A 57,671-nucleotide genomic window follows, 5' to 3' on the forward strand; every position below is an offset into this window, starting at 1 on the left:
CCCCAGCAGTAGCTGCCAGCCATCGACCATCACGAACAGCATCAACTTGAAGGGCAACGAGATGGTGGCGGGTGGCACCATCATCATCCCCAGCGCCATCAGCACACTCGCCACCACCAGATCGATGATCAGGAAGGGTACGAACAGACTGAAGCCGATTTGGAAGGCCGTCTTCAGCTCGCTGGTGACGAAGGCCGGCAGCAGCACCCGCCACGGCACGTCCTGCGGGGTCTGGATTTCCTCGACCTTGGCCAGGCGCGCGAACAGGGCGATATCCGGCTCACGCACCTGACCGAGCATGAAGTCGCGCAGTGGATCGCCGCCGCGTTCGATGGCTTCCTGCAGACTGATGGCCTGGCTGTCATAGGGTTGCCAGGCCTCGTCGTAGATACGCTCCAGCACCGGCGACATCACGAAGAAGGTCAGAAACAGCGCGATGCCGACCAGTACCTGATTGGGCGGCGCAGACGCGGTGCCCAGCGCGGTGCGCAGCAGGCCCAGCACGATGATGATGCGGGTAAAGGCACTCATCATCAGCAAGGCCGCCGGCAGCAGGGCGAGGCCACTGAGCAGGATCAATGTCTGGATATTCAGCGACCAGGACTCGCCGCCGTCCGGCAGTGGCTGGCTGGTCAGGCCGCTGAGCACATCGGCGTGTGCCGATTGGCTCGTCAGCAGGCATGTCAACAATGCGACCAACAGCCCTGTCAGCAGCTCTCTTGTCTTCAGTCCTCTTGCTCTCATGCCCGGCGACAACCTCACCAGGCCCGTCATGAGCGAGGCTCCGCATCATCTGTCTTGTCTGGAGTGTCACGCTTGGGCGCTTCAGAGGACATCGTGGCGGACGTGGCAGCCGGCGAGCGTCTGGCGAGACGGTCGCGCAGCAACTCGGCAAAGCCGGCCGCGGCACCGCTCCCGCCGGTTGCGGAGGTGGGCGAGGTCAGCGATGCGTTGTTCGGAGTGCTGCCATCGTATGCGGGCACCAGGCCGCCATTCTCGGCCGTCAGCTCACCGAGGGAGGTGATGCCCGCCGGCCCGACGCCCAGCAGCAATTGCTGGTTGCCCACCGCTACCACCACCAGGCTCTGCTTGTGACCCAGCGCCAGCCGCGCCAGCGGGCGCAGGGCTATGCGATTGCCGCGCAGTGTCTGGGCACCCCCGAGTGTCTTCATCAGCCATGCCAGCAGCAGGATCACGCCGATCACGCCGGCAAGCGCCAGCCCGGTATTGACCAGGCTGGCCGCCCCCAGCGGTGAGCCGCTGGATGTGTCGGCATTCAGGTTTGCGTCGCTACCGAGAAAGGCCGGTGACGGCGCTTGGGTAGTGGCGCTGGTATTGGTATTGGGGCTGGCATCCGGCAGCAAGATCGCGCCGTCAGGGGCATCGGAGGTCATGACAGGAACAGCCTTAGCGGTTGAGCTTCTGTACCCGCTCATTGGGGGTGATGATTTCCGTGATGCGGATACCGTACTTGTCCTCGACCACGACCACCTCGCCCTGGGCGATCAGGTAGCCGTTGATCAGGATGTCCATCGGCTCACCGGCCAGGCCATCCAGCTCGATCACCGAGCCCTGCGACAGCTCCAGCAGCTGCTTGATGGTCAGGCGCGTGCGCCCCAGCTCCACGGTCATCTTGACCGGGATGTCCATGATCATGTCCAGCTCACGCGGACGTGCGCCGCCACCGCTGCCATCGAGGGGTTCGAAGATTTCGCCGCCCTGCGGGGCAGCCTCGCTCTGCTGTTCTTCCAGCGCCTTGGCCCACTCGTCGCCCATCTGCTCGGTCATCGCATCGGCCCAGGGGTCGTCAGTGCCGGATGTCGGGGAATTCGGGGTGGCCTTGGGCGCGGGCGCGTCTGGCGAATTGGGCTCACTCATCGCCGCTGTCCTCGCTGGCAGTGTTGATCGGATGATTGATGATACGGGTCACGCGCAGGGCGCGGTGGCCATTGGCGCGACCGAAACCGGCTTCGAGCACCGGCACATTGTTGACGTAGGCATTGACGCGCTCGGGCTTCTCGATGGGCAGCACATCGCCCACGGCAAGTTCGGCCAGCGCGCCCAGCGTGGTGGTGATGCTGGCAAAGTCGGCGTGCAGCTCGACATCGGTGGCGCGCACTTCCTTGCGCAGGCGCTCGCCCCAGCGACTGTCACCCTCGGCGCTGGTTTCCTGCAGCGGGCTCGAGAGTAGCTCGCGGTGCGGCTCGATCATCGAGTAGGGCAGGCAGATCTGGAAGTCGCTGCTGTGATTGCCGACCTCCAGATGGAAGCTGGTGCACACCACGATCTCGTTGGGAGAGCTGGTGATATTGGCGAACTTGACCTGCATCTCGCTGCGCAGATAGTCGGTTTCCACGGCGTAGACCGCCGACCAGGCGTCGCGGTAGGCATTCAAGGCCAGCTGCATCAGGCGCTGGATGACGCGTTGTTCGGTGCGCGTGAATTCGCGGCCCTCTGACTTGGTCACGAAGCGACCGTCACCGCCGAACAGGCTATCGACCACCATGAACACGAGGCTGGGCGGAAACACCAGCATCGAGGTACCGCGCAGCGGCTTCATGGTGAACAGGTTGATGTTGGTCGGCACCGGCACGTTGCGGGAAAATTCGTTGTAGCTCAGGAACTGCACCGGCCCGGCGGTGATATCGGCGCCGCGGCGGATCAGGTTGAACAGCCCCATGCGGAACTGGCGACTGAAACGCGAGTTGATGATATCCAGGGCATGCAGGCGATCCCGGATGATGCGGTGCTGACTCGCCGGGTCGAAGGGGCGAATGCGCGCTTCGCCGGGCGTGCTCGAGGCGTCAGCCGTTGCACCGCTGTCACCGTTCACGCCGGAGAGCAGAGCATCGATTTCGTCCTGTGACAGCAGATCGTCTTGAGCCATGGCCAGTTATTGCACGATGAAGTCGTTGTACAGCACGCCGGAGATGGCCAGTGGCTGGCCGCCTTCACTGTAGGGGCGCGAAAGCGCCTCGGTCAGGGTGCTCTGCAGCGTCTGCTTGCCGGCCTGGGTGATCAGCTCATCCGGGCTCTGGCCCGACAGCAACAGCAGCAGACGGCTCTTGAGTTCGGGCTTGAGTTCTTCCACGCGCGCCACCGCGTCCTGATCGGCCATCTTGAGCGTGATGCCGATATAGAGCAGGCGATTGCCGCGCGGGCTTTCCAGGTTGACCGTGAAGGGCGCCAGCGGCATGAAGACCGGCGGTGGCACGACCACGACTTCCGGCTCGGCGTCCTGTGCGGCCTTCTGATCACTGAGCATCGGCAGTGCGAAATAGACGGCCACTAGCGCCGCGATCACGGCACTCATCAGGCTGATGACCCCGATCAGCAGCCAGGAGCGACGCTGACTGGCGGGGGTGGTGATAATCGTTGACATCGTGGTGCGGTGTCCCTGGAGTCGGTAGCGGGGCCAGTATGACCGAAGGCGTGGTGATCGAACGGCGGAATAACGCCACGTGCGAGCGCTTACTTGAATGATGACGCGCCAGGCGGGCTCATCTGACAGCCACCTGACGGGAGCCGCTGACACAAGCACCTGGCAAGCGCCAGGCCCGTCATGCCTGCCATTCACGCCGTCCCCAGGCTAACTGGGATGCACTTGTTAGCTCGCCTGTGAGGTTGCTCGCGGCGAGGCTTCCCTCCATGGCGTCAGCGCTCTTGCTGGCACCACTCGCCGGCTGACCCTCGAGGTGCTGGGCGAACTGACCCTGATTGGGCGAGTTGTCCGGCGCCTCGTCCCGGGTATCGTCCTGCTGCATGTCGTCCTGACTGCTGAAGCTGATCGCCGTCAGCTCGTGCCCCCGGGATTCCAGCGCCTGACGCAGCTCACTCAGGGATGACTCGACCGCCGAGCGAACCTGCTGGTGGCCCGCGACGAAGTGCGCACTGGTGCCCTGTTCGCCGATGTTGAGGCGAATGGTCAGCTTGCCCAGATTGGCTGGATTGAGCGCGATCTCGGCCTGCGGCGATTTGCTCAACTGCATACGTACTACCTGCTCGCTGAGTGCCTGTTGCCAGGCCTGAGTGCCGACGCTTGCGGGGATCAAGGCTCCCGCCTGTGATGCCATGCCCGCTGGATTGGCTGCTGGAATGCCTGAACCATTGAGCATGGTGCCGCTGCCTGCAGCGGCCGAACTCGGTGCGCCGACTGACACGCCAGCAGATGACGCACCCGAGAGCTGGGACGGATCGCCACCGGCGCGTGAGCCGTTGGCATCAAGCAGGGCGCCGTCGGCCTTGGCGGTGACGCCTTCAACGGCCTCCTCGGTCAGCGGGCCCAGCGCGCCATCCGTCAGCGAGGAGGGCGCATCCGTGCTCAGGCTGCCTGCCGCTGCCGGGGAGGTCCTGCTGGTGGGCGCCTGATCCGCAATGGCGCCGTCCAGTCCCGCCGCTGCAGGATTGCGCAGCGCGGCCAGCCAGTCACCTTGCAGCGCCGTGTCGCCTGCCGTGTTGACCGCTGTATTGCCCGCTGTTGTGGCAGTTGTCGCGTTCAGTACCGCCTCGTCACTGCCGGAGGTGCCTTGGCCGCCTTGCGCAAGTTGCTGCAGCTGTTGCATGCGCGAGATGCCGCGCTCGACGCTGCTATCCAGTCGTGAGACCTCGAGTGACTGCGCTGAGGGCTGTCCTGCGGTCTGGCTTGCCGATGAGGGCTGGGCAGGCGGGAGGTTGCCGCTCTGGAGGGCGGCACCGGCCGGGCCCTGAGTGGGTGAGGTGTCTGATGATGCTGCCTGCGCCTGCTCGAGGTGCTGGGCATGCTTGTCTTCGGCGGCCTCGCGACGCTCGACACGCTGTTGCTGTGCCTCTTGCGCCTGCGTCTGCATCGCTTGCCTATCCTGCTGGCGATCCTCGCGCTGGGCGCGTGACAGCTGTGCCTCGAAGGCGCTCTCAGAGGAAGCCGAGCTGACGTCGTCGCGCGAGCGAGCCTCCTCGGATGAGACCTTGGTGCTGGTCGGCGCCCTGGTTGGCGAGATGGCCGACAACATCGAGATGCGTGCAGTGTCCGTCATGGTGTCACTCCTTCGACTGGCCGTCTTCAGCCATTGGCACGGCGTAACCAGGCCTGGGTGGCTTGTTCATCACTCTGTCGTTGCTCGGCGGTGCGCGCCTGCAGTGCGGCGCTCAGGCTGGCGCGATCCGCCAGGCCCTGCCAGGCCGCGTGGGTCTGCTGTTCCTTCACCAGCCGCTGATGCTGATGATGCGTCTGGGTCTGTTCCTGGGCTACCCGAGCGCGACATTGGGCAATCGCCTTGTCCAGCGAGGCGATGAAGGCCTGATAGTTGTGCCAGCTGGCCGGGTCCAACCCCTGCGTCAGGCGTGCCTGCATCTGCTGGCAGTAGGCGAGACGGTACTGCTCGAGGGTGACCAGTTGCTGGGCGGCGGTTTCCTGACGCTGACGCTGGCTGGTGAGCTGGCGCGCAGCGCCATCACGCCGGCGCTCGCTCAGCTGGGTCAGGGTGTCGAAACGTGACGATGAGATGGCCATTCAGTGAGGGTTCCCGATCAATGACAGGTGAAGGCGGCCATCATGGCTGGGCCAGCAATTGTTCGAGCATGTTCGTACTATCGGCAAGACTTGCATGCTGTGTAGTGCCTTGTTGCAGGAAACGTCCCATCGGCTCGTGCAGGCGCACCGCGGCGTCGAGCACCTTGTCGTTGCCGGGCTGGTAGGCGCCGATGGCGATCAGGTCCTGATTGCGCTGATAACTGGAATAGAACTGCTTGAAGCGACGGGCGCGGGTGAGCTGCCGCTCCGGCGCCACCGCCGACATCGCGCGGCTGATCGAGGCTTCGATATCGATGGCCGGGTAGTGGCCGCTTTCCGCGATGCGTCGCGACAGCACGATATGCCCATCCAGAATCGCGCGCGCACTGTCGGCGATGGGGTCCTGCTGGTCATCGCCTTCGGTCAGCACGGTATAGAAGGCGGTGATCGACCCGCCACCACGCCGGCCGTTGCCGGTGCGTTCCACCAGCGCCGGCAGCTTGGCGAATACCGAAGGCGGATAGCCCTTGGTGGCCGGTGGCTCGCCGATGGCCAAGGCTATCTCGCGCTGGGCCATCGCGTAGCGGGTCAGCGAATCCATGATCAGCAGCACATTCTGGCCGTTGTCGCGCAGGGACTCGGCGATGCGCGTCGCGTAGCTGGCGCCCTTGAGGCGATGCAACGGGGTCATGTCGGCCGGCGTGGCCACGACCACGGCGCGCTTGAGACCTTGCTCGCCGAGAATGTTCTCGATGAATTCCTGTACCTCGCGCCCACGCTCGCCGATCAGGCCGACCACGATCACATCGGCATCGGTGAAGCGCGCCATCATGCCCAGCAGCACACTCTTGCCGACGCCAGAACCGGCGAACAGTCCCATGCGCTGGCCACGGCCGACGCTCAGCAAGGCATTGATGGCACGTATGCCGACATCCAGCGGCGTGTCGATGGGCGCGCGCTCCAGCGGATTGAGCGGACGGCTCTCCAGCGGCGCATGTTCGACATCTTCCAGCGGGCCGAGGCCATCCAGCGGGCGACCCACGCCATCGACGACCCGCCCGAGCAGCGCTTCGCCGACCGGATAGCGTCGCTCGCCGACATTGCCATGCCCGAGCGGAAATACCCGCGCGCCCGGTGCGACGCCGCTGAGCGGGTCGATGGGCATCAGGTAGAGGGTCTGATCGGCGAAGCCGACCACCTCGGCCTCGGCCGGCGGCAGGTTCGCGCCCAGCTCGACCAGGCAGCTGGCGCCCACCGGCAGCCGCAGGCCGACCGCCTCCAGCACCAGGCCGGTCGCGCGCACCAGGCGGCCATTGCTGCGCTGGGGCTCGAGGCTCTCGACGCGCTCACGAATGGCGCCCAGCGCACTGCGCCATTGCTGTGCGGAAGAGGTGCTCATGGCGTGTCACTCATGCGCGATCTCCTGCCAGCTCAGTGCGTGCCTGCTCTGGCTGTACATGTTCTGACGCCTGGCGTTGCACGATACGCGAACCGCTGGCCTCGTCCTTGCCATGCAGGCTGCCATCGGCGTTGCCGCGATGGCGCAGCTGGCGTGACAGCATGTCCAGGCGGCTCTCGAGGCTGGCATCGTGACAGCCGCTATCGGCCTCGGCGCGACACCCGCCGAGGCTCAGGCTGGCGTCCGGCAGACATTGCCAACCCAGCCTGGTGAGCTGTTCGCCCATTGCCTGCTCGACGCGCGGCAGGTCGTCAGGATTCAGATACAGGCGCGGGCGGCCGATCAGCGGCGGGTCAGCCGCCAGCAGGCTGCGCACGCTGTCGATGATGTGCTCCGGGTGGGCACGAAATGCCTCGCGGGCCAGATGCTGGCCGACGCTGATGGCCAGTGCCGCCAGCTCATCGCTGATCTGCTCATCCAGGCACGCCAGCGATTGCTGCAGATTCTCGATCAGCGGTGCCAGCTGGGCGGCCTGTTGTTCGAGTGCCTGCTGGGCGGCCTCGGTCTGACGCGTCGCCTGCTCGGCGGCTTCCTGCCTTGCACGCGCCAGACCCGCTTCATAACCGGCTTTCTCACCCGCGGCATAGCCCTCGTCACGTGCCGCCTGTTGCTGCTCTAGCGTCTCCTGCTCGAAGGTCGAGCGAGCACGCTGTGCCATGCGCCGGATCAGGCCGACATCCGGCGCCGCAGTGTGCGGCATGCCGGCTTGAAAGCCGCCACCCGACTGAGACGCTGTGGGCTTGCCATCCAGCGCGTCGAGTTCCAGCGGCTGCCATTGATGCATGTCGTCGCTGCTCTCCACGTCGTGCTCGGTCCACGGCTCAGGCGCGTCACGATGCGGATCAGAACTGGATATGGTCTTCATTAGGCACAGTCCTCACTAGACATGGCGCTCACTAGACATAATCCTCGCCACCGCTGTTGATCACGATCTCGCCGCTGTCGGCCAGTCGACGTACCGTCTGCAGGATGCTCTTCTGCTCGGCCTCGACCTGGCTGACACGCACCGGACCACGCGCCTCCATGTCATCACGCAGCATCTCGGCGGCACGCTGCGACATGTTCTGCAGGAATTTCTGGATGATCGCCTCGGGAGAGCCCTTGAGCGCCGTGACCAGCGTCTCGTTGTCGATTTCCTTGAGCAGCAGCTGGATGGAGCGGTCCTCGAGCCCGACCAGATTCTCGAACACGAACATCTCGTCGATGATCTGCTGCGCCAGACTCTCGTCGTGGTGGCGCATCGCCTCGAGCACCTGCTCTTCCTGCTGCCCCGGCATCAGGTTGAGTATCTCGGCCGCAGTGCGAATACCGCCCATCTTGCTGCGCTTGAGGTTCTGGCCACTGAGCATGTTGCTCAGCACTTCGGTCAGTTCCTGCAGGGCTGCCGGCTGCACGCCACTGAAGGTGGCGATACGCAGCAGCACATCGTTGCGCAGGGTGTCGGAGAAGTGCTCGAGAATCTGCGAGGCCTGATGGCGCTCCAGGTGCACCATGATGGTGGCGATGATCTGCGGGTGCTCGTCGCGGATCATCTCAGCCACCAGCGGCGGCTCCATCAGGTTCAGCGTCTCGATGCCATTGTTCTGACCGGAGCTCTCGTAGATGTCTTCGAGCAGCGAGCTGGCGCGCTCTTGCCCCAGCGCCTTCACAAGCACCGAGCGGATATGGTCGGTGGAGAGCAGATTGACGGCGCTGAACTGCTCGCTGTCGGCGTGGAATGCCTCCAGCGTCTTCGCCATCTGCTCCTGGGTGACCTGCGGCATGTTGGTCATCGTCGCGCTGAGCTGTTGGATCTCCTGGGCAGACAGGAACTTGAAGACCTCTGCGGCGCTGTCCTCGTCGAGACTCATGATCAGGGCAGCGCTGCGTTCCATGTTCGTCAGTGTCTTACTCATGGTGACTCATCCAGTTCTTGAGGATCATGGCGACCATGCGCGGGTCATCGCGGGCCATGTCACGTGCATCCTTGAGGTTCTGCTGATAGGTGGTCGGCGTGCGCGGGCCACTGGCCGGTGCTGCCTGGCTCGCCATCATGCTGCCCAGCTCACCATTGGCCGTCGCCAGGCCAGACTCCATGCCGGCGATGCCACCCGCGGCGCTGCCGGCTGCCTGAGTGCCGGGCGGCTGACCGATGGTCTGGTAGGCCTCCTGCGGACGCAGCAGCGGCTGCAACAGCGGGCGCAGCAACTTGCGATACAGCAGCCAGGCGATGAAGCCGATGATCAGGTAGCGGCCAAGCTCGATGGCCAGCGCCTGCATCTCGGGATTGTTCAACCACTTCTCCCACCACTGCTGTGGCGGGCCGGCGTTCTGCTGCTCGGCGGTCATGAAGGGCGCATTGATGACGCTCAGGCTGTCGCCACGCTCGGCATTGAAGCCCATCGCCTCGCGCACCAGCGAATCGATCTGTGCCAGCTGGTCGGCTGCCAGCGGTTCGCTGGTCGGGTTGCCGTCACTGTCCATGATGCGGCGGTGATTGATCACCACCGCCACCGAGAGATTATCGAGGCGACCCAGGCGCGCACGGGTGTGGCGCACGCGCTTGTTGACTTCATAGTTGATGGTGCTGCTGCGCTGATAGTTGCTCAGACCGCTGGCCGCGTCGTCAGTCTGTGTGGTGCCGTCAGCATTCGCCGCGTCATCGGCATTGATGGGCGAGGCGGCAATCCCCGGGGGCGTGTTGGAGAGGGCACCCGGCACGCCGCCGATGCCGAGCATCTCGCCGGCGCCGATGTTGTTGAGCTGTTCACTGCGCACCGCTGCGCTGCCCGGTTGCTGGTTGGGCGTGTAGTGCTCTTCGGTCTCTTCGGCGTGGGAGAAATCGAGCTGGGCGCTGACCTCGGCGCGGAAGTTGTCGCGTCCCACCAGTGGCGTCAGCAGAGCATTGATGCGCGATTGATAGCTGCGCTCCAGTGCCTGGGCATATTCTAGCGCGCTGCCATCGAGATTGAGCGCATCGCCCGCCGGGCGCGACAGCGGATTGCCGTCCTGATCGACGACGGTGATGTCTTCGCTGGCCAGGCCCTGCACGCTGCCGGCCACCAGGTGCTGGATAGCCTGGATCTGACGTGCCTTGAGCTGCTGTCCGCCCTTGAGTTCTACCACCACGGAAGCGGTCGCTGGGCGGCGCTCGCGCACGAAGACGGAATCTTCCGGCAGTGCCAGGTGCACACGAGCGCTGGACACGGGCTCGAGACTGGCGATGGTGCGCGACAGCTCGCCGGACAGGGCGCGCTGGTAATTGACGTGTTCGGTGAACTGGCTGATGCCGAAGGCCTGGGTATCCATCAGCTCGAAGCCGGAACCGCCCTGGCTGGGCAGGCCCTGCTGGGCAAGTGCCAGACGCAGGCGATAGACATCCTCCTTGGGGACTTCGACGGTGGCGCCTTCATTGCTCAGCCGATAGGGCACGCCGGTCTGCTCCAGCTGCGCGACGATCTCGCCGCCTTCGCTGGCGGGCAGATCACGATAGAGCACACTCCACTGGGTGCCAGCGCCCCACAGCAACAACGCGACGATGACAGCCACGCTGAAGGCGGCCGCCATGATGAGCGGCAGACGTGGCAATGCCGCCAGGCGTGCCAACAAGGGGTTGGCTGGCTTGTCCGATGATTCTGACGTCGTGGAGGTGCCCGACTGGGGCGCTGTCTGGCTGGGTGTACTCATGCAGATGTCCGATAAGCGCCGTGGTCTGAACTCGCAGCGGGTGATTCCAGCAAGCAGGGCGAAACATGAAAACGATGGATCAACAATGTCGCGTTTCGCAGCGCCTTCTTGCGTAGGTTGGCCATTATCGAAGCTGGGCGCACATCCAATCAGACGAATAGCGTCGCAAAACAGGGGTATTAGTCACTTTCAGCCGCTCGACTGACTGGTAGTCTGAGCCCCACTGAAAGCGGCAGACGAATGGCGCGTGTTGAGAAAGGAGAGGCGGGATGGCGATTGAGGCAGTCGGCGCGGCGATGTCATCCGCGATGACGGGCAGTCTGCAGCAGCTCGATCAGATGGCGGCGCAGGCGGCCGGGAGCAACGCTCAGTCGGTGGGCGCAGTGTCAGAGGCCAGCGGCACTGATGCTCAGGGCTTTGCCGGCATGCTCAAGGATTCGCTGGCGCGCGTCAGCCAGTCACAGCAGGTCGCGGCAGGCCAGGCCAGGGCCTTCGAGCTGGGCAGCCCGGATGTCAGCCTCGATCAGGTCATGGTGGCAGGCCAGAAGGCCTCACTGGAATTCGAGATGACCGTACAGGTGCGCAACAAGCTGCTGAGTGCCTACAAGGAAATCATGAACATGGCGGTGTGATTCATGCCCACATTCCAATGAAAAAGGGCAGACGCGATGCGTCTGCCCTTTTTGTTTGCTGCTGCTGGATATTGCTGACGGAGATTGAAATGCACGAGCGCTGTTGACTAAAAGGAGCAATATCAACAAGGCCACTAACCTCTGCCAACGACCGGCCTGCCACTCTTGCTCAGTGACAGGCCTATGCAGCATGTGAGCCAGAGATCAGCCCAGCAGAGACAGCACGTTCTGCGGTACCTGGTTGGCCTGTGTCAGCATGGAAGTCCCCGCCTGCTGCAGAATCTGTGCAGTGGTCATGCTGGAGACTTCTTCTGCATAGTCAGCATCCTGAATACGCGACTGGGCAGACGCCAGGTTGGTTTCGGTCGTCGCTAGGTTGGTGATGGCAGAGTCGAAACGGTTCTGCACGGCACCGAGGTCCGAGCGCATGCCATCAACTTGTTTTAGTGCATCATCCAACGCTGCGAGCGGGTCTTTTGTAGCAGTTGCATCACTTGTGCTTTCGAGTGTTAAGCTGCCATCTTCTTTTGCATAAATTTCGTTGCCAGCACCATCGGTGATTTTTCCATTGTCATTGGCATAAATGGTTTCGCCTGCAGTTCCAGCGAACTTTGAGCTATCAAAGCCAGAAGTAAATAAAGCATTGCCTGCACCAGCAATACCGCCGGTGACAGCATTGGCGTTAGTGATCGAGAAATTATCTCCTGTAGTCGCTACGTCATCGTCGAGATCAATGTTGTAAGAGCTAGCAGCGTCAGCGTTGATATCTTTTTCAAGTTGTGCTTTAGAGGTTGTCAGGTTGGTAGCAGAAAATTCATCATCGTTGGCTGAAGCTGCATAAGTAGTGTTGCCGGACTTTATGTAATTGTCTGCGCCAGCTAAAGTATTGGTGTTGCCTTGGGATAAGTAAGTCGTTATATCTGAAATTGAAGCTTGAGTATCAGATCCTGAATTGGTTTCACTAAGGTTGTTCGCGCCATCGAAATAAAGCTTGTTTCCACTGTTGGCATCAGTGAGATTTCCACTGTCGTCAACCAGAACCTCTTGTTCCTCGCCGCCAAGTGAGATAGTGATAGCATTTGTGTCACCTGCAGAAGGTGTGAGCTGAGTGGCTGTACCAGCGCCACCAATATCTGCTACTGTTGCATCATAGCTGAAGGATTCACTGTCAGAAGCATAAGTGTATACTGTTCCACTTCCACCAACTTGGGTTATCTTTGCTCCATCCTCAGTGATTTCTCCAAATACGTCACTAATCGTAGCAGCTGCATTGAAGTCTGCGTCAGTATATTGGCCAGCTATACTTGTAGACTCTGCAAAACCTGCTGCCATTAAATCTGTTTCAGTGGCAGTGTTATTTTTTATTCCATTGCCATCAACATTAAAGCCCGTCAGGCCCAAGGTTTCAGTATTGATCTGCTTGAGGTCAATTGTGATTACTTCACCATCATTGGCCCCCACCTGGATGCTCATGGTGTTGTCTTCTTGAAGAACGTCAATACCATTGAAACTTGTCTGTTCAGAGATACGAGTGATTTCTTCAAGACGTAGATCAATTTCATTCTGAATGGAAGTCAGGTCATCGGCGTTATTGGTCCCATTCTGTGCTTGGACAGTCAGCTCACGGACACGCTGCAGGTTATCGTTGACCTGATTCAATGCGCCTTCAGCGGTCTGGGCGACGGAGATGCCGTCGTTGGCGTTACGCTGCGCCTGGGACAGGCCGGTGATCTGGGAATCCATGCGGTTGGCGATGGCCTGACCGGCGGCGTCGTCCTTGGCGCTGTTGATACGCAGGCCGGAGGACAGACGTTCCATGGAGGTGTTCAGGGCGTTCTGGGACTGATTCAGGTTCTGCTGAGTCACCATGGAAAGGGTATTGGTATTGATCACTGAAGCCATGTGTCACTTCCTGTCGTAATGGGGAGATAGATGGCGTGTCGCCAGTAACGACTCCTGTGCCGTTGCTTCAGTTATCGTCGCGGCGCGACAGAACTTTAGAAATTTTTTGCAGCCTTTTGACCTTTCTCATTCCGGCTGTCTCGCTGGCTTTCCTTGCGCGCTCTTCATACGGGCGCTCCTCGTGACATCCTCGCTCCACTCTCGCTTCACCCTCGCGACATTCTGTCGATCTGCTGTCGGGGTTGTACGTGTCTCGTCTTCCCTCTTTGTCTCTTCACGTCTGCCTTCATTTCCGCCTCCCCGAGGCAGAGTGGCGACGTAAGGCAGGAAAGCCGTCGCTGAGGGTAGCTATTCGAGCGAATGGTTTGTGGCGGGGGCGCGACAATACGCTGGGAACAGGAGTCCCGAGGATGGGGGGGCACGACCCTGAGTCAAACGACCCCGAGGGATGCAAGCGAGGACCAGGACGCCGATGTATACCGCCAATGGGCGCATGGCCCAGCAGGATATCTACTCTGAATACCAACCGCTGGTGCGCCGGATCGCGCTGCAGCTGCAAGTGCGCTTGCCAGCGAGTGTCGATCTCGAGGATCTGATTCAGGCTGGCATGTTGGGGCTGTGTGAATGCGTGGGCCGCTATGAGCAGGGTCACGGCGCCAGCTTTGCCACCTATGCCAGTCAGCGCATCCGCGGCGCGATGCTCGATGAGCTGCGCTCGCGTGACTGGTTGCCACGCAGTGTGCGGCGGGCCGGGCGCGAGCTAGAGAGCGTGATCCAGCAGCTGGAGCAGAGCCTGGGCTATCCGCCGGAGGAGACCCAGATCGCCGCCGCCATGGGGCTTGAGCTGGAAGATTACCGACGCCTGCTGCTGGACACCAACAACGGCATGGTGATGTCGCTGGACGAGATGATGGATGAGGAAGGCGGGCTGGCGGGCGGTTATACCTCGCCCGAGGCGACGCCCTTCGCCACGCCGTTTGCCTTGCCGCACGAGGCGCTGGAAGAGGCCGATACGCGGCGGGCCTTGAATGAGGCCATCGCGCGGCTGCCGGAGCGCGAGAAGCTGTTGATGGCGCTCTACTATCAGGAGAAGCTCAACCTCAAGGAGATCGGCGCGGTACTCGATGTCACCGAATCGCGTGTCTCGCAGCTGCATTCCCAGGCCGTGCGTCGGCTGCAGGGTGTGCTGGCACCGCATCTGGTGGCGCGGGCGGGCAAGCGTCGCCGTTGAGTCTGTATCGTCTTGAGCCTTCTTCGTTTCCCCGAGCTTTATCCTCTTGCTGAACCGTCTTGCTGTTACGCCTGCCCTTGTGTCTCCTGTCTCCTGTCTCACTTTCTCCTGTCCCTATTCCGCCCGCCCCAACCAAGAACACCGCCCTGAGAGGCGGTGTTCTTGGTTATCACTCGAGCATGTCGTCAGACGTGATCAGTAGCTCTCGCGCTCCGGTTCCGACTTGACGCGGCGTTCCTCTTCGCTGAGGTGCTGGGCCTGCTCGTCGATATGGCCATCCAGATGCCAGTCGTCTTCCATGCCGGTGACGCGGTCGTTCATCACGCCTTCCTCATTGTCGACCTGCTGCACGACGCCTTCTTCTGTTTCAGAGGCGGCTTCCTGTTGCTGGGCAGCGAGCTCTTCCTCGCTCAACTCCGGCTCAGGTTCGGCATCGAAGTCGAATTCCAGCTGACCGGTTTCCGGCTCGGTGATGGCTTCCTCGACCCAGGCGGCGCTCAGCGGACTGGTGGTGGAGGGCGCCACTACATAGTGGCCGGGGTGATCGCCTTCCTCGGCATCCAGTTCCTGACGCGGCTTGCTGGTGACACTGGCGGCCAGAATCACGATCAGCACGTGTATGGCGGTCAGGGTATAGAGGAAGCCGACGGCCCCGAAGCGCTCCATCAGCAGACCCGCGGTGAGCGGGCCCAGAATCGCGCCCGCGCCATGCATCAGCACCAGCGTGCCGCTGGCGGAGATGATCTGTGGCGTGGTCAGCAGGTTGTTGGCCGCGGCCAGGAACAGCGAGTACTGGGTCAGGATCAACCCGCCGAGGCCTGCACCCAGCAGCGCCATGGTCAGCATGCTGCCACCACTGAACGGCACGCCGCCGATGGACAGCGCGATCGCCCCGAGACTGCAGCCCAGAATCACCTTCTTGGCCGACAGCTTGTCGGAGAGCTTGCCCAGCGGCCATTGCAGCAGGGCGGCACCCAGAATGAAGGCACCCATGAACCAGGAGACTTCCTGCACCGGCAGGCCCGCGCGGTCGGCATACACCGCGCCCATGCCGAAGACGGTGCCATTGGCGATGCCAGTGGCGAAGCCGCCCAACGTCCCTAGTGGGGCAAGGCGCAGCAGACGCACCAGTCCCATCGCCTCCGGCTGCGCGCCTTCCGGTTGTGGTGAGGCGGACAGCAGCATCGGCACCAGCGCCAGCGACATGATCACCGACACCAGGATGAACAGCAGATAGGTGTCCGGGTTGGCGACGTTGAGCAGCAACTGGCCGCCGCCCATGCCCAGATAGGTGATCACCATGTAGATGGCCAGCAGACGGCCACGCATCTGGTTGGTCGCCTGGCTGTTGAGCCAGCTCTCCGCGACCACGTAGAGGCCGGCGAAGGCGAAGCCGGTGATGAAACGCATGGCGATCCACACCTCGGGCACCACATAGAGTGCGTGGATCAGGATGCACACCGAGGTGATGGAGGCCAGCGCCGCGAAGGTGCGCACATGACCGACCCGGCGCAGCTTGCGTGGCGCAAGCGTCGAGCCGAGCAGGAAGCCGGCGAAGTACGCCGACATGATGATGCCCGTCATGGTGTTGCTGAAGCCTTCCGAGGAGGCGCGAATCCCCAACAGACTGCCCTGCAGTCCGTTGGCCAGCATCAGCATCCCCATTCCCAGCAGCAGCGACCACAGAACGACCGCTGCGCCGAGACTGCTGGTCGGCTGCAGTCGTTTGCGCGAGGTGTCGAGCGGCTCGGTCTCGAAGGTGGGAGTGGGTATGGCTTCCTGCTGGGGGTTCGGCATGGAAGGGGGCCTCATCAGTCAGGGTCGGGACCGTGGGAGCGGTGCCGACGAGATGTCAGGTACGACACTTGCGTGCGTGATGTTGGTCAGTCGTGGTCGGTCCTTGCGGGAACGGCGCTCAGTCTACCGACCGAATCCGGAGTCTGCGACCCGTGGTGCGCCATTGTGTGGTTGAAAGGCGACATATCGTGAAATTTGTCTCAAGGATGTAGTGTGGTGGATAAATATACAGTGCTTCATGAAATCATGACCCGACCCGGGCTCGGGACACCCTGGCGCTGTAAAAGCACGGCATCCTGCAAAGGGCAATATCGTCAAACTCGCTGTTGGCGGGGCCTGCGCGAGGGTTGGCCCTCTTGCATTGCTGGATGCGCTCCTTGGCGACACACGCTGATGACACCACATGGTCGAGCGTTTCGTACGCAAGAGGTCTCGGAAAACCCGATGGGTGGATGCATATACAGTGATCGGTAATGCAGCGAGATAGCATGTGAGCGTCGAAAAAGCGCCGATCTGTCGCATGGTCGAATGGTCAGCGACCAAAGTAGATGCGAATCTGCCTCTGGACACACTCAACAACATCATAATCAAGAGGTTATTCATGACCCTGACCGCTGCACACGCCAACGCTGGCCCCGCCTCTCGTCATCTGCGTCACCGCTGTTCGGATCATTCTCCAGCTCTTTCTCAAAGCCAGACCGCGCGCCCGCGTGTCGCTGCCACGGGTCGCTCTGCCCTGATGGCCGGCGTGCTTGGCCTGGCTCTGCTGTCACCGCTGATGGCGAGTGATGCCGAGGCGCGTGAGCTGTCCGTCTCCACCGTGCTGTCGGATGCCTTCCCGTGGGGACAGGCGGCCGAGAAGTGGGCCGAACTGGTAGAGGAGCGCTCCGGTGGCGAGCTCACCCTGCGTGTCTATCCGAATGCCCAGCTGGTGGCGGGGGACCAGACCAAGGAGTTCTCGGCCATGCGTCAGGGGCTGATCGATCTCGCGGTGGGCTCGACCATCAACTGGTCGCCCCAGGTACCGGAGCTCAATCTGTTCTCGCTGCCGTTCCTGATGCCGGACCACGCCGCCATCGATGCGCTGACCCAGGGCGAGTCGGGCAAGCAGGTCTTCGCCGCCATCGAGTCCAAGGGCATCAAGCCGCTGGCGTGGGGCGAGAACGGCTTCCGTGAGGTGTCCAATTCCTCGAAATCGATCACCTCGCCGGATGACCTGAAGGGCCTGAAGATTCGTGTGGTGGGCTCGCCGCTGTTCCAGGACACCTTCACGGCGCTGGGTGCCAACCCGACCCAGATGAGCTGGGCCGATGCCAAGCCGGCACTGACCACCGGTGCGGTGGATGGACAGGAGAACCCGCTGTCGGTGTTCGATGTCGCGCGCATCGATCAGGTCGGTCAGACCCACCTGACGCTTTGGCACTACATGGCGGACCCGCTGATCTTCGCCGCCAACCAGCGCGTGTGGAAGTCGCTCAGTGAACAGGAGCGCACTCTGCTGACCGAGACCGCCAAGGAAGCGGGTGCCTGGGAGATCGCCATGAGTCGTGAGGGCAATGCCCAGCGGCTGGCGGACATCGAGGCGCGCGGCGTGAATGTCGTCAAGCTGGATGAGGATGCGATGCAGACCTTCCGTGACGCCACCCAGTCGGTCTACGCCAGCTGGACACCCAAGATCGGCGAGTCGCTGGTCGAGACGGCACGTGCCGAGGTCGAGGCCTCGCGCTGAGTCTGCCAGGGCCACCATCGCTGCTGCTCACTGAGCAGATGACATCGGGAATAATGCGGTCTGTGCGCGTTATTGAGTGAAGAACCACGCCGGGGCCTGACAGCCTCGGCGTTCGTGTGGATCGCGTGTCATGTCGCAAAAGTCGCAACAATCCTCTCAACAAGCATCACCTCAAACGTCGCAACGAGCTCTGCAAGACGGCGCCAATGGAGCGCCTGCCCCCACGGACAGGCCACCGCCACGCGTGCGGCCGGAGTCCTGGCTGGCGGCGTTGGCGCTGGGACTGATCGGTATCATCAGTCTGGCCAATGTGGTGGTGCGTTATGCCACCGATGCCTCCTTTGCCTTTACCGAGGAATTCTCGGTCTTCCTGCTGGTGTTGTTGACGCTGGCGGGCGCCTCGGTGGCGATTCGCCGTCAGGCGCATATTCGTATCGCATTGCTGGAAGACGTGCTGCCGTTGCCGCTCTGGCGACTGGTCGTGATCGTGCAGACCCTGGCGGTGCTGGTCGTGCTGGGGCTGGTGGTGTGGTTCGGGGGGACCTTCGCGCTGGAGGAGTATCAGTGGGACTCGCTGTCACCGGGGCTGGGTCTGCCCAACTGGTGGTACGTGATCTGGCTGCCCATATTGGCGCTGGCGATGGCCTGGCGTCAGTTGCAGCAGTGTGTCGAGCGTCTTTCGCAAGGGCCCGGTCAAAATGCGTCGTCAGAGCACAAGGAGTCAGATCATGAGTCCTGATCTCTGGTTGCTCGCCAGTTTTGCCGCCCTGTTGATACTCGGCGTGCCGGTGGCCTTCGCGCTGGGGCTCTCGGGTGCGGTGGGTATCGTCGCGGGGCTGCCGGTCAGCATGCTAGCCACCCTCGGCACCAATACCTACAACAGCATCGCCAAGTATCCGCTGATCGCCATTCCGCTGTTCATCCTGACGGGGCTGGTGTTCGAGCGTGCCGGTGTGGCGGCGCGGCTGGTGCGCTTTGCCCAGGCGCTCATCGGCCCGCGTCACGGGGGGCTCGCACTGGTGGCGGTGCTGGTATGCCTGATCATGGGCGGCATGAGCGGCTCCGGCCCGGCGGATGCGGCCGCGGTGGCGATGGTGATGATCCCCAGCATGACTCGGGCGGGCTACCCCAGGGCGTTCTCGGCGACGCTGATTGCGGCCTCGGCCTCCACGGCGATCCTGATCCCGCCGTCCATCGCGCTGATCCTCTATTCCATCGTGGTGCCGGGGGTGGATCTGCGTGCGCTGTTTGCCGCGGGCCTGATTCCGGGCTTGCTGGTGGGCGTGGCCTTGCTGCTGCCGGCCTGGTTCCTTTCGCGTCGCTATCGCTGGGAAGACCCGACTCAGGTAGAGCGTATCGCGCTGGGTCCGGCGTTCCGCGCAGCGATCCCGGCCCTGCTCGCGCCGGTGATCATCCTCGGCGGACTGCGCTCAGGCCTCTTCACGCCCACGGAAGCGGCGGTAGTGGCCGCCGCCTATGGGCTGTGTGTCGGGTTATTCATCACCCGCGAGCTCAAGCTCTCCCAGGTGTGGGAACTGCTCAGAGAGGCGGCCGTCATCTCCGGTGTGGTGATGCTGATCATCGCGCTGGCGGGCATATTCGCCTGGGCGGGCACCATGCTGGGTACCTTCCGGCATCTGGCCGAATGGCTGATCACGCTGTCGGATAGCGGAACGACGCTGCTGATTCTGGTGATGGTGGCAGTGCTGATTGCCGGGATGCTGCTGGATGCGGTCTCCATCTACCTGATCCTGATGCCGGTGCTGATTCCGGTGATGCAGCACTTCGGCTGGCATCCGGTGTGGTTCGGTATCCTGCTGGCGATGAACATCGCGATCGGGCAGTTCACCCCGCCAGTGGCGGTCAATCTGATGGTGACCAGTAGCGTGGCCGGGGTCCGGCTCGAGAAGACGGTAGGTTGGGCCATGGTCTTCGTGGTGGCGATGCTGGCAGCGCTGGCGGTGGTGATGTTGTTCCCTGAGCTCGCCCTGTGGCTGCCACGCGTGCTCGGCTACGCGGTGTAGCAATCTGCAGGAAGCAGGAAGTGGAAAAAACAAGACGGCTTGCCTTCCGGGTAAGCCGTCTTGCGTTCGGGGCACCTTGTACTCTGCTACTACCTGAATACTTGGCGTCCAGGCTGATTGTTCCAATTAGCGTTCAGCCAAATTGAGAGCGGATTCTGGTCGCCCGTTGTGCGAGGAATGGGGTGATTCTTCTGACGCAACGGTGCGCGACGGCAAAAAATGTTAGCCTGCATATATTCTCAGCGACGACGCTGCCCTCCAGATCCGCATGGTGGAACAGTCCACTCGCGGACCTTGAATGCGCACGAGTCTGCCACCATCGTTGAACGCTGATTGTACGCATGTCAGTCGGGATTTTGTCAGGTGGGACCAAGCTCTCGCATGACGCAAGCCAGATCTCGCATAACACAGGATTAGGACATCTCGATGAAGGAAATCGCTGCAGGCAATGATGTTGCGCCTGGCTTCAATGCGCTGCATGAAATGGTGGTCGGGGAATTCCTGATCAGCCCGATGCTGGTCTATGCGCTGGTCGCCTTGCTGGCGGCGGGTATCATTCGCACGCTGCTGCATCGTCTGTTGGCCAATCACGAGCTCTGGTTCGAGGCCTGGTTCGATATCTCGCTGTTTGTCATCTGTCTGGCGGCGGTGGTCGCCCTCGTGACGTGACGTGCGCCATTCCTTCAGCGTTACGCCATTCGTGATCCCGATCTTCCCATGCCCCGTTTCGTGGCACCCATTTTCCCCAGCCCCTCTATTCCCCAAGGAAACCGCATGCGCAACCTGCGACACAAAGCCGTCAAATGGATCATCACTCTCTGTCTGGTGGCGGCTGCAGCCTGGTGTGCGGTGTGGCTGTGGAATACCTACATGTACAGTCCCTGGACGCGCGACGCCCGGGTGCGCGCCGAGGTGATCACGTTGAGCCCGGATGTCTCCGGTTGGGTGCGTGAGCTGAATGTGGCGGATACCACGCGCGTCAAGGAAGGGGACGTCATCCTTCAGGTCGATCGTGCGCGCTATGAGGCCGCGCTCGCCAAGGCCAAGGCCAGTCTCGCCAGTGCCAGGGCGACCCTGAGTCTGAAGGAGCATGAAGCCAATCGTCGTGGTCGCTTGACCAATCGTGCCATCAGTGAGGAAGAGCGCGACAGTGCGCGTCTGGAAGCCGAAGTCGCCCGCGCCGACGTGCAACAGGCCGAAGCCGCGGTGCAATCCGCGCAGCTGGATCTCGATCGTACGCGTCTTGTGGCACCCGCCGACGGTAGCATTCTCAACATGCACCTCAGTCAGGGCAATTACGTCACGGCCGGCACGGCGGTGATGGCGCTGATCAAGGAAGACTCCTTCTACCTGAGCGCCTACTTCCAGGAGACCAAGCTGCAGCATGTGCGTCCGGGCGATCCGGTCCAGATCACGCTGATGAGCGGCAATGAAGACTTCAAGGGGCGGGTCGTGGGGATCGGTCAGGGCATCGCCGATGACAATACCGCGACCAATGCCCAGCAGCTGCCTCAGGTCAGCGCCACCTTCAGTTGGGTGCGTCTGGCGCAGCGCATTCCGGTACGGGTGGAATTTGATGATATCGAGGCGGTACGTGCCTCAGGTGTCAATCTTGCCGCCGGCATGACGGCGAGTGTCAGGCTGATCACTGCTGAGGATGGCAAGGATGAGACCAGTCATGCCAAGGCGGATCCTGCCAAGGCGGAACCTGACGAGATAGATCAGGCCGCCCAAGACGCAGACGGGAAGCACTGATCCATGTCTCCCGCTCTGGCCGCCTTTCTCAGGCCTTCGCCGTTCGCCCTGAAGTTCGCCACCAAGGGTGTGCTGGCGATGGCGCTGGCCCTCTACGCCGCCTTCTTCTTCGACCTCGATCGACCCTATTGGGCGCTGATCTCGGCGGCGTTTCTGCAGACACGTCCGATGTCGGGCATGGTGGTCGAGAAGGGCATCTGTCAGGTCACGGGTACCTTCGTCGGTACCTGTGTGGCCGTGGTGATCATGGGCTGCTTTGCCCAGGTACCCGAACTGGCGCTGGGCTCGGTCACACTGTGGATCGGGCTATGTATCTATGGCGCCTCGCTGACGCACAACAATCTGTCCTATGGCTGTGTGATGGCGGCGGTGGCCTGCATGATCATCGTGGTGCTGACGTCCTCGGCGCCGGATGACTTCTTCTCGGTGGCGCTGGCCCGTCTCAGTGAGCTGAGTCTCGGCGCGCTGTGTGCTGTCGTCGTGAGTGCGCTGCTATGGCCGATACGGGTACGGGATCATCTCGGCCAGCTGGCGGACACAGCGGTGAATGCCACCTTCCGCTATATGGCGCTGGCGTTCTCGATGCCGTTAGAGGGAGGCAAGACAACTGGACGGCAAAAGGATCAACATCAGGAACGCATGGCGATGCTCGAGCAGATGATGACCGGGTTGGAGGCGCTCAACAATCTCGAGATCGATGCTCACTCGGCGCGTTATGAAGGCCCCCAAGGCAAGGGACGTATTCGCGGTGTTCACTTGCTGACACGGCGCAGCATGCGTCTCTACGCGACACTCAAGGCCCTGCACCAGCTGCGTCATCCCGAGTTCTTTGTGCCATCACAGAACGATGACGGTGGGGCAAGCGCACAGCCCAACGAGTTGAACCAGGTAAAGAGAGAGGAAGCCGAGCGTTTCAGTCAGCCGACCCAGGACCTGATGCAACGTCTGGGCGCGGCTTTACAAAGCATGGCCGACAATCAGGGCACGGCCCAGGCTCGCAAGACGCTCAAGGAGCTGCGCGGGGAATGTCTGCGCCTGTCACGCGGTCAGCGAAGCATCACCGCGCTGGAAGCCAGATTGCTGTTCAGTCTGCGTGAGGTGCTGGGGCATGCGCTGGTCATCCTGCAGGCACGTGAGGTCATCAATCATCCCGACCGTCATCAGCTGCGTCAGCCAAGCATGAGTTGGCACCGCGATCACGGACGCGCCGCCATTGATGCGATCCGCGCGATGACCATCTTCAGCGCCACGGCTATCTTCTGGCTTGCGACGGCGTGGGACAACGGGGCGGTGGCCATGCTGCTAGGGACTTTGTTCTCGGGCATCTTCGTCAGCCGTGGTGATCCGGCGCCGATCATTCCGATGGTGCTCAAGGGCTTGCTGCTGGCGGTCCCGAGCGTATTGCTGTTCGGCAATGTCATGCTCAGTCACGCCCACCACTTCGTGCCCTTTGTGACCATCTTCAGTATTCCTCTGTTCCTCGGCCTGATGGGGTCCGTCGTGCCGGCGCTGGCGGGTATCGCCTTGCCCTTCGTGGTGTTCAATATTCTGCTGGTGATGCCGGACAACGGTATGACCTTCGATGTCGCCTATACCCTCAATCGAAGTCTGGCAGCCGGGATCGGTCTGATCGTGACCATCATTGGATTCCGCCTGATCCCTGTGCCGGGAGCCGGTTGGGACAAGCGCCAGCTGATTCGCGCCACGGCGAGTGATATTCGTGAGCTGGCGGAGCGCTCTACCGAACGCCTGGACAGCTGGTTCGGCGGCCGTATGGGCGACAGGCTGTTGCGCCTGGCCCGGCATGAGCAGACTCGCAGTCGTGAACAGGAAGCGCGCCGCAGTGGCGAAACTGCAAACGGCCAGCCCGATGCTGCACAGGAGCAAGTGCTCGGAATGCCGCTACTGACGCTGGGCCTGACAGGGATGGATATCGGACGCGGCATAGGCTTCGTGCGGCGGGAATTGGGCAACGATGTGCCGCGCCCGGTACAGCACGCCTTGCGCGAATTGATCCATGGGCTGGCGGATGACTATCAGCGCTGTGCCCGAGGGGAGAGCCCTACCAGAATGCGTGCGGCCGGCGATCGATTATGCGAAGTGATCGAGCAACATCGCACCATGAGTCGGCACAAGCAGGCGCTGCTGGCGGGCTGGCTGACGCGAGTTCAGCTAACCTTGCAAAGTGATGCATTGCTTCAGCGGCAACAGTGATAACGGCCGCTATCCGAAAGTGACTTGCCAGGATATAGAGTTGATAACCGGTTGAAGGATGTTGTTTGCAGGTTTTATTAAAATATATGCATAAATCAGCCGGAAGTACATCCTGTGCGCTATGATAAGTGGCAAAGCTCAAAAATGAGCAAAAACGATGAGCGCCTTGATGCAGGAGAGAGCCATGGCTTTCATGAATGATATTACTCACAGCGGGCGCAATGTTCCCGAACGCTTTCGGCGTGTCACCTTCACGACACAATACCTGCATGAGTTGAATCTCTATGTACTGCCGACCAGCGAGGTATTGTTGCGCATCTCTCAGGCGGGCGAGGACCTCATGCTGCTGCAGTTCGATGATGAGTTTCATGCCGAATTCATCGCCTCGCGTATCGTCGAGTGGGTCGCCGAGAATCCAGGCACCGACCGCGATGACCTTACGCTCTGGATAAAGACGCGTGCACGTCATGAGACGCTGAACCCGAAGCGGGCTCACCACGTCTACTGAGGTGTCAGCGCATTGCTGGCGTGATTGCTCAACAAGAAGGCCACCCGAATGGGTGGCCTTCTTGTCATTGTATTGGTGTCACTTTGCTCCGCTTATGGCCAGTAGCTTAAACGGTTCAAAAGCTGTTACGGCTCAGAAACTGCCGACCAGGCTGCCCAGGGTCACGACGGCAATCAGGGCCAGCATCGGGAAGGCGACCGTCATCATGAACATCTGGCCGTAGGATTGGCGGTGAGTCAGCTTGCAGATCGCCAGCAGGGTGATGACCGCTCCGGAATGCGGCAAGGTGTCCATGCTGCCCGCCGCCAGCGCCGCCACGCGGTGCATCAGTTCCAGGTCGATGCCGGCATTGACGGCCATCTCGCGGTAGGTTTCGCCTAGAGTCGACAGCGCGATGCTCATGCCGCCGGATGACGAGCCGGTGATGCCGGCCAGCACATTGACTGCCACCGCTTCCGAGATCAGCGGGTTGCCCGGATACAGGCCGAGCACCGCCTCCTTGACCATCGCGAAACCGGCCAGGCTGGCGATCACCGCGCCATATCCCACCTCTGAGGCGGTATTGAAGACCGGCAGCATGGCGCCAAAGCAGCCATTGTTGACGGTGGTCTTCAGGTCGGCCCACTGCTTCCAACGTGAGATGACCAGCCAGGTGGAGGCCAAGGCCAGCGCGATCAGGATCGACCACATGCCGGTGGCGCCCGCCGGGTCAAGCTCCGGGAAGGCCTCGCTCAGGTAGGAGAAATCGATGCGCGGGAAGACGAGATAGGTCATCAGGGCGTTCAGGCCGATGACCATCACCAGCGGAATCAGCGCCGTGATCATGCCCATCTGTGCGGTGGGCGCCATGGATTCCTCCAGCGCTTCGTCCTTGTGAACTCCGTAGCCTTCCCCCTGTGCCTGAGCCTTGCTGGCACGTCCCTTCAGCCACCAGGTACCCAGCCCTAGCATGATCAGGCCTGCGATGATGCCCAGGCCTGGCGCTGCAAAGCTGTTGGTCTGGAAGTAGGGGATCGGGATGGCGTTCTGGATGGCAGGTGTGCCGGGGAGTGCCGTCATGGTGAAAGTGAAGGAGCCGAGGGCGATGGCCGCGGGCAGCAGTCGCTTGGGCGTGCCGGTGCGCTGGAAGAGCTGAGCGCCAATCGGGTAGACGGCGAAGGCGACCACGAACAGCGAGACGCCCCCATAGGTGAGCAGTGCACAGGCCAGGACCACAGTCAGGATCACATGGCGTGTGCCTAGGCGTTTGACCAGGCCTTCGGAGATGGCATGCGCGGCCCCGGAATCGGCCATCAGTTGACCGAATAGGGCACCGAGGATGAACAGCGGGAAGAACTTTGCCAGATAGCCGCCCAGCTGACTCATGAAGGTCACGGTGTAGCTGGGCAGCAGGGCGGCTGCATCTCCTGACAGGACGACGGCGAGGGCGGCCATCAGAGGGGCAAGCAAGAGAACGGTGATACCGCGGTAGGCCAGGAACATCAGCAGCCCGAGCGATATCAGAATGGCAAGAATACTCATGGGGGTATCTCGTAGTTGGCGTTATCGTAGTCGTGGGTCGTCTGCCATTGACGACGGTTGTCCTGTTTACAGGTGCGTGGCCTGTTGTTTTTGCTATTTATTGGCTTATATACAGAGACATCCAGCACACTAGAGATTGTCTGACATGAGAACAATGCGCCTTAAGTGGCAGCGCTGTGCGGTCAGCAAGCACTCAAGGGCAAACTCCATCTGGCCTTGCGCAGTGAAAAGAGAGGTCGTTTTACATCAAAATATATACCGTTATCTTCATTCTGCTTTATTTTGACGATAAGACAGCCTCAGTCATCCGGTAAGCAGGGGGGGGGGTCAGCACGTGTTGTAGTCACTCATGAAGCCTGCAGACCCAGAATAGCTATCCAAAAAAGCGGCGCCCGAAGGCGCCGCGACAAGTGATCGAACAGTCTGCCGGTCGCGAAATCCGAGAGATGTCCTGCTTTCAAGCAAAGTCGATTTTCGCGTTGAATGAGTGGGCAGGAGCCGCCGCACTCAGGGGCGCTTTTCGTCACTGAACCAGATACAGACGTCAGCGGGTGCCAGCACCCGGCTACCGGCCAGCAGCCCGCTGTCATTGACGAGGCCTTCCGGCAGCCAGCGCGGCTCGGGGGCATAGTTGAAGGCGAAGTTCAGCGGCCCGCGCCGCCTCAGGCGCACGCCGTCGGGCAGGGCATGAGTGGTGATGCCGCAGGCCTGACACTCCGCCTGCAGAATCGCCACCAGAGTGTCTTCACTCAACCAGGCGGTCAGATAGCTGACACCGCGCTGATGCAGGATGGCGGGTTCGCCATCCTCGAAGCGCGTTACCACCTGGGCACTGGTGCGCTGATGGTCGAGCAGGTCGCGCCAGCGCAGGGCATGGCCGTGTGCACCGTTGCTCAACATGACGGCCGGCTTGGCACCTGGCCGCAGGCCGTCGACTCGATCGACCGTGACGCCAGCCAGCTCGCTGAGTGCGCCGGGTGCCAACTGCGCGGGTATCTGAAACTCCGGCGTGCGCGAGCCGGAGCGTGCGCCGATCACCACGCGACTGCCTGAATCGCGCGCCGTGCTAAGACGCGCCGCCAGTGCCTCATCGGCAATTACCTGACAGGGCAGCACAATCAGTGAATAGCCAGAAAGCGCATCGCGCGGTGAGACAATATCGACATCAAGCCCGAGCCGCCGCAGCGCGCTGTACCAGCTCAGGTACAGTTCGAGCGGGTTGAAGTTCTCGGCGTGAGGCTGGATCTGACAGGCCCAGATGGAGGCGTAATCGAACATCAGGGCGGCGGGCGCCTGCTGGGCAGACGCCGAGTCATGTTCCGCGAGTGTCGCCAGTTCATCGCGCACCTGCAAGAGCTCCGGCCAGGCCGAGGCGGGCGAGCCATCCGGGCGCAGCAGGCCAGCGTGCATCTGCTCCTGGGCGAAGGGCGCCTGACGCCAGCGGAAGTAGGAAACGACTTCGGCGCCATGCGCGAAGGCTTCGTGGCTCCACAGTCGCACCATGCCGGGCAAGGGCGCGGCGTTGCTGATCGCCCAGTTGACCGGGCCCGGCTGCTGCTCCATCACCCACCAGCGGCCCTTGCACATGGCGCGGTAGAGGTCGTGATGGAAGCCGGCAAAGTCCGGATGACCTTGCTGGCGATAATGGGCCTTGGTGGCGTCGTCGTGGGCGCCGCGCTCCAGAAAGCCCAGCGGGTAGCTGTCCCAGCTGGCGATATCCAGGTCCCGGGCGACATCGAAGTGATCGAATTCGGTGAACAGGCCCATGAAGTTGTGCACGATATCGCCGCTGACACCCGCGGCACGCAGGGTGTCGACCTGCAGGCGGTTGTATTCGACCACCATGTCGGAGCAGAAGCGTCGATAATCGAGCACGATGGCCGGATGCGGCTCGGTCACGGTGCCGACGGGCGCCTCGACCTGGGAGAACTCGCTGACTTCCATGCTCCAGAACACCGTGCCCCAGGCCTCATTGAGGGCCTCGACCGTGCCATAGCGCGCCTCGAGCCATTGGGGGAAGCGGGCGCGGGCCGCTGCGGAGTAACTGAGGATGGTGTCATGGCAGCCGTACTCGTTGTCGGTCTGCCAGGCGATGACCGCGGGATGGTGGGCGTAGCGCTCGCCCATCAGGCGCACGATGCGCTCGCTCAAGGTGCGGAACGTCGGCGAAGAGAAGCAGTAGTGACGACGCGAGCCATAGCCGCGTGTGTCGCCATTCTCATCGACGGCCAGAATTTCCGGATGAGCATCCACCAGCCACTTGGGCGGTGTCGCCGTGGGCGTGCCCATCACGATCTTGAGACCAGCCGCCGCCAGAACCTCGACGGCCTCATCCAGCCACTCGAAGCGCAGGTCACCCGCGCTGGGCTCCAGGCGACTCCAGGCGAATTCTCCGATACGCACGACACGAACGCCGGCTTCCATCATGTCGCGAGCATCCTGCGGCCAGCGATCACGTGGCCAGTGTTCCGGGTAATAACAGACACCGAGCTGCATGGGGTTCATCCTTGATGCTGAAAGTGGGGAGCGAGCGCGTCGCATGCAATGACATCCTGCGTGGCACGCGTCATGGCGCTACCGCATGGAGGTGAATCAGGATTGCCTGGTCGGGGTCCAGCACCGGCAGGGCGAGGCCTTCTCGCATCAGGTACTCACCGGAGACGACGACCGGCTCGCCGGCCTGTTGTCGGCTGATCCAGGCGGGCAGCTGTTTCATGCGTCGCTCCGGGTGCTCCGGCAGTTCCAGCAGCTCGAGCCGGTAGGCCGTGTCGGCTTGCAGGCCGGCCAGCGGCTGGGCGGCGGGCACGGCGTGGCGTGGCATGGCCAGCTGGCTGATGCTGAACAGGGCCTGCTGCCCATCCTGACTGACCACGCCATGGGCATGCTGATCGTCATCCAGGCAATCCAGACGCCAGCTGACACCGTTGTGCAGCAGGCCACGCAGCGCCTTGTAGCGCGCTATCCAGCCGCCCAGCTCACGGCGCTCTGCCTGGCCGAGCTGGCTGACATCCAGCTCCAGTCCCAGATGACCGAACAGCGCCGTGGAGGCACGGAAGGCGAGCGACGTGCGTCGCGAGGTGGTATGGGCGTGTTGCGGGCCGATATGCGCACCCAGAAGCTCCGGCGGCAGCACGCGACTGGCCCCGCGCTGGATATGCGTGCGCTCGTGGGGATCGTTGCAGTCAGACGTCCAGACGCGATGGGTGTGCCGCAGAATGCCGTGATCGGTGCGCGCGCCGCCCGAGGCGCAGCTCTCGATCTCGACGCCGGGATGCGCCTTTCGCAGGCGGGCCAGCAGCGAGTAGAGCGCGCTGACCTGGGCATGGGCGGCAGGCTTTCCGCGTCCTTCCTCCGACTGGCCGCCCGCGTGGGTCAGGTCGCGATTCATGTCCCATTTCAGATACTTGATCGGGTAGTCGCTGAGCAGCGCATCGAGGCGCGCAAACAGGTAGTCACAGACCTCGCGGCGAGTCAGATCCAGCACGCATTGATAACGTCCCAGCGGCTGCTCGCGCCCCTCCAGCCCGAGAATCCAATCCGGATGGGTGCGGAAGAGTTCACTGTCCGGGTTGACCATCTCGGGCTCGACCCACAAGCCGAATTCCATACCGTGCGCCTGCACGGACTCGATCAGCGGCCCCAGCCCCTGCGGGTACTTGTCGGAATCCAGATACCAGTCGCCAAGGGCGGCGCGCTCGCCACTCCGGCCGACGAACCAGCCATCATCGAGCACGAAACGCTCGGCACCCACCTCACCGGCAGCAACGACCAACTCCTCGAGACGCGCCGCATCGTGATCGAAATAGAGTGCTTCCCAGGTGTTGACGTGTACCGGACGCGGCTTGTCGGCCACCGGCCAGTCAAGCCGCGCGCGCAGGGTGCGATGCATGCGCTGGCTAGCGCCATTGATACCTCTATCCGACCAGGCCATCACCACTTCCGGGGTGGCCACGCTGTGGCCGGCGGCCAGCATCTGCTCGCCAGGCAGTAGCAGGGCACCCATCTGCAATTGAGTGCTGCCATCAAATTGACGCTCGATCAATGCGCGATGATTGCCACTCCACGCCAGATGCGCGGTGATGACTTCGCCACGCTGCTCGCTGAAACCTGGCGTGCCGGTGATCAGCGTCGGCACGCGTTGATGCGAGCTGCGGCCGCGACGGTTCTCGAGCGTGAAGGTGCCTTCGCTGAGACGATGACGCGTCTCGGTGAATTCCTGCACCCAGCGGCCGCCGAAGCTCAGGCACTCCTCGAAGCGGACTGGCAGCGGCAGGCAGGCGGCCGCCAGCCACTCGAGCCGATAGGGCGCGGATGACTGATTGGTCAGGGTCGTCTGCTGGCGCAATACGCCCTCGCGGGTAACGGTCAGCGCCAGCAATACTTCCAGCTCACTCAGGCTGTCGCGAAGCGTCAGGCGGGCGTGAGCGCCGGAGGCATCCGTCGAGCAGGCCACATCGCTCAGGCGCATCGCCGTCAGCCAGTCGCGGCCTTCGCGGTCACCGATCAGCGCGGGATAGCCGGCAAAGCCGAGCCCGGCATCATTGAACAGGGTATTGGGCGGCAGCTGATCCAGGCTGGCCTGGGGCGTGGCGGCAGCGCTCATCAGGCGGTGCTGGTCCGGATTGATGGGCGCGATGCGCCCGAAATGGGCCAGCTTGAGCAGGCCATCGGCGAGATCCAGCTGTAGCTGGATGCCATCGGCACTCAGGCTCAACCACTGCTGATCGCTTGACCAGGTCGCGTCAGGCGCAGCCGGAGGTCGGGAGGATGGGGCGTCTGCGGTCATCATGAGGGGTCCAGAAATAAAGAAAGATCAGAGAGGGAGTGGCGGTGTCAGCCCAGCACCAGTGGTAGCTCTGCTAGTCCCTTGAAGCCGTGTGCTGACAGGTTCAGCGTGAAGAGATCACCATCGCCCGCCGCATGAACCGGCGTGGCCATGCCTTCATGCGCCGTGGTGACATACAGCGTGTTCAGCCCTTCGCCACCGAAAAGTGGGCACGAAGGCTGACTGACCGGCAGCGCTACATGGGCGATTTCCTTGCCGTCGTGGTTCAGCCTTGCCACGCGGCCGGCCCCCCAGAGCGCGATCCACATATGGCCTTCGGCATCGATCACGGCGCCATCCGGGCCACCACCGGCATCCCGCAGATCGGCCCAGACTTCGGGGGCGTTGTATTCACCTGCTGACTTGAGTGGCCAGCCATCGGCGTCCAGCTGCCAGCGCATCACCTGACCGGTAACGGTGTCGGTGAAATAAGCAAAGCGGCCATCCGGCGAGAAGCACAGCGCATTGGGAATAGTCAGCCCCTCGAGTACGCGGGTCAGCTCTCCGCGATGCAGTCGATAGAGGCTGCCAGCGCCGGACTCGGCGTTGCAGCCCATGCTCGACAGCCACAGACTGCCGTGGCGATCGACCCGCGCATCATTGCTGCGCGTGGCCGGCGCCGCGTCCGCCTCGAAGGGCATGAAATCCTCCACGGCGCCGGTCTCGGGGGTGTAGCGCGAGAGCATTCCCTGGCCGACCAGCAGGTAATCGCCGTCTTGGGTAACGGCTGCGTAGGAGGTGCGGCGCGCCAGCTGAGTGATGACGTGATCACTGCCGTCCGCGGCCGCGTGATGCAGCTCGCCGGCGAGGATGTTCAGCCAGCGCACCCGGGCAGGTAGGGTGCTTGTCGCGGGCGTCCAGCCCGGCCCTTCGCCCAGCTCGCAGCCACTGGCGACGAGGCGACTGGCAGTGCCAAGGCATGGGGATGACATCATCTGCTGCTCCTTTGCGATATCCGTGCTCTGTTCGTTGTCTCGTCACTCTTGCGGCGGCGTGACTTGTCGCTATCAGTCTGCCGCCAGCCATGCCGCGACCAGCGTGCGGGCACGTTCACCCACTTCGGCCGCGCTCAGGCCGGGCGTGTAGATGGCCGTGCCGAGGCCGGCGCCGTGGACACCCGCCGCACGCCATTCGGCGAAGTTGTCACTGCCGATGCCGCCGACGGCATAAAGCTCGATGTCCTTGGGCAACACGGCCAGCATGGCCTTCATGTTGACGATGCCGACCTGAGTCGCCGGGAACAGCTTGAGGCCCGAGGCGCCGGCAGTGAGAGCCGCGAAGGCTTCCGTCGGCGTGACGATGCCGGGCAGCGAGACCATCTCCAGGCGGCGGCTTTCGCGGATGACGTCGACATCGGCATTGGGCGAGACGATCAGACGGCCGCCGGCGGAGTGCACATCGCGTACCTGCTGTGGGATCAGCACGGTGCCGGCACCGATCAGGATCTTGCCGTCATGCGCGCGCTCGCAGTGCTCGACCAGCGCGGCGATGCTCTCCAGCGGTTGTGGGGAGTTGAGCGGGACTTCGATGCGGGTGATGCCGGCGGCGATGATCTCGTCGGCGATGGCGATGACGTCTTGCGGTGTCACACCGCGCAGTATGGCGACCAGAGGCAGGCTCATGGCAATCTCCAGAAATGGGTCTATTTGAAGAGGAGCTGTGTGAACAAGGGCTGTGTGAAGAGAGAAATGCTGTCTGGCAATGCCAGAAATGCTCAATCAATGGCTCACAGAGGCATGTTTTGATGACAAGCCACGGTCTGATGATGACTGCGTGGATGATCGTCCACGCCGGATGCGTCCGAGCCCTGCCAGAATCATGTCGGCGTTGGCCGCGGTGGTGACCTGATAGCCCAGATGCTCCAGCGCGACCTGATAGCGCTGGCATAGCACGGCGTCGCCGATCAGGGTGATGGTGGTGTGATCTGAAAGCTCCGCAGTAGCGCCCGCCAGCTCAAGTCCCAGCACCAGGCCTGACAGGCGTGCACCGAGCATCGCCTTGCGAGCGTCACTCTGAGGCAGAGATGTATCGAGCAGATCGCGGGCACGAATGCCGAACAGTTGCGCGGTGGTGCGCTCCGGGGCAGCAAGCGCTGTATCGATGCCCTCCAGATAGGCATCGCGCTGGGTGGCGTCGGTGAGATCTCCAGCAGCGACGGAGTGCTTGAGCACCGAATCCTGACTGAGCAGCTTGTAGAGTTCGCCGCTCATGAAGGTGCTGAAGCCGGTAATGTCGCCATTGACGAGATGCGCCCACTTGGCGTGGGTGCCGGGCAGGCACACCGCACCGCTGTAGCCGGGCTGGGCGGCGACAAGGCCCGCCAGCTGGGTCTCCTCGCCACGCATGACATCGTAGGTCGGCTGCTGCTGACAGAGGCCCGGCACGATGGCGACGGCAAGGCGGCTGTCGCGCGTCGTGACATGGGTCAGTCGCTCACCGAGGGCAGCAAGCACATCACGGGAAGGCGTCTTGTCTGCGGGCAGCGGCAGGTAAGCCGCCTCCTGCCAGCCCTGACGCGCGCCGGCCATGCCACAGATCAGTACCGGTACGGGTGCCGTCGCATCATCCGGCAGCCAGTCATTGATCAGCACGCGCAGCACATCCTCGAACTCATCCGCCGCCAGTCCCAGCATGCCGCGGGCACTGCTGGCCTGAGCGATGACCTCATCTTCGTCAGTGACGGCCCAGGCGCGCAGATTGCTGGAGCCCCAATCGACGGCGATCCAGGCCGGCGTGACGCTGACGCCGCTCACACTCGGCCTCCGTCTACCACCATCGGCTGGCCGGTCATCATGCGCGAGGCGCTGGAGGCCAGGAACAGGCACGGATTGATCATGTCCTCGACCGGAATGGCCTCTTTCAGGCACTGCTGATCAATGCACTCGTTCAGGTCCTTGTCGTTGACCCACAGCTCACGCTGACGCTCCGTCATCACCCAGCCCGGAATCAGGCAGTTGACGCGAATGGCGTCCGGGCCCAGCTCACGTGCCAGTGCCTTGGTCATGCCCATGATGCCGGCCTTGGCGGTCACGTAGGTCGGGTAGCCGCCCAGTCCCAGCATGTAGCTGTTGGAGGACAGATTGATGATGGCGCCGCCACCCAACGCGCGCATGTCGGGGGCGACGGCCTGGGCAGTGAAGAATTGCGGGCGCAGGTTGGTGGCGATGGATTCATCCCACTGTTCCACCGTCCACTCATCCAGCGTATGACGGGTGTCACGCGCGGCGTTGTTGACCAGTACATTGATCAAGCCGTGGGCCTCACGCGCCTGAGCGACGGCGGCCTGCAGTGCCTCGATGTCCTGGATGTTGCAGGGGATGAACAGCGGACGATTGGCGTAGCGAGCTTCCATGGCGTCACAGAATTCGCTGGCATCGGACAGGCCGACGAAGGCGACCTTGGCGCCCTGGGCGAGGAAGCCTTCGGTCAGCGCGGCGCCGATGCCGGAGCCACCTCCGGTGATGAAGACGCTGGCGCCTTCGAGGTCCGGGTAGCGAAAGTCGGCGAAGGCGGAGCCTTCAGACGTGGATGATGTGGTACGAGTCATGTCGAATCCTTCCTTGAGCGTGACAGGCCTTCGGCGGAAGGCCTGTCCTGGCATGGCGTCTAGGTTGTCAGCGGGTGCGTTGCGGCTTGCTCGGCATTACCACTCGGCGACGGAGCCGTCTTCGTGGGTCCACAGCGGGTTGCGCCAGCGATGGCCGACCTTGGCACGCTCCTCGACGAAGGCTTCGTCGATCTCGACGCCCAGCCCCGGGCCCTGCGGAATGGCGCAGAAGCCGTCCTTGATTGCCAGCGCATCCTTGTCGACCAGGTAATCCAGTACGTCGTTGTCCTTGTTGTAGTGGATTCCCATGCTCTGTTCCTGGATGAAGGCGTTGTGACACACCGCGTCCAGTTGCAGCGAGGCCGCCAGCGTCAGCGGGCCGAGCGGGCAGTGCGGGGCCAGCGCCACATCGTAAGCCGAGGCCAGGGTGGCGATCTTCAGGCCTTCGCTGATGCCGCCACAGTGGGAAAGATCCGGCTGGATGATGTCGACCATGCCGTCCGCCAGCAGATCGCGGAACTGGAAGCGGGTGTGCAGGCGCTCGCCGGTGGCGATGGACGTCGCGATGCCTTCGGCGATGTGCTTGAGCGACGGCAGGTGCTCAGGCGCGACCGGTTCCTCGATGAACATCGGGTGGAACTGCTCCAGCTCACGCAGCAACGCCTTGGCCATCGGGCGATGCACGCGACCATGGAAGTCGATGCCGATGCCGACATCCGCACCGACCGCATCACGGGCCTCGGCGACACGTGCCACGGCGTCATCGATCTTCTTGTGCGAATCGACGATCTGCATCTCCGGCGTGCCATTCATCTTGAAGGCGGTGAAGCCCTGATCGACCAGCGCCTTGGCGCCTGCGCCGACATCTGACGGGCGGTCACCGCCGGTCCAGGCATACATGCGCATCTTGTCGCGCACCGGGCCGCCGAGCAGCTGATGCACGGGCACTCCCAGATCACGGCCCTTCAGGTCCCACAGCGCCTGATCGATGCCGGCGATGGCAGACATCAGGATCGGGCCACCACGGTAGAAGCCCGCGCGGTACATCACGTTCCACAGGTGCTCGATATTGCGCGGGTCCTGACCGACCAGATAATCGGACAGCTCGTGCACGGCGGCCTCGACCGTCGCGGCGCGGCCCTCGATGACCGGTTCGCCCCAGCCATAGCAGCCTTCATCGGTCTCGATCTTGAGAAAAAGCCAGCGCGGCGGAACTTGCCAGGTCTTGAGTCGGGTGATTTTCACGGATGCATCCTTGTTGAGAATGGGCGTTTGAACGAGGCTCAGCGCCAGGCGAAGCGGGTGGTGGAATCGGTCGTCATCAGCTGACGCCCGATCAGCATCAGAAGCGGCGGTGTCCCAGCTGTGGGTGGTCAGGTGAGAAGCCGAGATCGCGCGCTGCGGTCTCCAGCACGCGCTCGGCACAGGTGCGTGCCATCTCGGGCTGGCGCAGGCGAATGGCCTCCATCACCGCGCGGTGACGATCGAGGCTGGCGCGATGATGGCTGTGATCATGCTGCTGCGCGGACTGCTGGGTACTGTGGATCAGTTGGCTGATGGCAGGGCGCAGCAGGCTGCCAAGTTGTGTCCACACCAGATTGTGCGTGGCGTGGTAGATGGCTTCGTGGAAGGCGACATCGTGCTCGGCGTGCGCCTCACGCGAGCTGTCATTGGCGGTATTGACCATGCCTTCGAAGGCGCGCTCCAGGCGCGCGAGGTCCTGGGCGTTGGCCTTCATTGCGGCCAGCGCACTGACATAGGGCTCGACGGACAGGCGGAAGGCGTAGATCTCGCGCATCAGGTCCGGGTTGATACCGTCGAGACCGCTGACCCAATGGCTCATCAGCGGATCCAGCAGCTGCCATTCGCTCATCTCGCGCACGATGGTGCCACGCCCGGCGGTACGTTCCAGCAGCCCGGCGCTCACCAGCTGAGCCAGGGCGTTGCGAACACGGTTGCGGCTGGCGTCGAAGCGCTGGCAGAGGTCCAGTTCACGCGGAAAGCTGTCACCGGGGCCGAAGCTGCCCGCGAGAATTTCCCGCGCCATGCAGGTGGCAATGGCCTCCATGCTGCGCGGGGTCGCGTCGTTCGCCGAGGCGCTGTCAGTGGCGAGTGAGGCTGCCGCCAGAGAGTCGGTCATTGAGATGCCTGTCGTGAGAGGATGGTCAGGAGAGTCACTGCATCGCATCGCCTTCGAGCGCGGCGCTGACGCATGAGGTTCCGAGCATCAGGATAAATGTCTGAACACACATTAATAAATGTCGGACATTTCAACAAGCCACAAGCTCTTCAACTTTGGTCGCGCGAAAAGTTCGCCCGTCACAGCTAACAATGGCGCAGCCAACGAGGAGGCGGGTAACAAGGGGGAGTGAAAAGGGTGCATCTACAACGAACGGGGCCAGACACGATGTCTGGCCCCTGTCACGGTTGGTAAGACGGCTCACATGCAAAGCGGGTCATCGGGAAGCGGGTCACCAGGAAAGCTTGGCGCCATGATCAGATCACGCCGATGGCGGGTAGCGAGCCATATGGCCATTGAGGGTCAATTGCCATTCCTTGAGTGTCTGGGCACAGGAGAGATCGAGCAGCGTGATCTCGAGCGTCGCGGTGTCCTCCAGCGATGACAGCAGCGATGTCAGGGAATTGGCGGTGGGTGGCGAGGCAGTGCCATTGGCTGGCGCCTCGAACAGTGGCTCATTGCCTTCAGGGCGGCGAGTCACTTTCTGCGCAGGCGAGATATCTCGACATTGGTGCCCCATCACGATGAAGTTGCCCTCACTGACGCGGAAGACACGCAACGGATAGAAGCAGGCATTCAGGTGTGGGCCAAGCTGGGCATCGAGTGGCGCAAGGTGTCTGTCGTCAGCGCTGCGGCGCGATCCTTTCATGCCGCCCAGGTGAAGATGGCACAGCGTGATGTGCTGCCCCATGGCGTCCTGACACTCCCGGGCCAGCGCTTCGAGAGCGGCATCCAGCAGTGCGCGGGTGAAGCAGCCACTGTGGCTGTCGCGCCACCGGTTCGGGTCACGCTCTACCTGCTGCGGGCAGAGTCGATGCAGGGTGGGTGCCGGCGCTATCGGTTGCTCCGTCAGTACTTCACGCGCCGCTTGCAGCAACTCTGGTGGCATAAGGCCTAGACGGTGTTCGATCTCGCTCAGTGCCTGGGCCTCACTGACACCGGTGTGTCGCACCAGCTCGATGACCTGCACGACCAGTGCCAGAGTGCTGGCAGCGAGCGACGTCGCTGCTGTATCGGCCGAGGTCTGCTCTGCCTGTGGGATATCTGCACGAGGAGGAGCAGACGGAGACATGGCAGGAGGTGTTGCAGAGGTTTGCGAGGTCGCGGCAGCGTTGCCGTTTGCATACGATGTCAACCTGCTGCAGGCCCCCAGCATGAACTGCTGACTGGCACGCAACAGGTCAGCTTCCGCGGGTGCCATCAGGGCATCTTCCATCATGCGTGCACCGACCTCGACATGGCGACGCAGCAAGTGATACTGATCGAAATGGAGTTCATCGCGCGGTCGCAGCAGGGAGTCAGGCAGCGCCAGCTTGCCGATATCGTGCAGCATGGCAACGCGCTCCAGCGTGGCGATTTCCTGGCGGTCCATCCCGAGTCGTGTCGCGATGGCGCTGACAAGATTGGCGGCCAGAAAGTCTTCTCCCGAGCGCTCGGGACAGCGTTCCTCACGGATCATGCGCATCACCGCCCCGAGCCTGTCTTCGCCGCGCTGCTCAAGCTCATGCTCCAGCTGATTCATGCGCTGGCGCATCTGCAGCTGTCGCTCGCGATACTGGCACAGGAAGGCGTAGCCAAAGGCCAGACAGAGCATCAAGGTCACCAGCAGGGTGATCAGGAAATGCCAACGCTCCAGCGCGTGCTTCTTGTTCATCAAGTCTTCGTGCGCCTGGAGGGCGGCTTCACTGATGTCATCGAGATAGACGCCGCTGGCGATGATCCACTGGAAGGGGGGATACAGGGCGGCGTAGGCGGTCTTGTCGACCTGCTCGGCGCCCGGGCGCTTGGGGAAGCGGTAATCGAAGTAGATGCCACTGCCGTTCAAGACACCCTCGAGCTCGGTGCGATACGGGAAGCGGCCACTGCTGTCCTGGTACTCGGTCGACAGCAACTTGCCTTCGGTGGCCGGCAGCAGAGGATGGATCAACCGGCGTGCATAGCCCTCACCTCCGGTCGGGTCCAGGATCTCGTTGATCCAGACATAGCGGCTTTCCTCGCGCTCGATACTGGCGTGCAGAGACTGTCTCAGCTCATTGGCGACCAGAAAGGCCACCATCTTCGGGTCGATATGCACCAGCGCCCAGGGGGCGGGCTGTTGTCGTCGATCAAGGCGCACGGCGCCGGGGTTACCTTCCTCCTGCCCCAGCGGCACGGCAAACACCAGCCCGGCATCCGTGCCGCGCAGGAATTGTGGCTTGCGCATGCCCGCATTGAGGCGCTGATTCAGCTCCTGATTCCACCAGTCAGGGTGGAGCGTGGTGGGGAGCTGCATGATGTCGATCCAGTCCGGGTTGATGCGCAGGTCCGGGAACTGGCGCAACAGTTCGGTACTGACGAAGGAGCGATCGCGTCCACTCAGATGGCTGATGCCCAGTGACGGGGAGCGCATGGTGGTGATGAGAAGACGTTGCAGACGATGCTCGTAATCGCGATGCCGCGAGGCGATCATGCCGAGCGTCTGCTCCACCATTAATCTGGCCTGTTGACGCCGCTCCTTGGCGACCAGCATCTGTGTCGCCTGGGCCTGCAGAATATCCTGCTCGCGACTCTGCGATTCCTGAAATACCAGCAGGGCACCAAGTGAGAGACAGGAGAGTGCGGTCAACCCCAGCCATAGGCGCAAGGGCTTGCCCAACGGACGCTGTCTGACCGGGGAGCGAAGATCGGGCGGGCCGGTATCTGGCCCATGTCGAGAGAGATCACTATCCTTGATCATCGAGTCACGTCATCCATGAGTGATGCGGTGGCGCCGGGGAGGGTGATGATGGCACTGTTTCGAGCATAGCGGCTAGCGCAAGACCCAGAGGATATCGTTTCAGTCCTCTATGTCATCCAGCCAACGCTACGATGTTACCGCCCCAATGCCAAGAGAGGGCACTCAACACTCCGCGAAGCCCCAGTTCAGGGCAATTGCACGTTTTTCCTGTCGCGCGATGTCTTGCGAGCAGACGTTGAAAGGGGCATGATGAAGCTAGTTTTCTGTATGGCTTTCAAGAAGATATCTGTCATTTATCGATGGCTGTCCAGAAGAGGCTCGCTAACATCTTGATTTGAGGCGCGCCGGTCGAGTGTTGAAGGTGTCGTGCATAAGCTGCAAGTCAAATTGTCGCTCATCGTCCTGCAGTGAACTCATAGCGTTGTCTTCTTGTTGTCGACAAGATCAAAAGTGGAAATCGTGCATGAACCGACATGATGAAAAGATCATTGCCAGTGCTCGCAAGCAGCGTGCTCTCTTTGATGAGCTCGAAAAGGCGTTGGCAGAAGAGCTGAATGCGTTGGATCGCTCTTCTCAGCCTGCCCCCGCCGCCGAGTCGAACCACGACGCTGACGAGGCGCGCGCCCAGAAGCGTGATGAGGAGTTCGTGGCGCGACTCGAAAGCCTGATCGCGGAATTCGATCTTGATCGCGAGGCCGCCCAGACATGGCTGCGAGAGCTTGAGGCATTCAAGGGGAAAGCGGATTCAGAGTAAGCCCTCGTCTTGCCTGACTTGTCCTGCGCTACGCTCTGAGCAAGCCATGAGCTATCACCTGAGTCATGCAGTGGCTCGCGCGTCGCGATGGCTTTATCAGGCCTGCAAGCGTGTAAGCACAACGCCCAGCACTTCTACCTGAAGGCTGGGCGTTGTGCGTTTCTCGCTTGGTTCACCTGGATCCGATGGATCATCTAGCCCGATAGATCTTCTGACGTCTTCTTATTGGCTTGGTGGCTTGCTGACCTGGCGACGACACCACTAGCCTGTTGTCGACAAGGGCCTTTGGGCAACGCTCCCACCGGCCCCAGGCCCAGAGCTGCGCCCTAGATCTCTTCCCAGATGGCTTCCTTCAATTCGTCTGTCAGGCCTTGCAGGCGTTGCAGGCGCTTGACGGTATGTTCCTGTACATCACTGACGATCTCCGTCAGGCACTCCTTTGACTCGTGAGGGTCAACGAACCCGGAGGATAGCAGGCACTGGCCCATTTCCATGCTCTTGATCTGCCACATGCGAATAAACTCGATCTCCTGCTCATATGCCTTGAGGCTCAGGCTCCACCATACCTGCTGACAACGCATCAAGGGGGCGAGGGGATGCACGAGGTCATCGGGTCGATTCATCCAGGGCAGTGGGGTGCTGAACAAGGCAGCGAAAGGGTGCATCGGTTGATTGGCGATTGGCATTCCGGACTCCTGTCTCATGGTATCTGATAGCTGATGAGTGCAGACCTTGGGGAAAATACCGGCGGGGCGGCTGGTGTTTGGCGTTATTGTGACCAATAGTGATAGTGGCTGGTGTCTAGTGGCACAGGCTTCGCAACCTGAGCTGAGTTGAGCATAGCTCCCTCTGCTGGAATGCGCGCGAGCATCCTGTGCTGTCTCCAGTCAACTCTATCCCGGCCCCCCCTGTCCTCAGACAACCCTGTGCCCTGATGATGAATTGCGTGAGGTCACCGACCAGGAGGCGATCATGATCAATGAAGTCAAATCCGTACTGGCAGCATTCTTTGGTGTCCAGAAGGAGGCCAATCGCAAGCGTGATTTCGAGCACGGCCATGCGCTGAACTTTCTGGTGGTGGGACTGGTGATGGCCGCACTGCTGGTGGGAGGGATGGCACTGCTGTCCACGGTCGTCGCCGGTTGAAGAGCCGCTCAGGCGACTGAGACGAAACGTCAGGCAAGACACTGCAGAGACTAACCATCCGGCACGAAAAAAGCCCCCGCCCAGGAGACCATCCTGGACGGGGGCTTTTGCTTGGTTCACTCGACTGCGATTGCTTTCTATCCCGCGTCTATCCGCAGGCAATAACGGTGAGTGATCAAGAGCGGGCGATCAACGACGCGCGAACAGCGGCGTCTTCTGGTCGACACCGGTCTGGTAGCTGACGCTGAACAAGCTCAGGGCATGCAAAGCATCTTCCACGTACTGATCGTCACGCAGGGCGAAAGCACTGATGCCACAACGGCTCATGTAGTGGAGTTGATCCACCAGCACGTCACCGATGGCGCGAATCTCACCTTGGTAGCCGAAGCGCTCACGCATCAGGCGGGCAATGGTGTAACCGCGGCCATCATTGAAGTTCGGGAAGTCGACCCCCAGCAGTGGTGCGTCCGCCAGTGCCTTGCCCAGCTCGGGCGTGAGCTCGGTGTCACTGGCAAGCCAGGGCGCCAGATGATCAGAACCTTCACCGGCGGCGACCAGCGCCTGCCATTCTGCCAGCGGCAGCAGGGCAGGTTGCTGATAGCTCGGTAGATTGCCGTCTTCATCCAGACGCACGACCTGCCAGGCATCTTCGCTCACCAGCTGATTCTGACGGATGACGCCACCCTGGCGCTGATCGGTCAATTCACGTGCTGATGTCATTTGTGCAGTCACCTCAGGCATAGACCCGCTCCTTGAACGGCTTCATGCCGATGCGGTGGTAGGTATCGACGAAGACTTCATCTTCCAGACGCTGCTCGACGTAGACCTGCAGCACCTTGTCGATGACGTTCGGCATGTCTTCGGCATTGAAGGAGGGGCCGAGAATCTTGCCGAGCGTGGCGTTGTCGTCGCTGCGTCCGCCCAGCGAGACCTGGTAGAACTCCTGGCCTTTCTTGTCGACACCCAGGATGCCGATGTTGCCGACGTGGTGATGGCCACAGGCGTTCATGCAGCCCGAGATGTTCAGGTCCAGCGGGCCGAGGTCGTACAGGAAGTCGAGGTCTTCGAAGCGGTCCTGCAGTGCCTGAGCGATGGGAATCGACTTGGCATTGGCCAGCGAGCAGAAATCGCCACCCGGGCAGCAGATCATGTCCGCCAGCGTGCCGACGGTCGGGTTGGCCATGCCGAGTTCTTCCAGCGCCTTCCAGAGTGTCTCGAGCTCATCAACCGGCACGTCTGACAGCACCAGGTTCTGCTCGTGTGTCACGCGCAGTTCACCGAAGCCATATTGCTCCGCGAGGTCAGCCACGGCGTCCATCTGGTCAGCAGTGACGTCACCCGGGGCCAGTTCACGGCGCTTGAGCGACAGGGTGACGGCCTTGTAGCCCGGCACCTTGTGGCCGACGACGTTGTTGGTCACGAAACGCGCGAAGGCGCGGTTCTCGCGGCGCAGGGTCTCGTAGGCCTCGATGGCCTCGGCGCTGACTTCACGGCGCTCAGGCTCGGGGAAGTAGCTGGTCGCCTTGGTGACGGCGGAGTCGGTGAGGGTTTCCGGGCCATCCTTGAGGTGGGCCCATTCTTCCTCGACGCGACGGCGGAATTCCTCGATTCCCAGTGCCTTGACCAGGATCTTGATGCGCGCCTTGTACTTGTTGTCGCGACGGCCCCACTGGTTGTAGACACGCACGATAGCGTCCAGATAGGTCAACAGGTGCTGCCAGTCGAGGTCTTCGCGCACGATGTCGCCGACCATCGGTGTACGGCCGAGGCCGCCACCCGCCAGGATGGTGGCCTTGACGCTGCCATCGTCGGCGCGGTTGAGACGAATGCCGATATCGTGGACCTGGATGGCAGCACGGTCGGCGCTTGCGCCGGTGACGGCAATCTTGAACTTGCGCGGCAGATAGGCAAATTCCGGGTGAAGCGTGGACCACTGACGGATCAGCTCACACCACGGACGCGGGTCGACGGTCTCGTCTTCCGCGATACCGGCGAACTGGTCAGTCGTGGTATTGCGGATGCAGTTGCCGCTGGTCTGGATCGCATGCATCTCGACCTGAGCGAGTTCGGCGAGAATTGCCGGGACATCTTCCAGCTTCGGCCAGTTCAGCTGCAGATTCTGGCGGGTGGTGAAGTGTCCATAGGAACGGTCATAACGACGACTGATGGCCGCCATGGCGCGCAGCTGGACAGCGCTCAACATGCCGTAAGGAATGGCGATACGCAGCATCGGGGCGTGACGCTGGATGTAAAGGCCATTCTGCAGGCGCAGAGGGCGGAATTCTTCATCCCCCAGACGGCCCGCCAGATAGCGATCCATCTGGTCCTTGAACTGAGCTACCCGCTCGTCGACCAGTGTCTGGTCGTAGGTGTCATAGCGATACATGTCAGGGGTGTCCTGCGGTCGGGCATCAGATGATCGTCCACTGATGCGAATCTTGTTGATGCTGAAGCCACCATACCCTCTATTCTTTATTCTTTAAAAGAATAAATCCTCATAGTTTTCGATGATGACGTTATTAAGAAGGGCGCGTCGAGTTTGCCTATCGGCAGCCAAAAAGAAAAGACCAGACGCCGGCTGGCAGGCGTCTGGCCAAGTACACGAGGGCTCACGATAGGCAAGGGCCTGCCACAGGCCGGGCTCGCGCAGAACTGACGACATCAGTCAGACGATATCAGTCCAGGTCATTGCCTGTGCCTGGTGCGCTCCTGACAGGTTTCAGCAGACTGAGGCGCGAATCCGCATGGGCGTGAAAGCGCGTCTCGAAGACTTGCTGCGGCATCGGGCGACCGAAGAGAAAGCCCTGGAAGGCGTGGACGCCCATGGTCTGGAAGATTTCGGCTTGCCCCAGCTCCTCGACCCCCTCGACAACGACCTGCATGCCGTGGGATTGGCCCATCGCGACGATGACCCGCGCCAGCTCCCTGTCCCGGCGACTGGTCTCGACGTTCATGACGAAGGAGTGATCGACCTTCAGGATGCCGAAAGGCAGATCATGCAGATAGGAGAGACATGAGAAGCCTGTTCCGAAATCATCCAGCGAGAGGTTGACGCCCAGCCTGCGTATGGCCTGCAACTGATAACGCAAGCTGTCTTTGCTGTCGAGCATCAGGTTCTCGGTGACCTCGACCACCAGCTGCGAGGGACGAATCGGGTAGCGCTCGAGCAGTGACTCGAGCTGGTGCAGCATGCCTTGATCCCTGAACTGGATGACAGAGGCGTTGACGGACAGATAGCGCTCCTCGATCCCGAGTCGTCGCCATTCACACAGGATGACGGCAGCCTCTTCCAATACCCAGTTGCCGATCTCGACGATCTGTCCGGTCTTTTCTGCTGCCGGAATGAACTCATCGGGTGGTACCAGGCCGAGCTCAGGGTGCTCAAGGCGGATCAGTGCCTCCGCACCGAGCAGTTCCGGCGCCTCCAGATCGGCACTGGCCGCCCGGAAGATGGGTTGTAAATAGAGGCGGAACCAGCCCATGGTCAAGGCTTCGCGAATCATGCGCTCCTTCAGGAACAACGGCTCACCGTCTTCCAGCGCGCTGTCACGGACGCAGGTGCGGTATTGATTGCCCCCTTTATGCTTGATATCGACCACGGTAAGTTCCAGCAGACGCATCAGCCGGCTCGGGCTCTCGTCATCTGCCTGCGCCTGCAGACCCGCCATGCTCAGACTGAGATGGATGGGTTCGCCAGCCTTGAGCAGCGGATGGGAGAAGGCGATTTGAATTCGGTGAACAAGTGGTCGCAAGTCATTGATATCACAGGTCATGACGAATTCATCACCACCAGTACGACCGATCCAGGCGGGGTCACACTCCTTGAGTCGTGCGCCAACCTCTTTCAACAGCAGATCACCGTCCATCGGCCCCAGGTGGTGATTGATGCTGTGGAATCGATCGATATTGACCAGCAGCAAACCAAAGACAGCGTCACGTGCGATCAACTGTTGTACGTGCTGATTGAGTGACAGCCGGTTGGGCAATTGAGTCAAGGGGTCAATCAGCTCATGCTCCAACAGTCGCTGCTGGGTCCTGGTCAGTTCGGTGATGTCCGTCAGCAGCATCATCGTGCCCCGGGATTGGCTGCCATTGGCGGCCGGAATGACCACCTGGACCTGACGGTCTTCCTGATGTCGGCAGTTCAATGTCATTACAAGGTCATTGCAGGCATTGCCCAGCTTCAAGGCAGTACTGATGCGATGGATATGCTTGCTATTCTGACTGCTGATGAGAGTATCGAAGGGCATGCCGACAAGATGTTCACGTGTCCAACCGGTCACCTCCAGCATTTGCTCGCTGGCATCCTGCACTGTGCCCTTGTCGTCGATCACCAGCAGCAATGCGGGGGTATCACGGTAGAAGTGTTGATAGCGCTCTTCGTTGTTACGCAGCGTTTCCATCATGTTGAAGATTCGCTGCCCCAGCTTGTTCAGCTCCACGATGACCTTGTTGATCTCACGCGAGTGAACAGGGGGAATTCGTTGGAAGGTGGCATGCTGGCCCTCCAGCTGCCTCATGCGCCTCACAGCCTTGCTCAAGGGGTTCATCACATAGCGCTTCAACTGCCAGGAAAGCATCAGCAGGATCGACAGGATGATGGTCAGGGCAATCGCGAACAGCACTGCTCCACCCTGGTAACGGGCGGCAAGCAACGGTGCGTTGGTGCTCTCCAGTTCAAGTCTGCCAACGGCCTGCTTGACCAGAGAATTCTGATAGACAAGTGGCTTCGAATGCGTGACGGGGGTTCAAGGCTGTGCCGCTTTTGGCTATCTCCTCGACAAGCTCACCCTCATGATTGAAGTAGCGCACGGCATGGACGCTGGCGTGATGACTGAGAGTCTCGAGGTAGGCATGAACTCTCTCATCATCAAAGTTCCAGATGGCGTCCGGCATCGATAGTGCCACGATATCCATCATTTCCTGATGGTCATCATGCATGTGCTCGACGGCCTCACTGGCATAAAGGTAATAACTCACGGCTCCACTGATGGCACAGATGGCGAATACCAGCGGCGCAAGTATCCGCAGTATTCGCCATCTGAGCGGTGACGCATGCTCGCCATCACCCCCGGGTGCCGTATCCGGGGTCTTGACGGGTGTCGGGCCATCATTGATCACGCTGTTCTCCCTCGGTGGCGATGAAAGTCGCCCTGCTAGCTATCCTTGCGGCCCCTCATTGAGGGGTATTCATGAGCGCGCTGGAATGTGCAATCTTCTTCTAGACGGCAGGAGCCTGAGGGAGCAATCCGGATGCCGCGGCCTGGTGATCAAGCATCTGCGCCAATACCTTCATCGGATCAAACCCATAGTCATCCTGCGATGGCTGCAATCCGAAGGCCGCGAAATCTGCAGCCTCCCAGTCAGGATTTTCCAGAAATGGGCCGTATCGAGCCACATTACCATGCGTGATGGCGCTCATCGGAAAGTTGACGGTTCTGGGGGGCCATTCCTCGATATCGGCATGGTCTCTTGCCATCACCATCGCCCAGGCTCCCGCCATGAAATGACCGCCGTCCGTCAACAGCATGCGCTGATCCTTCACCATGCTGATACCCTCCGGTGACCAGTTGAGTCCTGCCACCAGCACATCCACGCCGGGCGTGAGGCTCGCTGACTCGAGCGCAAGAATGGCCCCCTCGGCCATGGCATCATTCGCCGCCCAGATCAGATCATTCTGACCGCTTGAGCGGCTGACCCACTTAAGATATTGCGCAGTAAGATGTTCAGCATCCCGAGTATTCCAGCGCGCCTCGAGTATGCGGTCTATGTGGACATTCTGGTCCTGGGAAAAGCCGGCAAGCATGCCGGTATTGCGGGCAATCGAGGCAGGTGTTCGGGTATCCCCGATCAAGGCAAGCCCATGCAATTGTTCGGTGGGGGACCCTTCCCGCGCCACCTTGATCAACTGGGCCGCCATGCGTTTGCCCGCGGTATGGTTGTCCGGGATGACGCTGCCGATCCAGGAGGGGTGGAGGGACCCCGGGGTGCCATGAATCAGCGCCTGTTCGCGGCTCAGTCCGTTCAACAGCATCACGACATGGGTGTCGTGGCCATCCGCGATCGTCAACAACTCGGATGCCGCCTGCTCTTCATTGACCAGCAGGAGATAATCAGGAGCGGAAGGGCTCTCCAAAGCCTGAATCGCGAGTTTCCTGAGCAGGATGGGATTCCGCTCGGCTTAGACGACTTCCAGCGAGATGTTCAAGTCCAGGGCGGCCGCTCGCATGGTGTTCGTCACCATGTCCCAGAAGCGCTCGCCACGAAGCCCGGGGTTCACGAAGGTGGCGTTCAGCGTGCGTCCTGGCATCGCCTTCTGTGCAACACGTGCCCTCGACTCGCCTTAAGGATAGGTCGAAGCTTGAGTATTTATTGAGGCTCGAGGCGTGAGATCGGAGGAGGAAGAGCCAGAGGATGCGGCGTTGACCAACCCGCTGAGGGCAAGGCAACCACACAGGACGATCAGCCTTGGCAAGCCAAGTTGTACTCGTCCTGTCTCGTGGGTGGCAGCGGACATGGCGTTCTCCCTATTACATTTGATTACAATTCAATCAGGATACGCGACTGGGCAGGCCTTGAATTGACTGCAACAAAGCTGCCATTTACCAAATTTCAACGATTGAACGATCTATATCATTGACTCTTGATATTTACCATGAGCTACAGGAGCGAGTGGCTACAGCGATGAATGGCGAGTCGCATCATAGAGCATTATCAAAGGCGCAAGGCTTGCCATGCTCTTCGCTGCCAGATAAGTCCGAAGACGAGCGAGTTGAGCAGGCGATAGGCGAGCTGAATTGCCCAGATGGCGACGAGGCCCCCTTCCTGATGAACCCCCCACCACCAGGCCGCGGGCAGAAAGATCAGCCACTGCAGGCTCAAGGTGGCAAGCATCACGGTGCGATGGGCGCCGGCGCCCAGCAGTGCCTGGGCCAGCACGATAGCGGTGCAATCGAGCACGATCATGGCGGCCGTCATCTGCAGAGGTAGCTTGCCCAGCTCGATCAACTGTGGGCGATGCAGGAACAATCCGAGCACGCTCTCGGGCGCGACCCACAGTGGCAAGCCCAGCAGCAATAGACACGGCAGTGCCACGCGCACGGTGTCCCACCCCCAGCGGTGGGCCTCTTCATGTTCGCCGCTGCCCAGAGACTGCCCCACCAGACTCATGGCGGCCAGCCCAAGTCCGACCCCGGGCAGTATCAGTAGCAGGGAGAGATTCACCAGTACATGGCCGACCGCGACACTGGCCGCATCGATCTGACCGAGTATCCAGAACAGCATCGCGTAGCCTGCCGCGAACCATAACTGCTGAAAGGAGTGGGGCACCGCGAGCTTCAACAGCGTCAGGTAATGCGTCATCGGCGGCCAGGCATGCAGAACACCGTGCAGACTGCGCTCGCCCAGCGTCGCCTTGATCCACAGCGCCAATGCGACCAGCAGGGACAGTGTCGTACCGGCCCCGGCGCCATCCGCGCCCATCTGCGGAGCACCGAACAGGCCATGGATCAGAATGATGCTGAGCACGACATTGACCGCCTGGGTGATCAACATGATGCGCAGATAGATCCCGGTGCGCTGCAGGCCATTCCAGAAGCCCCGGAAGCAGAACGCCATGGCGACAGGTATCAGCCCCAGCACACGCCATTGAAAATATGACGAGGCCGTTTCATGCACGCCGGACTGGTCATTGATCAGTGACAGCAGCGGCCCAGCCCAGTGATGGCAGGCGAGGGTGACAGGAATGCCGATCGACAACGCCAACACCAGGCCGGCATTGAGGCCTTCGCCACAACGCTCGGGCGATTCCTCGCCCAGGCGTCGCGAGGTCTGAGCCTGAACGGCGGAAGACAGCCCGAAGATCAGTGCCGTGACCATGAACATGGCGTAGCCACCGATCCCGACACCCGCCAGCGCCGTTTCCCCCAGGCTGCCGACCAGTGCCGCATCAATCAGGTTGAGCAGACTCTGCGACAGCATCGCCCCGATGATGGGCAGCGCCAGTTTCAGTATTCGTGTGTTGCGCGCAAGATTCCCCAGCATCAGACGCTCCCACGCGGGGTGGCGAAAGGATATGAAGCTCGGGAAGAATTGAAAGCCTCGAATGTGCCTGAAAAACGGGAAACCAGTGAACAGAGCATTGATTTATAGAGGAGTGATAGACAAAGCAGTGACAACGGCAGCACGGGCGACTCACGACAGCGGACAAGAGGGGCAACATGATAGCGCGCTCGGCAAACTGAAGACATCGGCTCACAGACAACAGCGCGCCCCACTTCCTGAGAGGTGAGGCGCGCGGGGCGACGTTGGCGGTGTCAGACGGTGGGGGCAGCTGACGGGAGGAGTCAATCGGTGTCTGGATCGTAGCCCAGCACCGGCGACAGCCAGCGTTCCATCTCGCCAAGCTCCATTGCCTTGCGGCTCGCCAGGGACTGCACCTGATCGCGAGTGATCTTGCCGGTGGAGAAGTACTTCGACTCCGGGTGCGCGAAGTACCAGCCTGAGACGGCGGCGGCTGGCCACATGGCAAAGCTCTCGGTCAGCTCCATGCCGGCATGCTTGCCTGGTTCGAGCATGCGGAACAGCGTGGCCTTCTCGGTGTGGTCCGGGCAGGCCGGATAGCCGGGCGCCGGACGAATGCCGCGATATTTCTCGGCGATCAACGCCTCGTTGTCGAGTACTTCCTCGCTGTCGTAGCCCCAGAACTCCTTGCGTACGCGCTCGTGCAGGCGCTCGGCAAAGGCTTCGGCGAGACGGTCCGCCAGCGCCTTGACCATGATGGCGTTGTAATCATCGCCAGCCGCCTCGTACTCCCTGGCCAGTTCATCCGCGCCATGCCCGGTGGTCACGGCGAAGCCACCGATCCAGTCCGGCTTGCCGCTATCACGCGGGGCGATGTAGTCGGCAAGACTGTGACAGACGCCATCACGATTCTTGGTCATCTGCTGACGGATATGATGCAGGCGCTCGACCACCTGTGTGCGTGATTCATCGGCGTAGACTTCCAGGGTGTCGTCGTCGACACAGTTGGCCGGCCAGAAGCCGATCACGCCACGCGCCAACAGCACCTTGTCATCGATCAGCTTGCGCAGCATCACCTTGGCATCGGCAAACAACGAACGCGCCGCTTCCCCGACTGTTTCATCCTGCAGAATTTTCGGGTACTTGCCCGCCAGCTGCCAGCTCATGAAGAAGGGCGTCCAGTCGATGCGCTCGACCAGTTCATTCAAATCGTAGTCATCGAAGACCTTGAGGCCGGTAAAGCTCGGGGCCGGCGGGGTGTAATGCTCCCAGTCCGTCTGGAAGCGACGCTTGCGCGCTTCGCGGTAGTCGAGATCCGCGGCCTTGGGGCGGCGCTTGGCATTGCGCTCGCGCACCACGGCGTACTCGGTGCGAATCTGATCGACATAAGCTGCCTTGAGTTCCGGCGACAGCAAACGCGATGCCACGCCCACCGCGCGTGAGGCATCAGTGACATAGATGACCGGCTGATCGTACTGCGGTTCGATCTTGACTGCGGTATGGGCCTTGGACGTGGTGGCACCACCGATCAGCAGCGGCAACTCGAAGCCACGGCGCTGCATCTCCCTCGCGACACTGACCATCTCGTCCAGCGACGGCGTGATCAGCCCCGAAAGCCCGATGATGTCGGCCTTCTCGTCGATGGCGGTCTGCAGAATCTTCTCCGCCGGCACCATCACGCCCAGGTCGATCACCTCATAGTTGTTGCACTGAAGCACCACACCGACGATGTTCTTGCCGATGTCGTGGACATCGCCCTTGACGGTGGCCATGACGATCCTGCCCTTGGCCTGGGTCTCGCCGCTCTTCTCGGCCTCGATGAAGGGGATCAGGTGGGCGACCGCCTGCTTCATGACGCGCGCCGACTTCACCACCTGGGGCAGGAACATCTTGCCCGCGCCGAACAGGTCGCCGACCACATTCATGCCGTCCATCAACGGCCCTTCGATGACCTCGATGGGCCGGGCTGCCTGCAGGCGCGCTTCTTCGGTATCTTCCTCGATATGGACGGTGATGCCCTTGACCAGCGCGTGCTCGATGCGCTTGTTGACCGACCAGCTGCGCCATTCGAGGTCTTCCTTCTTCTCGCCGCTGCTGCCATCGCCCTTGTACTTGTCGGCGATGTCGAGCAGGCGCTCGGTGCTGTCATCGCGGCGGTTGAGCACTACATCCTCGACGGCGTCGCGCAGCTCCCGGGGCAGGTCATCGTAGAGAGCCAACTGGCCGGCGTTGACGATGCCCATGCTCAGGCCCGCCTGGATGGCGTGATAGAGGAATACCGAGTGGATCGCTTCGCGGACCGGATTGTTGCCACGGAACGAGAAGGACACGTTGGAGACGCCACCGGAAATCATCGCGTGGGGCAAGTTGTCATGAATCCAGCGCGTGGCCTCGATGAAATCGACCCCGTAGTTGTCGTGCTCCTCGATGCCGGTGGCGATGGCGAAGATGTTGGGGTCGAAGATGATGTCTTCGGCCGGGAAGCCGATGTCATCGACCAGCATCCGGTAGGCGCGCTCGCAGATCTCTATCTTGCGCTGATAGGTGTCGGCCTGACCGACATCATCGAACGCCATGACCACTACCGCGGCGCCATGGCGACGACAGATCTGCGCCTGCTGACGGAAGCTTTCTTCGCCTTCCTTGAGCGAGATGGAATTGACCACCGCCTTGCCCTGGATGCACTTGAGCCCCGCCTCGATGATGTCCCACTTCGAGGAATCGACCATGATCGGCACGCGCGAGATGTCCGGCTCCGAGGCGATCAGGTTCAGGAAGCGCACCATGGCCTCCTGTGACTCCAGCATGCCCTCATCCATGTTGACGTCGATGACCTGGGCGCCATTCTCGACCTGTTCGAGGGCCACTTCCAGCGCGGTGGTGTAGTCCTCCTCCTTGATCAGGCGGCGGAAGCGCGCGGAGCCGGTGACGTTGGTGCGCTCACCAACATTGACGAAGAGCGAGTCCGGCTGAATGTTGAAGGGCTCAAGTCCCGACAGGCGGCAGGCCGGCGCGATCTCCGGCACCTTGCGCGGCGGGTACTGGGACACCACGCGCTTGACCGCCTGTATGTGCTGCGGGGTGGAGCCACAGCAGCCACCGATGATGTTGAGCAGGCCCGCGGCGGCGAAGGATCCGATGATCTCGGCCATCTCGTCCGGGGTCTGGTCGTACTCGCCGAATTCGTTGGGCAGGCCGGCGTTGGGGTGCGCGGAAACAAAGGTATCGGCCTTCTCGGACAGCTCACGCAGATAAGGACGTAGCTCCTCGGCGCCCAGTGCGCAGTTGAGGCCAATGCTCAGCGGGCGCGCGTGACGGACCGAGTTCCAGAAGGCTTCAGTAGTCTGGCCGGACAGCGTACGCCCCGAGGCATCGGTGATGGTGCCGGAGATCATCACCGGCAGGCGCGGATGGCCTTCGTCGAACAGCTCCTCGAGGGCGTAGATCGCCGCCTTGGCATTCAGGGTGTCGAAGATTGTCTCGATCAGGATCAGGTCTGCGCCGCCCTCGAAGAGCGCCAATGCGGCTTCGCGGTAGTTGTCGCGCAGGATATCGAAGGTGACATTGCGCTTGGCGGGGTCATTCACGTCCGGCGAGATGGAGCAGGTGCGGCTAGTCGGACCCAGCACCCCGGCGACGAAGCGCGGGATGCCAGTCTCGGCGGCCACGGCATCCGCCGTCTTGCGCGCCAGGCGTGCCGATTCGAGGTTGATCTCGTGGACCAGCGCCTGCATGCCGTAATCGGACTGCGACAGCTGAGTGGCATTGAAGGTGTTGGTCTCGACGATATCGGCGCCGGCCTCGAAGTAGGCGCGGTGGATCGCCTCGACGATGTCCGGTCGGGTCAACGCCAGCAGATCGTTGTTGCCCTTGATGTCGCTGGGCCAGTCGGCGAAGCGCTCACCTCGGAAGTCTTCCTCCTCCAGCCCGTAACTCTGCAACATGGTGCCCATGCCGCCATCGAGGATCAGGATGCGTTCCTGCAGCGCCTGGCTCAGCGCGTCGGACAAGGACAGAGAATAAGGAACAGGGGATTGGGCTTGCGCCATGACGGACTCCAGCGTACGTGACCTGTCGCGTTGTTTCCCGGGCGGGCAACTTTCTCTACCAAGCCAGTGCTTTGCCAAGCCAGCATCTTGCCGAGAAAGTCACACGCCACAGGCGCGAACTCATTGCTATTGAGAGGCGCCGGCGAGGGATTCGCTCAGAAACCCCCGCCTTGGCCAGTTGGAGCTATCGTATCAGACTACAGAAGCGTCACGATGAGCATGATTCATGGGCAACATGAGTCAGTCAGGAGTGTCTAAAAGGGAGTGGTCGCGCGCAGTCACCAAACCCGAGTGATTTGCTCAGGATTGCGAGTGCAGCAGGTTTTCCCTTAACATGGAGCCATTAGTCACCTGACATCAAGAGAGTCTCTGCGCCATGAGTGAGAGCATCCAGATTACCGATAGCGCCCAAGAGTATCTTGCCGAGCTGCTCGAGAAGCAGAACGTCGAAGGTATCGGCGTGCGCATCTTCATCACCCAGCCGGGCACTCCATATGCCGAGACCTGTCTCGCCTATTGCCGTCCGGGCGAGGAAGAGCCGACGGATGAGATCCTGGATCTGCCGAAGCTTAAGGTCTATCTCGACACGCACAGCGTGCCTTTCTTGGAAGAAGCGACTGTCGACTTCAATGCCGATCGCATGGGCGGCCAGCTGACCATCAAGGCACCGAACGCCAAGATGCCCAAGGTCAACGCGGATAGCCCGCTGGAAGATCGCATCAACTATATCCTCTACAGCGAGATCAACCCGGGGCTTGCAGCTCATGGCGGCGAGATCAAACTGGTGCAGCTGACCGAAGAGCAGGTCGCCGTCCTGCAGTTCGGCGGCGGTTGCCAAGGCTGCTCCGCCGTCGATCTGACCCTGAAGGATGGTGTCGAGAAGACGCTGATGGAGCGTATCCCGGAATTGACCGGTGTCCGTGACGTCACCGATCATACCGACACGACCAACGCCTACTACAGCTGAGGGCGGGTCTGGCTTCAGGCATGTGGCCAGGCCAATGCCAGAGTCGATCCAAGCACAGGCCAAGAATGCAATCTCCCATCGATTTTCGGTGGGAGATTTTTTTATGCGTGCGACGTCGGCCTCTCATGGGTTGAGGCGAGCTGGCGCGAGCCTGGGATATCCAGGCCAGGGCGCTCGGCGTATGAAGGGAGGCTCAGTGAAGTAGCTGAGTAAAGTATTAGGGTTATCTGGTATCGTGGCAGTATCTTTTTCATGCTGGCATCAGCTCTACGGCCGTCCGGCATGACGTGTGTTCGTCGAACCTTTCCTTCCATCGTCAAGAGATAGCCTTCATGAGTCTGGCCAACCTGCGTTTTCGCACCATCAACATCATCATCTGTGTGCTTTCTGCCTTGGCGGGTCTGGTGTTGCTGATCGTGTTGGCATTTATTACCCGTAATGTGTCCGACCTGCAGCGTGACTGGCAGGAATATCAGCAGGCGCGCTCTGACAAGCCGCGCCTAGAGGGGCAGCTGACCAAGGCCTTAGGCTATGGCGGTATGGTGCATGATTTCAAGAATCTCGTATTGCGTCAGGACCTTGACTTGCTCGTTGAGATACAAAGTGAGATTGGGGCCGCACGTAGTGCTCTTAACCGCTATCAAAACCTCGGGTTATCACAAGGAGAGGAAATGGCGGTGGCGGGTCTGCGTGCCACCATCAGTCGCTATGAGCAGATGACTCCTAGAATACGCGAGATGATTGAGCAGGGGCGTTCTAGTACCGATATCGACAAGGTGGTAAAGATCGACGATTTCCAGGCTGTCTCAGGGCTAGATACCTTGCGCCGTATCTCCGTCGCTGAGTTACGTGATAATGACAACCCGCTTGAGAACGGCATGGGTAAGGCGAGACTGGTAGCCAACCTGCGACGTGACCTCGGCTATGGCGAGATGATCCACCACTTCAAGAATTACGTACTGCGTAGTGATGCTATCTACGGTCAACAGGCGGCGCAGGACCTCGAGTCGCTGCGAGCGACACTGGCGGCATATCGTGAGATGGGCATGAATACTGCCGAGCAGCGTGCTATTCGCGATATTGCCGATGTCATCCAGTCCTACAGTGACCGCTTGAACAAGGTCAGCCAGTTGCATGACCAGCAGACAGAGCTTTCGCCGCGTGAGATCGATCAGCAAGTCAGGATCAATGAAGCACAAGCGCTTGCAGCACTGGCGGTGCTGGATCATGAAACCCGCATGCGGATCGGGGCGACCTCTGCCTCGGTAGGCAAGACGCTCAATCTGTTGGCCACGGTGGCGCCGGTCGTCAATGGCCTGGCGTTGGCGATGATCGTGGTGCTGATCGGCATCTCGATGTGGCTGTTTGGACGTTATGTCCTGGTGCCGATACGTCGTCTAACGCAGACCATGAATACCTTGGCCAACGATGATGTGAGCGTGGTGATCGATAGTACTCAGCACACCAATGAAGTGGGCCAGATGGCGCGGGCGTTGCAGAAGTTCAAGTACAACATCATCGAGAGCAACAACTACAAGAAGCGTATCACGCAACTGGCGATGCATGATTCTCTGACGGGGCTGCCCAATCGACAGCATTTCTATGAGCGGGTCGAGCATTGGCTCGAAAGCGTCAGTGACGAAGGCGGGCAGCTGGCGTGTCTCATGCTGGACATCGACAAGTTCAAGCCCATCAATGATATCCATGGCCATGCTGCCGGGGATGTGGCGCTCAAGGTGATCGCGGAGCGACTCAATCAGGTGGTGCGCAAGGGCGATTTCGTCGCGCGTCTGGGAGGCGATGAGTTCGTGGTGCTGGTCCACAATGCCGACATCCAGGCGAATCTGGGTCGCCACGGGGAACTCGCCCAGCTGGCCCAGCGCATCATCGACAGTCTGGGCAAGCCATTCCTGTATGAAGAGCACAAGCTGGAAGTGGGCTGCAGCATCGGGATTGCTATCGCCCCTCAACATGGCGCCGACCGTGAACAGCTATCACACAATGCGGACATGGCGCTGTACGCCGCCAAGCATGAGGGACGCAATTGCGCGGTGCAGTTCAGCCGCCATGATGAGCTGGGCCAGATTGTCGCGATCGCGAGCAAGAAGCGTGATGTGCAGAAACAGCAGTGACGGAAGCCCTAGGGTTCAAGCACTAGTGCAGAAGCCGCCTCAGCGGCATTGGCAACGATAGCAAGGCTAGATGCCGCATGAGCAGGCAATCTAACGGCGCCCCTCGGGGTGCCGTTTTGCGTCTGGTGGGGACAAACCACCTGCGGGCGGTGGGCAAGGGCGAGTATTGCCCGGTACTGGTACTGGCCATGGCCCCGGCTTGCGCGCTCACCGACACGGGGCTTGGGATAATTCTACGTTATCCATACGCTTCACGAGAATAATTTATGGTTTGCGACATCCATAACGGTTTGTTATGGTTTATAGCGAATTCGCCAACTGCGAAATATTTTATGAAAACCATGACAATGACTTCCACGATTCAGGGCCTGGCCCACCACACCCACGATGCTGTGATCAACCGCGCCAGCGCGCCGTTGTTCATCCGTCAGCCGACTACCGATGATGGTTGGGGCATCTATGAGCTGGTCAAGGCCTGCCCGCCGCTGGACCTCAATTCAGGGTATTCGTACGTTTTGCTGGCCACGCAGTTCCATGACAGCTGTGCCATCGCGACAGATGAGGAAGGTGAGGTCGTCGGCTTCGTTTCCGGTTACACCCGCAACGACGCCCCGCAGACCTTCTTCCTTTGGCAGATCGCCGTCGGTGAGAAGGCGCGTGGTACTGGCCTGGCACGTCGTTTGATTGAAGCCGTGATGAAGCGTCCCGAAATGGCGCACGTGCGTCATCTTGAGACCACCATCACGCCGGACAACGAGGCGTCCTGGGCATTGTTCACTCGCCTCGCCGAGCGCTGGCAGGTGCCGCTTCACTCGCGTGAATACTTCTCTTCAGACCAGCTGGGTGGCGTGCACCTAGCCGAAAACCTGGTGCGCATCGGCCCGTTCCTGCCAAGAGACATCTGAGTGCTCGACGCGCTCAAGGCTCTTGTGAAAATCAAGGCCCATGCGCAGCAAGGGCGGGTAGCAAATCGCAAGAAGTCCCGGACGGGACGCCGTCATGATTCTTGTGTCGGTCGTCGAGAAGAATCACGTCCCGTTCGGCAGATGTTCACGACAGGAAGGTTGTGACATCTCCTGCTGACCCCATGTGTTAGCGAGGTGGGGGCAGTGTCATTCGTTGGATCGTCTTTACATTCTGGTATGGCCTTTTAGTACGCGGCCATCCATCACCAGGGAGGTGACAGCATGAATACGCAGATTCTCGAACAGATGGAATCCGAGGTACGCACTTATTCGCGTTCTTTCCCGACCGTTTTCACCAAGGCGCAGAATGCCCACCTGTTCACCGAGGACGGCAAGCGCTACATCGATTTCCTCGCCGGTGCCGGTGTGCTCAACTACGGGCA

Annotated in this window: 47 protein-coding genes (2 of these 47 running past the window's edge); 15 read left to right on the forward strand and 32 right to left on the reverse strand. The window is 61.4% G+C overall.

What is annotated here, in order from left to right; genetic code table 11:
* The 11 genes from fliP to fliF all read right to left on the reverse strand — a co-directional run.
* Positions 1-744: the 5' portion of a flagellar type III secretion system pore protein FliP gene (gene fliP / locus MKZ40_RS08420; protein ID WP_153635816.1), read on the reverse strand. Its footprint begins 24 nt before the window's first position; only the first 744 of its 768 coding nucleotides appear in the window; the start codon lies at positions 742-744; its stop codon lies beyond the left edge, outside the window.
* Between the two features lie 26 nt (positions 745-770).
* Entirely contained in the window at positions 771-1,394 is a 624-nt protein-coding gene (fliO, locus tag MKZ40_RS08425) for a flagellar biosynthetic protein FliO (protein WP_153635815.1), read from the reverse strand.
* A 13-nt stretch (positions 1,395-1,407) separates the two neighbouring features.
* Complete coding sequence (fliN, locus tag MKZ40_RS08430) at positions 1,408-1,878, reverse strand: flagellar motor switch protein FliN (protein ID WP_153635814.1); 471 nt, start codon at positions 1,876-1,878, stop codon at positions 1,408-1,410.
* Positions 1,871-2,887: a flagellar motor switch protein FliM gene (gene fliM / locus MKZ40_RS08435; RefSeq protein ID WP_107334751.1), complete on the reverse strand. Its 1,017-nt coding sequence runs from the start codon at positions 2,885-2,887 to the stop codon at positions 1,871-1,873. The genes fliN and fliM overlap by 8 nt, the downstream gene beginning before the upstream one ends.
* 6 nt (positions 2,888-2,893) lie before the next feature.
* Complete coding sequence (fliL, locus tag MKZ40_RS08440; RefSeq protein ID WP_054556624.1) at positions 2,894-3,382, reverse strand: flagellar basal body-associated protein FliL; 489 nt, start codon at positions 3,380-3,382, stop codon at positions 2,894-2,896.
* A 178-nt stretch (positions 3,383-3,560) separates the two neighbouring features.
* On the reverse strand, positions 3,561-5,012 hold the full coding sequence (locus MKZ40_RS08445; protein ID WP_175088812.1) for a flagellar hook-length control protein FliK: 1,452 nt from the start codon (positions 5,010-5,012) through the stop codon (positions 3,561-3,563).
* Positions 5,013-5,038: 26 nt separating this feature from the next.
* Positions 5,039-5,488, reverse strand: coding sequence for a flagellar export protein FliJ (fliJ, locus tag MKZ40_RS08450; RefSeq protein ID WP_175088811.1), 450 nt, complete (start codon positions 5,486-5,488; stop codon positions 5,039-5,041).
* A 40-nt stretch (positions 5,489-5,528) separates the two neighbouring features.
* Positions 5,529-6,887, reverse strand: a complete 1,359-nt coding sequence (gene fliI, locus MKZ40_RS08455) for a flagellar protein export ATPase FliI (protein WP_153635811.1) — start codon at positions 6,885-6,887, stop codon at positions 5,529-5,531.
* 10 nt (positions 6,888-6,897) lie between these two features.
* Complete coding sequence (locus MKZ40_RS08460) at positions 6,898-7,812, reverse strand: flagellar assembly protein FliH (RefSeq protein ID WP_153635810.1); 915 nt, start codon at positions 7,810-7,812, stop codon at positions 6,898-6,900.
* 31 nt (positions 7,813-7,843) lie between these two features.
* On the reverse strand, positions 7,844-8,842 hold the full coding sequence (gene fliG, locus MKZ40_RS08465) for a flagellar motor switch protein FliG (protein WP_153635809.1): 999 nt from the start codon (positions 8,840-8,842) through the stop codon (positions 7,844-7,846).
* Positions 8,835-10,613: a flagellar basal-body MS-ring/collar protein FliF gene (fliF, locus tag MKZ40_RS08470; RefSeq protein WP_175088810.1), complete on the reverse strand. Its 1,779-nt coding sequence runs from the start codon at positions 10,611-10,613 to the stop codon at positions 8,835-8,837. The genes fliG and fliF overlap by 8 nt, the downstream gene beginning before the upstream one ends.
* 269 nt (positions 10,614-10,882) lie before the next feature.
* On the opposite strand from fliF, the gene fliE reads away from it, so the two are divergent.
* Positions 10,883-11,245 (forward strand): flagellar hook-basal body complex protein FliE, encoded by a 363-nt coding sequence (fliE, locus tag MKZ40_RS08475; protein WP_254627009.1) that lies wholly within the window; start codon positions 10,883-10,885, stop codon positions 11,243-11,245.
* 204 nt (positions 11,246-11,449) lie between these two features.
* Here the strand turns inward: fliE and MKZ40_RS08480 are convergent, their stop codons facing one another.
* Positions 11,450-13,147 carry a flagellin gene (locus MKZ40_RS08480; RefSeq protein WP_175088809.1) on the reverse strand — a complete coding sequence of 566 codons (1,698 nt, stop codon included), beginning with the start codon at positions 13,145-13,147 and terminating at the stop codon, positions 11,450-11,452.
* A 472-nt stretch (positions 13,148-13,619) separates the two neighbouring features.
* On the opposite strand from MKZ40_RS08480, the gene MKZ40_RS08485 reads away from it, so the two are divergent.
* Positions 13,620-14,378 (forward strand): RNA polymerase sigma factor FliA, encoded by a 759-nt coding sequence (locus tag MKZ40_RS08485; protein WP_175088808.1) that lies wholly within the window; start codon positions 13,620-13,622, stop codon positions 14,376-14,378.
* 195 nt (positions 14,379-14,573) lie between these two features.
* On the opposite strand, the gene MKZ40_RS08490 is transcribed toward MKZ40_RS08485, so the two are convergent.
* The gene (locus tag MKZ40_RS08490; RefSeq protein ID WP_175088807.1) at positions 14,574-16,175 is read right to left on the reverse strand and encodes an MFS transporter; all 1,602 of its coding nucleotides are present in this window, start codon (positions 16,173-16,175) and stop codon (positions 14,574-14,576) included.
* Between the two features lie 739 nt (positions 16,176-16,914).
* Here MKZ40_RS08490 and MKZ40_RS08495 point away from each other — a divergent pair.
* The 7 genes from MKZ40_RS08495 to MKZ40_RS08525 all read left to right on the forward strand — a co-directional run bounded on the left by MKZ40_RS08495 (position 16,915) and on the right by MKZ40_RS08525 (position 24,405).
* Positions 16,915-17,904, forward strand: coding sequence for a DctP family TRAP transporter solute-binding subunit (locus MKZ40_RS08495; protein ID WP_175088866.1), 990 nt, complete (start codon positions 16,915-16,917; stop codon positions 17,902-17,904).
* 244 nt (positions 17,905-18,148) lie between these two features.
* Positions 18,149-18,643, forward strand: a complete 495-nt coding sequence (locus MKZ40_RS08500) for a TRAP transporter small permease (RefSeq protein WP_225346693.1) — start codon at positions 18,149-18,151, stop codon at positions 18,641-18,643.
* Positions 18,633-19,928 carry a TRAP transporter large permease gene (locus MKZ40_RS08505; protein ID WP_175088805.1) on the forward strand — a complete coding sequence of 432 codons (1,296 nt, stop codon included), beginning with the start codon at positions 18,633-18,635 and terminating at the stop codon, positions 19,926-19,928. The genes MKZ40_RS08500 and MKZ40_RS08505 overlap by 11 nt, the downstream gene beginning before the upstream one ends.
* Before the next feature lie 426 nt (positions 19,929-20,354).
* Positions 20,355-20,597, forward strand: a complete 243-nt coding sequence (locus MKZ40_RS08510) for a DUF1656 domain-containing protein (protein WP_225346692.1) — start codon at positions 20,355-20,357, stop codon at positions 20,595-20,597.
* Positions 20,598-20,702: 105 nt separating this feature from the next.
* Complete coding sequence (locus tag MKZ40_RS08515; protein ID WP_175088804.1) at positions 20,703-21,683, forward strand: efflux RND transporter periplasmic adaptor subunit; 981 nt, start codon at positions 20,703-20,705, stop codon at positions 21,681-21,683.
* 3 nt (positions 21,684-21,686) lie between these two features.
* Positions 21,687-23,897, forward strand: coding sequence for an FUSC family protein (locus MKZ40_RS08520; RefSeq protein ID WP_175088803.1), 2,211 nt, complete (start codon positions 21,687-21,689; stop codon positions 23,895-23,897).
* Between the two features lie 184 nt (positions 23,898-24,081).
* Positions 24,082-24,405 carry a hypothetical protein gene (locus MKZ40_RS08525; RefSeq protein WP_175088802.1) on the forward strand — a complete coding sequence of 108 codons (324 nt, stop codon included), beginning with the start codon at positions 24,082-24,084 and terminating at the stop codon, positions 24,403-24,405.
* A 132-nt stretch (positions 24,406-24,537) separates the two neighbouring features.
* Here MKZ40_RS08525 and MKZ40_RS08530 read toward each other — a convergent pair whose 3' ends face one another.
* From MKZ40_RS08530 to MKZ40_RS08575, 10 genes are all read right to left on the reverse strand, one after another.
* Complete coding sequence (locus MKZ40_RS08530; RefSeq protein WP_175088801.1) at positions 24,538-25,926, reverse strand: GntP family permease; 1,389 nt, start codon at positions 25,924-25,926, stop codon at positions 24,538-24,540.
* 507 nt (positions 25,927-26,433) lie between these two features.
* Positions 26,434-28,422, reverse strand: a complete 1,989-nt coding sequence (locus tag MKZ40_RS08535; protein WP_175088800.1) for a beta-galactosidase — start codon at positions 28,420-28,422, stop codon at positions 26,434-26,436.
* A 70-nt stretch (positions 28,423-28,492) separates the two neighbouring features.
* Positions 28,493-30,715 (reverse strand): alpha-galactosidase, encoded by a 2,223-nt coding sequence (locus MKZ40_RS08540; RefSeq protein WP_175088799.1) that lies wholly within the window; start codon positions 30,713-30,715, stop codon positions 28,493-28,495.
* 44 nt (positions 30,716-30,759) lie between these two features.
* On the reverse strand, positions 30,760-31,686 hold the full coding sequence (locus tag MKZ40_RS08545; protein WP_225346691.1) for an SMP-30/gluconolactonase/LRE family protein: 927 nt from the start codon (positions 31,684-31,686) through the stop codon (positions 30,760-30,762).
* Positions 31,687-31,758: 72 nt separating this feature from the next.
* Positions 31,759-32,373, reverse strand: coding sequence for a 2-dehydro-3-deoxy-6-phosphogalactonate aldolase (locus MKZ40_RS08550; RefSeq protein WP_175088798.1), 615 nt, complete (start codon positions 32,371-32,373; stop codon positions 31,759-31,761).
* Between the two features lie 96 nt (positions 32,374-32,469).
* On the reverse strand, positions 32,470-33,504 hold the full coding sequence (locus MKZ40_RS08555) for a 2-dehydro-3-deoxygalactonokinase (protein WP_175088797.1): 1,035 nt from the start codon (positions 33,502-33,504) through the stop codon (positions 32,470-32,472).
* Positions 33,501-34,298, reverse strand: a complete 798-nt coding sequence (locus tag MKZ40_RS08560; RefSeq protein WP_175088796.1) for an SDR family oxidoreductase — start codon at positions 34,296-34,298, stop codon at positions 33,501-33,503. The genes MKZ40_RS08555 and MKZ40_RS08560 overlap by 4 nt, the downstream gene beginning before the upstream one ends.
* Before the next feature lie 96 nt (positions 34,299-34,394).
* Complete coding sequence (gene dgoD, locus MKZ40_RS08565) at positions 34,395-35,543, reverse strand: galactonate dehydratase (RefSeq protein ID WP_175088795.1); 1,149 nt, start codon at positions 35,541-35,543, stop codon at positions 34,395-34,397.
* Positions 35,544-35,640: 97 nt separating this feature from the next.
* Positions 35,641-36,438: a FadR/GntR family transcriptional regulator gene (locus MKZ40_RS08570; protein WP_225346689.1), complete on the reverse strand. Its 798-nt coding sequence runs from the start codon at positions 36,436-36,438 to the stop codon at positions 35,641-35,643.
* A gap of 361 nt (positions 36,439-36,799) precedes the next feature.
* Positions 36,800-39,253 carry a cache domain-containing protein gene (locus tag MKZ40_RS08575; protein WP_175088794.1) on the reverse strand — a complete coding sequence of 818 codons (2,454 nt, stop codon included), beginning with the start codon at positions 39,251-39,253 and terminating at the stop codon, positions 36,800-36,802.
* Between the two features lie 463 nt (positions 39,254-39,716).
* Here MKZ40_RS08575 and MKZ40_RS08580 point away from each other — a divergent pair, with 463 nt between their 5' ends.
* Positions 39,717-40,007, forward strand: coding sequence for a hypothetical protein (locus MKZ40_RS08580; protein WP_175088793.1), 291 nt, complete (start codon positions 39,717-39,719; stop codon positions 40,005-40,007).
* Between the two features lie 326 nt (positions 40,008-40,333).
* On the opposite strand, the gene MKZ40_RS08585 is transcribed toward MKZ40_RS08580, so the two are convergent.
* Positions 40,334-40,693 (reverse strand): hypothetical protein, encoded by a 360-nt coding sequence (locus MKZ40_RS08585; RefSeq protein ID WP_175088792.1) that lies wholly within the window; start codon positions 40,691-40,693, stop codon positions 40,334-40,336.
* Positions 40,694-40,979: 286 nt separating this feature from the next.
* Here MKZ40_RS08585 and MKZ40_RS08590 point away from each other — a divergent pair, with 286 nt between their 5' ends.
* Positions 40,980-41,153: a DUF2970 domain-containing protein gene (locus MKZ40_RS08590; RefSeq protein ID WP_175088791.1), complete on the forward strand. Its 174-nt coding sequence runs from the start codon at positions 40,980-40,982 to the stop codon at positions 41,151-41,153.
* Between the two features lie 189 nt (positions 41,154-41,342).
* On the opposite strand, the gene MKZ40_RS08595 is transcribed toward MKZ40_RS08590, so the two are convergent.
* The 8 genes from MKZ40_RS08595 to metH all read right to left on the reverse strand — a co-directional run bounded on the left by MKZ40_RS08595 (position 41,343) and on the right by metH (position 53,224).
* Entirely contained in the window at positions 41,343-41,873 is a 531-nt protein-coding gene (locus MKZ40_RS08595; RefSeq protein ID WP_175088790.1) for a DUF934 domain-containing protein, read from the reverse strand.
* 13 nt (positions 41,874-41,886) lie between these two features.
* The gene (locus tag MKZ40_RS08600) at positions 41,887-43,539 is read right to left on the reverse strand and encodes a nitrite/sulfite reductase (RefSeq protein ID WP_141391638.1); all 1,653 of its coding nucleotides are present in this window, start codon (positions 43,537-43,539) and stop codon (positions 41,887-41,889) included.
* A gap of 289 nt (positions 43,540-43,828) precedes the next feature.
* Positions 43,829-45,778: a bifunctional diguanylate cyclase/phosphodiesterase gene (locus MKZ40_RS08605; RefSeq protein WP_175088789.1), complete on the reverse strand. Its 1,950-nt coding sequence runs from the start codon at positions 45,776-45,778 to the stop codon at positions 43,829-43,831.
* 52 nt (positions 45,779-45,830) lie between these two features.
* Positions 45,831-46,274, reverse strand: a complete 444-nt coding sequence (locus MKZ40_RS08610) for a hypothetical protein (protein ID WP_225346687.1) — start codon at positions 46,272-46,274, stop codon at positions 45,831-45,833.
* Between the two features lie 100 nt (positions 46,275-46,374).
* A complete protein-coding gene (locus MKZ40_RS08615; RefSeq protein WP_175088787.1) occupies positions 46,375-47,289 on the reverse strand; it encodes an ABC transporter substrate-binding protein in 915 nt (304 codons plus the stop codon).
* 45 nt (positions 47,290-47,334) lie between these two features.
* Positions 47,335-47,463 (reverse strand): hypothetical protein, encoded by a 129-nt coding sequence (locus MKZ40_RS08620; RefSeq protein WP_263643029.1) that lies wholly within the window; start codon positions 47,461-47,463, stop codon positions 47,335-47,337.
* 404 nt (positions 47,464-47,867) lie between these two features.
* Complete coding sequence (locus tag MKZ40_RS08625) at positions 47,868-49,196, reverse strand: MATE family efflux transporter (RefSeq protein WP_175088786.1); 1,329 nt, start codon at positions 49,194-49,196, stop codon at positions 47,868-47,870.
* Between the two features lie 302 nt (positions 49,197-49,498).
* Entirely contained in the window at positions 49,499-53,224 is a 3,726-nt protein-coding gene (gene metH, locus MKZ40_RS08630) for a methionine synthase (protein WP_175088785.1), read from the reverse strand.
* A gap of 376 nt (positions 53,225-53,600) precedes the next feature.
* On the opposite strand from metH, the gene nfuA reads away from it, so the two are divergent.
* The 4 genes from nfuA to ectB form a co-directional block, all read left to right on the forward strand.
* Positions 53,601-54,191, forward strand: a complete 591-nt coding sequence (gene nfuA, locus MKZ40_RS08635) for a Fe-S biogenesis protein NfuA (RefSeq protein WP_175088784.1) — start codon at positions 53,601-53,603, stop codon at positions 54,189-54,191.
* 332 nt (positions 54,192-54,523) lie between these two features.
* Complete coding sequence (locus MKZ40_RS08640; RefSeq protein ID WP_175088783.1) at positions 54,524-56,323, forward strand: sensor domain-containing diguanylate cyclase; 1,800 nt, start codon at positions 54,524-54,526, stop codon at positions 56,321-56,323.
* Positions 56,324-56,664: 341 nt separating this feature from the next.
* Complete coding sequence (gene ectA / locus MKZ40_RS08645; RefSeq protein ID WP_254627007.1) at positions 56,665-57,228, forward strand: diaminobutyrate acetyltransferase; 564 nt, start codon at positions 56,665-56,667, stop codon at positions 57,226-57,228.
* A 282-nt stretch (positions 57,229-57,510) separates the two neighbouring features.
* Positions 57,511-57,671: the 5' portion of a diaminobutyrate--2-oxoglutarate transaminase gene (gene ectB, locus MKZ40_RS08650; RefSeq protein WP_043334231.1), read on the forward strand. It continues 1,105 nt past the right edge of the window; only the first 161 of its 1,266 coding nucleotides appear in the window; its start codon is at positions 57,511-57,513; its stop codon lies off the right edge, out of view.

This window comes from Cobetia sp. BMC6, assembly GCF_029991385.1.
GTDB lineage: Bacteria > Pseudomonadota > Gammaproteobacteria > Pseudomonadales > Halomonadaceae > Cobetia.

Bases quoted from the DNA above. Each gene is read 5' to 3' on its own strand.
- fliM (WP_107334751.1), bottom strand. From the start codon at position 2,887: ATGGCTCAAGACGATCTGCTGTCACAGGACGAAATCGATGCTCTGCTC.
- MKZ40_RS08480 (WP_175088809.1), bottom strand. From the start codon at position 13,147: ATGGCTTCAGTGATCAATACCAATACCCTTTCCATGGTGACTCAGCAG.
- fliI (WP_153635811.1), bottom strand. From the start codon at position 6,887: ATGAGCACCTCTTCCGCACAGCAATGGCGCAGTGCGCTGGGCGCCATT.
- MKZ40_RS08620 (WP_263643029.1), bottom strand. From the start codon at position 47,463: ATGCCAGGACGCACGCTGAACGCCACCTTCGTGAACCCCGGGCTTCGT.
- MKZ40_RS08540 (WP_175088799.1), bottom strand. From the start codon at position 30,715: ATGATGACCGCAGACGCCCCATCCTCCCGACCTCCGGCTGCGCCTGAC.
- MKZ40_RS08510 (WP_225346692.1), top strand. From the start codon at position 20,355: ATGAAGGAAATCGCTGCAGGCAATGATGTTGCGCCTGGCTTCAATGCG.
- fliJ (WP_175088811.1), bottom strand. From the start codon at position 5,488: ATGGCCATCTCATCGTCACGTTTCGACACCCTGACCCAGCTGAGCGAG.
- MKZ40_RS08490 (WP_175088807.1), bottom strand. From the start codon at position 16,175: ATGCCGAACCCCCAGCAGGAAGCCATACCCACTCCCACCTTCGAGACC.
- MKZ40_RS08460 (WP_153635810.1), bottom strand. From the start codon at position 7,812: ATGAAGACCATATCCAGTTCTGATCCGCATCGTGACGCGCCTGAGCCG.
- MKZ40_RS08505 (WP_175088805.1), top strand. From the start codon at position 18,633: ATGAGTCCTGATCTCTGGTTGCTCGCCAGTTTTGCCGCCCTGTTGATA.
- MKZ40_RS08585 (WP_175088792.1), bottom strand. From the start codon at position 40,693: ATGCCAATCGCCAATCAACCGATGCACCCTTTCGCTGCCTTGTTCAGC.
- MKZ40_RS08580 (WP_175088793.1), top strand. From the start codon at position 39,717: ATGAACCGACATGATGAAAAGATCATTGCCAGTGCTCGCAAGCAGCGT.
- MKZ40_RS08595 (WP_175088790.1), bottom strand. From the start codon at position 41,873: ATGACATCAGCACGTGAATTGACCGATCAGCGCCAGGGTGGCGTCATC.
- MKZ40_RS08625 (WP_175088786.1), bottom strand. From the start codon at position 49,196: ATGCTGGGGAATCTTGCGCGCAACACACGAATACTGAAACTGGCGCTG.
- MKZ40_RS08570 (WP_225346689.1), bottom strand. From the start codon at position 36,438: ATGACCGACTCTCTGGCGGCAGCCTCACTCGCCACTGACAGCGCCTCG.
- MKZ40_RS08545 (WP_225346691.1), bottom strand. From the start codon at position 31,686: ATGATGTCATCCCCATGCCTTGGCACTGCCAGTCGCCTCGTCGCCAGT.
- MKZ40_RS08560 (WP_175088796.1), bottom strand. From the start codon at position 34,298: ATGACTCGTACCACATCATCCACGTCTGAAGGCTCCGCCTTCGCCGAC.
- fliO (WP_153635815.1), bottom strand. From the start codon at position 1,394: ATGACCTCCGATGCCCCTGACGGCGCGATCTTGCTGCCGGATGCCAGC.
- MKZ40_RS08485 (WP_175088808.1), top strand. From the start codon at position 13,620: ATGTATACCGCCAATGGGCGCATGGCCCAGCAGGATATCTACTCTGAA.
- MKZ40_RS08600 (WP_141391638.1), bottom strand. From the start codon at position 43,539: ATGTATCGCTATGACACCTACGACCAGACACTGGTCGACGAGCGGGTA.
- MKZ40_RS08575 (WP_175088794.1), bottom strand. From the start codon at position 39,253: ATGATCAAGGATAGTGATCTCTCTCGACATGGGCCAGATACCGGCCCG.
- nfuA (WP_175088784.1), top strand. From the start codon at position 53,601: ATGAGTGAGAGCATCCAGATTACCGATAGCGCCCAAGAGTATCTTGCC.
- MKZ40_RS08640 (WP_175088783.1), top strand. From the start codon at position 54,524: ATGAGTCTGGCCAACCTGCGTTTTCGCACCATCAACATCATCATCTGT.
- MKZ40_RS08535 (WP_175088800.1), bottom strand. From the start codon at position 28,422: ATGCAGCTCGGTGTCTGTTATTACCCGGAACACTGGCCACGTGATCGC.
- MKZ40_RS08550 (WP_175088798.1), bottom strand. From the start codon at position 32,373: ATGAGCCTGCCTCTGGTCGCCATACTGCGCGGTGTGACACCGCAAGAC.
- MKZ40_RS08495 (WP_175088866.1), top strand. From the start codon at position 16,915: ATGGCCGGCGTGCTTGGCCTGGCTCTGCTGTCACCGCTGATGGCGAGT.
- ectA (WP_254627007.1), top strand. From the start codon at position 56,665: ATGACAATGACTTCCACGATTCAGGGCCTGGCCCACCACACCCACGAT.
- MKZ40_RS08590 (WP_175088791.1), top strand. From the start codon at position 40,980: ATGATCAATGAAGTCAAATCCGTACTGGCAGCATTCTTTGGTGTCCAG.
- fliE (WP_254627009.1), top strand. From the start codon at position 10,883: ATGGCGATTGAGGCAGTCGGCGCGGCGATGTCATCCGCGATGACGGGC.
- fliN (WP_153635814.1), bottom strand. From the start codon at position 1,878: ATGAGTGAGCCCAATTCGCCAGACGCGCCCGCGCCCAAGGCCACCCCG.
- MKZ40_RS08525 (WP_175088802.1), top strand. From the start codon at position 24,082: ATGGCTTTCATGAATGATATTACTCACAGCGGGCGCAATGTTCCCGAA.
- metH (WP_175088785.1), bottom strand. From the start codon at position 53,224: ATGGCGCAAGCCCAATCCCCTGTTCCTTATTCTCTGTCCTTGTCCGAC.
- MKZ40_RS08515 (WP_175088804.1), top strand. From the start codon at position 20,703: ATGCGCAACCTGCGACACAAAGCCGTCAAATGGATCATCACTCTCTGT.
- MKZ40_RS08520 (WP_175088803.1), top strand. From the start codon at position 21,687: ATGTCTCCCGCTCTGGCCGCCTTTCTCAGGCCTTCGCCGTTCGCCCTG.
- MKZ40_RS08530 (WP_175088801.1), bottom strand. From the start codon at position 25,926: ATGAGTATTCTTGCCATTCTGATATCGCTCGGGCTGCTGATGTTCCTG.
- fliF (WP_175088810.1), bottom strand. From the start codon at position 10,613: ATGAGTACACCCAGCCAGACAGCGCCCCAGTCGGGCACCTCCACGACG.
- MKZ40_RS08445 (WP_175088812.1), bottom strand. From the start codon at position 5,012: ATGACGGACACTGCACGCATCTCGATGTTGTCGGCCATCTCGCCAACC.
- fliL (WP_054556624.1), bottom strand. From the start codon at position 3,382: ATGTCAACGATTATCACCACCCCCGCCAGTCAGCGTCGCTCCTGGCTG.
- fliG (WP_153635809.1), bottom strand. From the start codon at position 8,842: ATGAGTAAGACACTGACGAACATGGAACGCAGCGCTGCCCTGATCATG.